Source organism: Paraburkholderia sp. SSBN10T, from assembly GCF_056619545.1.
In genome coordinates, this window is the sequence record NZ_JBWQQI010000023.1 from 1 (window position 1) to 57,671 (window position 57,671).

Sequence of the window (57,671 nt, forward strand, 5' to 3'; positions counted from 1 at the left end):
CCTCGTCCGATTCGCTGGCGCAACCTACCTGCTCTATCTTGCGTGGAAGACCTTTCGCGCGCCCCCGATCCAGACTACACCGGCAGGAAGCGAAGCCCGTTTTCCCGTTGGAACGATTTTCAGGCAGGGGCTGCTAACCAATCTGCTCAATCCGAAGATGGCGTTATTCGTCCTTGCACTGTTCCCGCAATTTGTGCGTCCGCAAGATGGGGCCGTGGCCTTTCAGATCTTGACGCTCGCGACAGTGCTCAACTTCATCGGTCTGATCGTGAACGGCGTCGTCATACTTTCCGCCAGTCAACTTAGCCGGCGGTGGGCTAGCCGACGCCGTCAGTCGCGGGCCCCTCAATATCTGCTTGCGTCAGTTTTCGCCGGATTGGCAGCGAAACTTGCTATCGCGAGCCGCAATTGAACACTGGAAAGTAAAGCGTGCTTCGTTGCGGTACCAAACAAGAATGGTCGACGATCCAGGCGGCTCAATTGAATGTCCCGAGTTGGCCGAACCCGGAAGTTCGGCCAGCGCCCGTCAGTCACCTGCCCTATCTCGACGCGAACTTCCCTTGTCGGCCGAGGCCGTGTAAAAACACAACGCTCGATCAGGCAAGAACGTGTCCGCCGACGCGCGCTCGCGTGGCGCCGATTTTCCCGAGATTGATCTGGTTTGACCGCTTCAAGAAGCGAAGCAGGCAAGTTGGGTCAGGTACTCGCCATCTTCATCGCCTGCATTGCCTTGCCGAACCCCAGAATCCTGATGACTCGCTTGATGTTGTACGCCAGCACGTGCAAGCTCATTTCGGTTGCGACCCGACCGAGCCCGCGAGTCTGGAAGTGAGTGGAGCCCATCCAGTGCTTAAGCGTGCCGAACACGTGCTCGACCGTGCGACGCCGAATCGTCATCGCATCACCGGTCTTCGCGAAGGACAGATCGTCGCACTCCTGCGCGATCTCGGCGTCGACCTCAAATGGGAAGGCCCCTACCCAGACAAGGCATTTGCTAGGCCGGGACGCGCGTAGGTGAAGAAAGACACCGGGACGATTCGACCGATAACTGACACCGACGCGAACACCGGACCGACACCTGTATATGCGTCCACCGTAGCGTCCCAGAGACAACGAGCCTGACGCCTATTGGCGTGACGCGTCAGAAGACCCCGCTCCTCACGACGACGAAACTGCTGTGTCTGCCTTGAGGCTTTCGCGCGAATCATTCCTAGCAGAGAGTTTTTCTGACACGAGGAATGCCAGTTCCAGTGCTTGTGTACCGTTCAAACGGGGATCACAATGTGTGTGGTAGCGTTCGCCAAGCTGATCATCACGGATTTGCTGTCCTCCACCAGTACATTCCGTCACGTCAGCTCCCGTCATCTCGAGGTGCAAACCACCCGCGTGCGTGCCTTCTGCCTGATGCACGTCGAAGAACTGTTCGACCTCGCGCAAGATACTTTCAAAGCGGCGGGTCTTGTACCCAGACGCCGACTTGATCGTGTTAGCGTGCATCGGATCAATCGACCATATGACTTCGCGGCCTTCTTTCCGCGTCATACGCACCAGGCGTGGCAGTAGGTCAGGCAACGTGTCCGCACCCATCCGGGCAATGAGAGTCAGCCGACCGGGCTCGTTATCAGGATTGAGGACATCAATTAGCCTCAGCAGATCATCAGACTGCATCGTCGGCCCGCACTTCAGCCCTATGGGATTAGCGATTCCCTTGATGAATTCGACATGTGCGTCGTCGGCACCGCGTGTCCGTTCGCCGATCCATAGCATGTGCGCAGAACAGTCGTACCAGTCGCCCGTCAACGAATCCTGTCTGGTCAGTGCTTCTTCATAATGCAACAGCAATGCATCGTGGCTCGTGTAAAGATCCGTTTCGCGAAGCGATTGCACTGCATCCGGCGAAACGCCGCAAGCGTTCATAAAGATGAGCGCCTGCTCAATCCGACAGGCTATCTTCCGATACTGGCAACCTTGCGGCGCGGAAGCCACGAAACCTGCATTCCACTTCTGCACATTGCGCAGGTCTGCGAAGCCGCCATGACTCAGCGCACGAAGCAGATTGAGTGTCGTCGCGGCCTGGTAATACGCTTTCAGCACACGCTCCGGATCAGGGCGTCGTGCTGCTTCGGTAAATTCAATGCCGTTAATGATGTCGCCGCGATAGCTTGGCAAGGTGACGCCGTCGATCGTTTCATCGGGCGAACTGCGCGGCTTGGCGAACTGCCCCGCGACACGGCCTACCTTCACGACGGGCACGCCTGTGCTAAAGGCAAGCACAGTCGACATCTGCAGAAATACCCGTAGCAGGTCGCGCACCGCAGTGGGATGAAATTCCGCAAACGACTCCGCGCAATCGCCACCCTGGAGCAGAAAAGCGTTGCCCCGTGCAACCTCCGAGAGTTGCGTCTTGAGGTGGCGAATCTCCGACGCTAGAACAAGCGGCGGCAATTGCCGCAACCGCTCTTCCGACTCCGCCAGCTCGCCGGGATCCGGATAGTTCGGCACCTGATGAATCGTTCGCCCTCGCCAGGAGGAAGGAGACCAGTCACCCTCCATGGCGATCACCTTGTTGCTCGCCCAGATCGGGCCACTGCTGCACCACTTCACCCGGCTTGCCGGGGAACTGTGGTTCACCGCTCTGCGCTCGTTCAGCCGCACGTAAATCGGTGTTGGTGACGTTGGCTCGCACGCCGGTCAATACATCGTAATCGTAGTGATCCACAATGAAGCTCCGAGAAGTATTAACAATGCGCCCGCAGACCACGTCTGCGGGATCCATGTCTCACTCCGACCGCCTCTCTCGACCGCATTGCAATTGGCGAATATATTGGTCTTATTCTGACGTCTTACACCAGAAACCATAGACCGGCACAACAACGACACGGACCGCCCACAGTAACGGCGCAATGGGTTAGCTGATCAAGACCGCGTCGCGATTTCCGGGAAGATCTGGTTGACGACCTGATATGAGAGGCCCGTCCAATACTCGCCGCCACCTTCCGTGAGGATCTCCGCCTCTTCCTGGGCCAGACGCACAACATCCAGGTCGAGAAGGAAATCCTCCAGATCGTTGATCGATGCAAACGCGAGGATCGAGACGCCATCGATCATGTGCCCGACCGGATGAAAAAACGGCTGCCCCGGTCCTGTCGGACCGATGTTATGCAACTGAACGTAGCGCCTCACGTAACGGCTCGTCGCCGGCTTCTGGAGCACCCGTTTTGCGTATTGATTCAGCCAGGCGTCATGAAACTCAGTCCGCGAGAGATTTTTTCTCCGCCTGGCAACCTTGATAAGGAGGAGCGAATCGCGCTGCGTTTCACTCGGGATGATGATGTGTTGCTGGGCCAGCACCGGACACAACTCTCGGAAAATCGCCTGGTCCTCGGGCATGATCTTCGCCGCGATATCAGGCTGGCTGAAGACAGCCTTTATCCCGTCAGCATTTTCGAAGCTTAGATAAGCAATGCCGTCCCACTGCGGACGCTGATATTCCGGAATATGCCCAATGACGGTATCAAACAATTTCCCCTTTGCATCAACAGGAGCCTGGTATGGCAGCGGATAGGCACTTGACGGACCCGCTGCCAGCCGGTGTATCTGGTCGTAACGGAGCAAATGCTGAATACCATTCTCTTCCGGTGGTTGTGCGTAAATGAATCGGGGGCCATGTACCTTTCGCCAGTACTCGGTCCATTTCTCAAATGCGATATTGGGATTATTTTCAAAGGCGTTGGGTGTCGTCGCGGGATCCTTGATCAATTCCCCTTTTTCGTCGAGCAGCAAATTCGGATCCCTGCGGCGTTCGCTCAACGGCGCATTGTCCGCTCGCGACAAAAGCGTACAGACAACCGTGAGCGGCGTGGCATACGAACGGAACGACGTTAGGTAGGGCGGACGAAACTGGTTTTCAGCGGAAATGTTGGACACGACGCACTCCTATTCTACGTGATGGGTTAATTGCGTTGCCGGCATTCAAACGTTCGGTGGAGGATCAACCTCTTCACTGTGGACTACTAACCACGTGGCATAAACGCGGCCTTTTTAGCCTCTCTCAGGTTCTATGGCACCTAAATGCCTCGCCGCCAGCATTTCCGGCCATCGCACCAGGCGGCAATCAAACAACTTTCAACGATGCCGCCCGTAGCATGCTGCCTACCGGCAGCGTAGCTCCACCCATCCAGCATAGTGGGAACCTGGGCACGAACTGGAGCGAGCAAATCGATTCTGAACCATAAGAATCTCATACGAATAGATCTCATGCAACCTAATTTGTGATCTGCCTGATTGGGTGACGTAGAGCAGTGGGCAGCCCAAGCAATGGCTGCGGCCCCACCAGATGCGTCATCGAGAGAGTGCGATAGGCGACCAGAATATCTCGTCGGCGGTTACATCGAGCCCGGGATCGGCCTGACTCGACGGATAAACGACTGCTTTCGCAGATCCAGATAGCGCGGTCGATCCGTCGGGCAGCGACGCTCTTCCACTGAAGCGGATGACATCGCCCTTTAGCCCGAAGTGTGGTTCGACGGCACTTACCTTCCATTCGAGCAGGCAAGTAGCGCCTACTGGAATCTCGGCCTGGAAGTCGATTGCGAGCGACAGGAGAACGTCGATTTCACGCTCAGCCATGAACATCAGGAGCACCCCGGACAACACCGAGGTTAACATCGCCTGCCCAGCAAAACGGTGCGTCAATCCGACGCCCGCTCCGTCGAGCGCTGTGGGGTACGCGTCGGCATCAACCGGCATAGTCTGGCTAGGCGTATCACTCAAGGCGATCCGTCGAGCGCGCGCTTCGCCAATCAAAAAACGGGCGTGATCCATTGCATCTCCCGAAGGGAAAGACTTGAACATTGACACGGCTCGATCGGCTCACACATGGTGAGCCGTGCAATTCTACATCTCATGATCATTAATCGTTCGCGATGTATAATTGCCAAATGCAGCCGTGTCAACGAAAAAATTCATCTTCCAGGAGGTGGTCAAATGGGAAGCTTTTCGGCTAGGCAGATCGGCGTCGTCGGCATGGGCCTGCTAGGCAGTTCCGTCGCCCGGGCGGTCAGGGAGCGTCATCCCGGCGTAGCGCTCACGGCGTTTGATGATTGTTCTGAGGTGCGGCAGCGCGCGGTCGCTTTGGAGCTATGCGACGACGTGCCCGACACTCTCGCCGGACTTTCGAGCGCCGATTTCGTTGTCGTTTGCGTACCCGCCAAAGCCGTCCCTTCGGTCGTTGAGCAGCTTGCGCGAAACAACCCCACAGCAATTGTCTCGGACGTTGCTTCGACGAAGCTATTCGTGGTGAACGCCTTGGCGGATACCCTCGCTTCCGGCTTCGCATTCGTGCCCGCCCACCCGATGGCGGGCGGCGAGAAAGGTGGACTGGATGCCGGCCGCGCCGATCTGTTCGAGCGGAAGAACTGCCTGCTCACGCCGTCTTCGGCGACGCCTGCTCGCGCAGTGGCGATCGTAGAAGCATTCTGGCAGTCGCTCGGCGCGATCCCGCGATGCGTCGATCCGGCCACGCACGACCATCTGGTCGCGCTGACCTCACACCTACCCCATCTGATCGCGTTTGCTCTCGTCGACAGCCTAAGCCACGCCCCGGTCGAATGTGGCTGCGACGACCTGACCTCGTTTCTCGGACGCAGCATCGGTGAACAGATACGTCTCGCGTCATCGGAGCCCACTGTTTGGGCAAATATTTTCCAAACCAATTCGATGGAATTGCTGGTTCAGTTGGAGCGCTTCCAGCGCAGGTTGACGGATTGGCGTACGCTGATCGCAGATGCACCGGAAAGTTTGCTCGAGCGGCTGGGGGAAACGACACGGATGGCACGTGCATTCAACGTGGCGGCGCGCCGTCTCGATGATGCAAAAAGCGCGTCAACCTAGTACATTCCAGTAGCCAACCGATGATAACGTCGTTGAAATGTGTGCTACATTTTAAAAATTGCGTTTCTTTTGCACTCAAGAGCGAGATCGGGCATTGACTTACATGGCCCGCGCCTGCCAACGCGGACGGAAGAATGTACGTGCTTGCAAGCACCCGAGAGCCGTTCCTTATAGATGTCAATTTAATGTCTTCCAGTTTGCTATCCCTCGCTGAGGATACTTTTTGCCTGCGCCTTCAGCGCGCAGCTCGCATGTGGCGCAAAGTCGCGGATGTCGAACTAAGCAAGCTCAATCTCTCTGAAGCGACATCCACTCCACTGTGGCTCATCTATAAGCTCGGCGAAGGTCTTCGGCAGCGCACGCTTGCCGAGCACCTCGGTCTTGAAGGCCATTCGTTGGTCCGATTGCTCGACCAGTTGGAGCAAGCAGGGCTTGTCGTACGTCGCGACGATTTGTCGGACCGCCGGGCCAAAATGCTCTATCTGACCGAAGCAGGTCGTCAAGTTGGCGAACAGATCGACACAATGGTCAAGGGCATCAAAAGCAAGCTTTTGCACGGCGTTCCAGCCGATCAGCTAGCGCTCGTTGATTCTGTGCTGAGCACCATCGTTGCCTCCGCCGAAGACTAGCGATAGTACGGCGGCGCGCGCCGTTATCCTACCTCCCCCTTCCCGCTGCTGCTAGCCAAATCAGCGGCCGTCCGCTTTCGCCCCCAGCGATGTCCGGATTGTGTGTCGCCGGCGACATCACCACTCCCTTTGGCCAATGCTTGTGAATACTGTCCATTGCGAATAGATCGCACATGATTTATTCTCGTCACTGGGCTGCTTCATTAACTTGGCTTCTCCCTTCCCAGAGCTCTGTCTGTCGCTCGCCGCTGCCTTGAGTGAAAGACAGTTGCACATCGAACCACGTCTACGGAGCGATTCGATGAGTGATGTTTCCCGAATTCACGATCGCTCTCTCGAGCAGCAGGACCTTTACACCGCCCCTCTCGGCGGCCCTATTCAGCGCATTGCGGAACTGTTGGACCCAGGCTCGTTCCACGAACTCGATGCCCTGGCAGAGCATGATTGCACGCGCTTCGGCGCGGCGGATCGCAAGCAGCCGGGCGACGGCATTGTCACTGGGCACGGCACAATCGATCAACGTCCCGTCCTGGTCTATGCGCATGACAGCGGTTTTCTCGGCGGAAGTTCCAGCCGTACTCACGCCCTCAAGATCGGCAAGGTGCTTGATCTTGCCTTGCGCATCGGTGTTCCTGTCATCGCGCTCAACCATTCGTCGGGCTTACGCATCCATGAGGGTGTCGATGCCGACTCGCAGTTCAGCCACGTGTTCCACAAGACTGTGCGCGCCTCGGGCGTCGTCCCGCAAATTTCGCTGATCCTGGGCGATTGCGTCGGCGGGGCCGCCTATACGCCTGCCTTGACCGACTTCGTAGTGATGGTCGATCAAGCGTCCGCGCTCTTTCTGACGGGCCCTGCTGTGATCCGCCGCGCGACAGGCGAGGAAGTCACGAAGGAAGATATCGGCGGCGGGTATTTGCACGCGGCCGAGACTGGCCTTGCGCATTTTCTCGTCGAATCGGCGGACGAGGCCTTGGCGCTCACCCGTGACCTGCTCTCCTATTTACCGCAGAACAACGCCTCGCGGGTACCTCCCGCGCGAGGGTCGGCGACCTTGCCGCGCTTGCTATCCGAGCTCGACGATATCATCCCAGCCGACAAAACGGAGCCGTTCGATGTGTGCCGCGTGATCGAAATGCTCGTCGACAAGGACTCGTTTCTCGAAGTGCATCATCTGTATGCGCAGAATATCGTGGTCGGATTCGCGCGCCTCGGCGGCCAGAGTATCGGTATCGTCGCGAACCAGTCGGCGTGGCTCGCTGGCTGTCTCGACATTCGCGCCTCAGAGAAGGCAGCCCGTTTTGTCCGCACCTGCGACGCTTTCGGCATCCCGATACTGACGCTTCTCGATGTGCCGGGCTATCTCCCAGGCAAACAACAGGAACGCCTGAACGTGATCGGCTCGGGCGCCAAGCTCATGCACGCCTACTGCGAAGCGGTGGTACCGAAGATTGCTGTCGTGTTGCGCAAGGCTTATGGCGGAGCCTACCCGACGCTCGCGAACCGGTCCGCGACGGACCTGATCTACGCGCTGCCTACCGCCGAGATTTCAGTGATGGGACCTGAGGCGGCCGTAAACGTGATTTTCCGCAAGGAACTCGCCGCTGCGCAGGACCCAGCAGTGCGGCGCGACGAGTTGATCGACGAATACCGCAACGCGCACGCAAGCGCACGTTACTCAGCAAGCCGCACATATATTGAGGGACTTGTAGAGGCCAGCAGTCTGCGCAATACAGTGATGGCGAGTTTCAGCCTGCTGCGCGACAAGGTTCCGGTGCCACCGGTGCGCCGCCATTCGAACATCCAGCTATAGAGGAAAATCGGCATGAGCATTCCGAGAGACGCGCAGGACGACTACAGTCCCGACCAGATCGAGGCGCGCCTGCGCTGGGTAGAAGCACGGACGGGCAGTACCTATCCCTTTCTCGGTGGCACGCCGGTCCCCCCCGAAGCGGTAAAGGGCACATGCGAAAACTTCACAGGTTTTGTCGGGATTCCAGTAGGAATTGCGGGACCGCTGAAGATTAACGGCACGCATGCGCGCGGTGACTTCGTCGTTCCACTTGCGACCACCGAAGGCGCTCTCGTCGCATCTTTTTCGCGCGGCATGAGCCTCATTTCCGGCAGCGGTGGCTGCACGACGATTCTGCTTGATAACGCGTTACCCAACAGCAGCCAGCCGGCCTATCGCTTCCTGGGTGACGCACTCACCAAGATCTCAGCGATCGTGCTGCGGTCGCCCGAAGTGGCGCTTGCTTTCGACGCGTGGCTGCGTCAGCACATGCCAAAGATCATCGAAGCGGCCAACTCCACCAGCCGCCACGCCCGGCTACTCGAAGTAAGTCCGCTTTTGCAAGGTGATCTTGTGGGTCTGGCCTTCTCGTACGAGACGGGCAACGCAATGGGCCTCAACATGGCGACGAAAGCAAACGAGGCAGCTTGCCGCTTCATCGCGAGCGAATGCCCGCAGTTCGTCGAAGGCTATTTCAATACGCTTGGCGGTGACAAGCGTTATGTCGCCGATCAGGCGAAAGGTCGCTATGTCGCGGCCAGTGTGCGCCTTCCAGCCGAACTGATCCAGAGCCGTTTGCGTACGACACCTGCGCGTATGCGGCGTTTCTTGCATGCGTGCAATGCTTTGCTTGCGCAACGCGGCGCGACGGCGCCCAACATTCACGTCGCAAATGCACTGACGGCACTCTTCATCGCGTGCGGCCAAGATCCGGCATTTGTGACGGTGTCGTTCAAGAACGCCTGCACTAGCTTCGATGTTCTCGAAAACGGAGACCTGCTCGCGTCGGTCACGTTACCGAACCTTATTGTCGGGGTGGTGGGGGGTGGCACACGCCTGCCCGCCCAGCGCGAATGTCTGCAAATGCTCGGCTGCGAAGATGACGTCCTTAAATTTGCGGAAATCGCAGCGGCAGTTGCGCTGGCCGGAGAAATTTCCGTGGCGGGCGCCGTGAGCGCGGGCGAGTTCACCCGTGCCCATACCGAACTCGGACGGGGCATTCAGCGCCCCGCGCAGGTCGGATCGGAGGTTGCGACATGAACATCCGGCGTGTGCTGCTGTGCTGCCGCGGCGAGATTGCCTTACGCTTCATTCGCACGTGCCGGTCAATGGGAATCGAGACGATCGCGCTCTTCACAGAGGAAGACAAACATGCCACCTTCGTACTGGCCGCCGATTCAGCGCTTCGCATCGACAGCTGGCATCCGGCTTCACTGATTGACACTGTCATAAACGCAACACGGGTGCTCGAAGCCGACGCCGTCGCGCCGGGATACGGACCGCTCGCGGAAAACGCTCATTTTGCGGCGGCCTGCTCCGCGCACCACCTGGTTTTCGTCGGGCCGCACGTCGATGCAATCCGCTGCACGGGCGATAAGATCGCCGCGCGGTCTGCCGCGCAACGAGCGGGCGTGCCGGTCGTGTCAGGCGCAACCGTCACTGGTGACGCGGAGGCGGCCGCAGGGTCCGCGGCTGGTCTCGGCTTCCCCATCCTGATCAAGGCAGCCCTCGGGGGCGGCGGACGTGGCATCAGGGTCGTAGCGGGCCCAGAGCAGTTCGAATCTGCATTTGACGAAGTCAAACACGAGGCACAACTCGCGTTCGGCAGCAATGAAGTCTATCTGGAGCGCTTTCTCGGCGAGAGCGTGCGACACATTGAGGTGCAGATACTGGCCGACCGACACGGCCACCATCTTCACCTCGGAACGCGCGAATGCAGCGTGCAAAGACGGCGCCAGAAGATTGTCGAGGAGGCGCCGGCACCATCGCTTTCCGATACCTTGCGCGTCCGGCTACACGAAGCCGCGCTGGCGGTGGCAAGGGAAGTCGGCTACGACAGCGCGGGCACCGTCGAATTTCTCGTGGATCCGGATGAGCAGTTCTATTTCATCGAAATGAACGCGCGGATTCAGGTTGAGCATCCAGTCAGCGAATCGATTACAGGCATTGACATCGTCGAACAGATGCTACGTTCGGCCGCTGGCGACTCGCTCGGATTCTCTCAGCAGGACGTGCATTTTCACGGGTGCGCACTCGAGTTTCGCGTGTGTTCGGAAGACGCCCACGCCGACTTCTTGCCGACAGGCGGTGTCGTCACGCACTACCGCGTACCGGAAGGGCCGGGCGTTCGAATCGATGCCGGCGTACATGCCGGCGCACAGCAGTCCGGCCGTTTCGACAGTCTTTGCCTCAAGCTGATTGTGGATGGTGTGACGAGGGAGGCCGCGCTGCGACGCGCCCAGGAAGCGTTGGGAGAATTGACCATCGCAGGCTTCAGCACGAATTTGCCGTTTCACCGCTGGCTGTTAGCGCATCCTCCGTTCCAGCAAGGTCGCTACGATCTGTCGGTGACGCGCGACTTTCCGTTCGCTCACGGCGTGCCATCCGGCACGGCACGCTTACTGCACGTACTTGCAGCGGTGGCGGCGCATCTCAACGCTGTGCCGACCGCGCCCGCGTGCGAGCCTGCCGCCGACGCATCCTCACTATCGCCCTGGATGATCCAGAATGGCCAGCCGCAATGGCGGCTATCGTGAGATCCCGCGCAAGCTTGGACCGCATCCGGTCCGCGTTGCTGAACCGAAAACGCAAGGAGCGTCCCGAATGAACATCTCGCCACCTCGCACTCTGTACACCGGGACCTTGATCGGTGCGGCGGAAGAGGGACCTTCCGCCAGGATCGAGGTGCAAACCATCGAAGCCGATACCTACCGCGCCACGTTCGACGACGGACATACGGTCCTGCTTCATCTGAAGCGTCACGAATCCTTGGCCGGCGGCGTTGTCCGACTCATCGCCGAGGTAGACGGTACGCGCCACGAAATCCTGCTGACGCGCACAACGCCGTCGAACCTCGTGCTTGACTATGCAGGCGTTCATCGCAACCTCGCCCCGCGAGGCACGGCGCGCGGATCGAAGGGACCAGGAAGAAGGAGTGCGGGCAAATCCGCGCAAGGCGCGATCACGGCGCCTATGCCTGCTCGCGTTGCTGAGATCCTGGTCGGTGCATCGGATCTCGTCGAAGAAGGCGCGCCACTGCTCCGCCTCGAAGCAATGAAGATGGTGATAACTTTGCCGTCGCCAAGCCGCTGCCGCATCGAGGCAGTGCACGTTGTAGAGGCAAAGAATGTAGAGGCCGGCGATCTGCTGATTAGCCTCGCCGACGCCGATCCCGCCTAGTTGCACCGCCGCCGCGGCCCGCAGTTGTACCACTTGGCGACGTCGACCGGGCCCTTACGTCAATCGCATCATCGACCTTAACGGAGTTGCTGTGAGTCTCGAATCCGATATCACGCAGTATTGCGACAGCCTGAAGTTTTCATCCCTCGATCCGGCCGCGATCGAGCTCGCGAAGCACTCGCTGATCGACATCATTGGCGTATCGCTCGCCGGTTCGCGCGATGCGGAGGTCAATCTCCTTGCGGGTGTCATCGAGAATTGGGGCGGACTGCCCGAATCGCGCGTTATTGGTCGTACAAGCCGGTTGCCTGCGCCATCGGCGGCCCTTCTCAATGGTGCAGCGGCCCGATCTCTGGATTTCGACGACGTAGCCGACCCGCTCGGCACGCATCCGAGCGTCGCCATCTTTCCTGCTCTGCTCGCCGTCGCCGAGCTTCGCGCAAACGAAATCGACCATCAGGCGTTCCTGACCGCTTACATCGCCGGGCTCGATCTCTCGATCCGCCTGTCGCGAGCACGCCGTGAAACGCTGCTAGAAAGCGGTCGTTACGATCTGTGCAAGGTCATTGCTGCGACGGCCGCAGCGGGCATTCTTTACGGCCTGAAAGGCGGGCAGTTGCACAATGCGATGGGTATCGCCTACACCTCTGCACTTGGGGAAACACAATGCATGATCGACGGTGCACCGACCGTCTTTTACCAACAGGGGCTCGTTGCCGCCAACGCAGTCAAAGCGGTCATCCTTGCGTCGCACGGCTTCACCGGTGCGAAGGACTTCCTGACGGGCCGCTGGGGCTACTACTCAGCATTCGAGCCTGGCTCGGCAATCGAGACAATCAGTGAAGGACTCGGCGAGGTGTTCGCCAACGTCGACGGAGTGGCTTTCAAACCCTTCCCGACCTGTCGGCCGAATACGTCGGCCGTCGCGCTGGCGCTCGAATTGACGAAGGGCGAACGGTTCAGCGCCGCACAAATTGAACGCGTCGACATCCAGACCAACAAGCAGATCTACGATCTTGTGAGCGCACCGGTCGAGCGTAAGCAGGCGCCCACGAGCGTGGTCGATGCACGCTTCAGCATTGCCTATAACGTGGCTACAGCGCTTGCCACAGGCGACCTCTTCATCGGCGACTTCACGGATACAGCGATCCGCCGCCCCGATATCATTGCATTAAGCCGCAAGATTTTTCCCCGTACCGATTCCGATTGCGAACGGAGTGAGCTCGGGACCCACGGCAAGATCAAGGTTACGATCGAGTTTGTTGGCGGACGGATTGAGACGGGAGAGGTATCGTATGCAAAGGGCAATCCGAAGAATCCAATGACGCTCGGCGAACTGATCGCCAAGTTCGACAAGTGCGTCGCGTACTCGCGCCTCGAGTACGCATCGCAAGGCCGCGCACCAATCGTCGAGTGGATCCTCGACCGGTCAAGTCAGAATCCCGCGTATCAGCAACTGGCAGCCGTGCTGCACGCACCCTCTGCGCGGTAAGACCGACGGTCGTCGGCCTGTTCGTCACGCCGGCGCTCACGATGTATAAGCCGGCGAAACGGATCCGACGCACCCGTCCTCGGCACCTCCACGCGCTTACTCCACCGCTTCCGCGTTCTTGGCATACTCCTCGTGCGCCACAACCCGAATCACCCGCCGCTCCTCGTGTTCGCTCAGCATTCGTTCGATCAGGTCCGTTTGCCGTTTCTGAGCCGCCGCGATTGACCGCTTCTTGATGTGGCCATACCCTCGAATCGAATCGGGCACCTTCGCCCAAGCAACGAAATGAGGGAGCTTCTCGCGCGTCAGGCGCGGCAACAAGCTGAGCAAGGTCGCCTCGTATTCCTGAGCGAGACGGCGCTCCTCGCGCCGTTCGCTCGTCCAGCCAAATGGATCAAACGGCGTGTGGCGCAACACTCGGGCCGCCGCAAGAATGCGGAACAGAGGAAGAATGATCCATCCGCCGAGGGCCAGCTTGCGAGGCGCGGGCTCTCTACCTTTCCTGAAGCCGTCGAGCAATGGAGGCGCAAGATGAAACGTTATTTTCGCGCGCCCAACGAATCGCTCGCGCAGATCCTTCAGGAATGTCCCCGACGTATAAAGACGCGCTACCTCATACTCATCCTTGTACGCCATTAGCTTGAACAGATTGCGTGCAACTGCCTCAGCCAACGTCGTGTCGTCGACCGCCTCCCCGGCTGCGCGCGCGCGCTCAACCACTTGCCGATAGCGCAGTGCGTAACGCCCGTTTTGGTACTGCGCGAGAAATGCGCTTCGAATGTCGACCAGTTGCCCGATGGTCTCCTGCCGATGCTGAGGATCGACGGTATGGCGTAGCGATTCCGTCGATCGCACAGCAGCAGGCGTAGGGTTGAGATAGCCCACGACAAAATCCGGATCGGCTGCCCATAAGCGGCCCCAGGCAATTGCGAGATTCCTGGCAGTCAAGTTTCCGCCCTGCAAATCCAACGCCTTCTGCATTGCTGTCAGAGACACCGGTATGGCGCCGCGTTGCCACGCATAGCCGAGCAACAGCATGTTGGCCTGCATCGGGTCCAGTAACTCGGTAGCCAATTGTTGCGCATCGATTGTGTGATAGCGCTGCTCACCCACGTGCGTCTTGATGAGAGCCTGGATCGCATCCGCTTCGATGCGCAGATCGACATCGCGCAGCATTGCCCCGGTTTGCGTCTGCCCCGTATTGGCAACGACAAGCGTCCGGTCGCGCCTAAGCGTAGCCAGCGCATCGTCTTCGGTTGCTACCACAAGATCGGCAATCAGCAAGACATCGGCGCCGCCGCGATCAATTCGATGCTGGTGCAGCGAGTCCGGGTGACCCGCGATCCGGATATGGCTCAGTACCGCGCCACCTTTTTGCGCGAAGCCCGTAAAGTCGAGAACGCTGACCGCGCGACCATCCAGGTGAGCAGCCATTGCAATCGTCCCGGCCACCGTGACTACACCCGTTCCGCCAACACCGGTGAGCAAAATCTCAAAAGGCGAGTCGAGCGAGCGCTGCACCTGCGGCAGTGCGAGAGCCTCTGCGCGCGCCAGTACCTGATTGTTTTCGGCGTCTGCAGGCTGGCGCTTGCGCGGCGTGCCGGTTATCGTAACAAAGCTGGGACAAAAGCCCTTTACACAGGACAGGTCGGTGTTGCACGAGTGCGTATCGATGCTACGCTTCGCGCCGAAAGGCGTCTCGACCGGCACAACGGACAGACAGTTAGATTTGACCTGACAATCGCCACACCCCTCGCACACAGCCTCGTTGATCGAGATCTGCGTCTTTACCAGAGGCGGCGGCTGCCGCTTCTTCCTGCGCCTCGCTTCGGTCGCGCAAACCTGATCGAAAATCAGAACGCTTACGCCGCGTGTCTCGCGCAATTGCCGCTGGACATGGTCGAACTGGTCGCGGTGATAGAGTTCGACACCCCCAGGTAGGCTATCGCGTGCCTTGTAGCGTTCGAGATCGTCGGCCACAACCACTACGCGTTGTGCGCCTTCACTTCTTACGAGTTCGACCGCCTTCCTGACGCTGAGCCTGCCATCAACCGGCTGGCCGCCCGTCATCGCCACCGCATCGTTGTACAACAGTTTGTAGGTGATTGTCGCACCCGCCGCGATGGCCTGCCGGATCGCCAGGTAGCCCGAGTGAAAGAAAGTCCCGTCGCCGATGTTCTGGAAGATGTGTTGTCTCTCGACGAACGGGGCCTGTCCCAGCCAGTCGACGCCCTCCCCCCCCATTTGCACGCTGCCACTCGTCGCTCGCTCGGGCATACGTGCTGCCATTGCATGGCAGCCGATGCCCAGGCGCGCCTCGCTACCATCTGGTACACGCGTCGACGTATTGTGTGGACAACCGGAGCACAGATACGGCGTGCGCTTCACCCAGTTCACGGCACGCGCCGCAGACACCTCGGTCCAAGGTTGCGGAACGTGCAGTGGCAGATGAAGCGCGGCCAGTTGACGCTCAAGCAATTGCGCGATTCGCGAGGGGCGCAGCTCTTCCTGCTCCGAGATGATCGACAAGCCTTGTTCATCCGTTTTCCCGATGATCGTCGCCCGCCGGTCGTGCCGCAAATTATAGAGGCTCTGCTTGAGTTGATCCTCGACGACCGGTTGCTTCTCCTCAATAACAAGGACCTTGGCTGCCCGCTTTGCCCAAGCTTCCAGAAGGGGCGACAGCGGATAGACCAGATTGATCTTCAGCAGCGCAATGCCCGCCTGTTCAAGCTGATCGAGCGACACTCCGCCTTGCTGGAGCGCCTCGCGCACATCGCGATAGGCCTTGCCGATAGCGCCGATCACGAGCATGGGGCGTGCCGGTGTTGTAACGGCTTCATCGAGCGGATTGGCACGAATGAACGCGCGTGCCGCATCCAGCTTGTAACGATGACGACGCTCTATCTGCATGCCCGGCAGATCGGGCCAGCGCCAGTGCAAACCGTCCGGGCCCTGATCGACCGACGGAAGCTTGAATTCGGGAAGCGCGGACGTTTGCAACGATGTCGAGCCTTCGACGGTATCGGTAATCGCCTTGAAGCCAACCCACAGGCCCGATGCGCGCGACAGCGCCCAACCCCAAAGCCCGCACCGTTCGTAATCCGCGAGCCCGGCGGGATGAATGACAGGCAGCCCCCAGGCAATGAGCGTGCGATCCGACTGATGGGACATCGACGATGACACACACCCGTGATCGTCGCCCGTGACGACGAGCACGCCGCCGTGGGGGGACGAGCCGTATGCGTTGCCGTGCTTGAGCGCGTCGCCCGAGCGGTCCACCCCAGGGCCTTTACCGTACCACATGCCGAATACGCCGTCGTAGAGCTTCGCTGCATCGGTCTCGACCCGCTGCGTGCCGATCAACGCCGTGGCGGCCAGGTCCTCGTTGATTGCGGGTTGAAACCGGATACTCGATTGCGCGAGCAATTCCTTGACGCGCCATAGCTCATGATCAAGGCCGCCAAGCGGCGAACCTCGGTAGCCAGTCACGAACCCTGCGGTATTTAGGCCAGCGGCCCGATCGGCACACGCCTGCGCCAGCATCAATCGCACCAGCGCCTGTTGGCCGCTCAGGAAGATGCGCCCGGGGGGTTCGTCGATTCCGCGACGATAACGGGAGTCATTTCGATATTCGGAATCTATGGACATGGCTACGCGCTCTCATTCACGGGTGATCAGAGCCGCTCGCGATATGCGGCCGCTTCGTTTCAGGCAACATCCATTCATTTCAAATTCGCATGACTTATTAATATTTATCTGCGACTACGGGACTGGAGAATTAAGTCCGCTGCGGGCGATGGCGATCGCTTCTCGCACAATCTCTGGGTTCGCGATGTGATGAATCAGCACGAGGACGAGCTGAGCGTGAAACAAATGTCCCTGCCGTGCATCGAGATCTCGACACGCGTCGGAAAGCATCGAAAAGTAAGCATCCGGGTCAGATAGCGCCGGGACGAAGGGATTTTCGCTCGGGGCTGGGTTGCTCCTACGTTCGTCGCCATTCATGACTGCACCTCCTCGAGCGTGGCCAGATCGGAGAATTCGAGGATTTGCTGCAAGAGCCTTCGCAGTACGTGCGAATCCACACGATCGAATGCAGCGAGCACGTGCTGATCGGGCCGCAGCAGCAACGCATTACCCCGTATCAAACCGTAGCGCGCCGCCACGATCCCTTCGTGATCCCAGAGCACGACTTTGTTCGGGCCGCCGCAATCCAAGGTTGGCCGGTCCGCCGATATCATCACCACGTTGAGCGGATGAGCGAATGCAGCCGGATCGAATTCCGCCCCGGCGGCATGCGAAGGCGCGTCATAGATCAGCAGCGTGTATCCATCGCCGCCGAGGTGGCGAAGCAGCCAGTCGTGCGTCCCGCGGTACGTTACCGGAGCGTCAATCGCAGGCGAGCCCGGTTTTAGCGCGACCGGATGCTCAACCGCCGCAGTGAATTGCCCCACGCCAGTCAAGACAGCCGGACGCGACAGCCGCCCGGAATTAACCAGTGCGCGTCCGAACGGCGTGGTGCGTGCAAGCGTGAGCGCTGCCTCCCGCAATAGCTCGACGGACGGACTTTCGGGCGAAATGAAGCGCGCGCTGCGAGTGGAATTGAGAATGTTTTCATCCGCGGCGAATACGCGTTCGTCGCTGTACGAATTGATCAGCGATGTGGGCGCGCCGTGGCGAAGAATCGCCGCGAGACGCCAGCCGAGATTGTCCACATCCTGCAGACCGCCATTGCCGCCCCGGCCGCCGAACGGGCTCACCTCGTGTGCACTGTCACCCGCGAACACGACGCGCGAATGAACGAATCTCTCCAGACGGCGGCATCGGAACGTGTAGACGCTCAGCCAGTCGATCCTGAACTTCAGATCGTCACCAAACATCGCACGCAGTCGCTTCTCCACGCGCTCAGGTTGCCGCTCGAGCGCGGGATCCGCCTCCGTACCAAGTTGGAAATCGACGCGCCAGAGATTGTCTGGCTGCTTGTGCAGTAGCACCGAGTGATTTGGATGAAATGGCGGGTCGAACCAGAAGCGCCGCTCAGCGGGGAAGGTCGAATCCTTCATCTCGATGTCCACGATCAGGAAGCGATCGGGAAACATTTGCCCGATGAACGGCAGGTCGAGCACCTTTCTTACGATCGAGCGGGCCCCGTCGCAAGCCACCAGCCAGTCGCAATGCAAACGGTACGTTCCATCCGGCGTTTCGACTCCGACAGTTGCGCCTTCGGCGTGCTGCTCCACCTGCGCCACGCTGTTTCGAGCGCGCAGTTCAACGAGACCACTTGCCGCGCACGCCTGCGCTAGCCACTCTTCGATATACGACTGCTGGATATTGATGAACGCGGGCCATTCAAACCCCGGCTCCGGCTGGAAATCGAAGGAGAACACCTCATGGTCTTTCTGGAACACGCGGCCAACTTTCCAGTTCACACCTTTTTCCAGAAGACAGGGACCGAGCCCCATACGTGCAAGGATTTCCAGGCTGCGCTGCGCGAAAACGATAGCGCGCGAGCCCTCGATCGGCGCGTCGCGCGCCTCGAGCACCACGCTCGCAACTCCCCTTTGTGCCAAGTCTAAAGCCAGCGTGAGCCCGATCAGGCCTGCACCGACGATGACGACAGGCACGCGCCGAGGCCCGACAAAATCCAGGTCCACGGGCCGGACGTATGAAAAACGGGGCGGAAGATGCATTCGCTGGCACTCCATAAATGCCACTGTGGCGAACAATCGTGGCGACTCGGTTTGTTCCAATTTCGCTGCGATGCAGCACAATATTAGATCGCATGCGTTCAATTGGCAAATTCATTTGTAGCATCGAAATGTTCATGCCAACGAAATATTTCGCCGATCTATGCGTAATGAATCGTTAATAACTAGACCAATTGGCGATTGATTCCAACATCTAAGAGCTACGACCACATCCAACTCGGCGAGCATCACAAAAATATATCTCATGAGATATAATTATATGCGATCATATTACGTCACTCTCTCGGTGGCGAATGTCGTGCGAGGTGCCCCATGTGGTTTTTCCGAAAGTTGCCGACTGGCCGAACAGGAAATAGGCATCGCGCGACGCCATATCGTTGGCCTTCCTCGCTTCATTGACAAACAAGGAGCGCGCACCTTGACGACACCTGCTGCATTGTCCGTAAGCCACGAGCCACTATCGCGAAGTCTGGTTCTGCTGCTGGCGATCGGAACGGGAATCGGCGTGGCGAATGTTTATTACATCCAGCCCATTCTCGGCCTCGTCCAGCAGAGTTTCAGCGTCCCGGCGAACCTCATAGGCTGGGCGCCGACCATGACGCAAGTCGGCTATGCCATGGGGATGCTGTTGCTCGCCCCATTGGGCGACATGCTGAATCGCCGCTCGCTCATCGTCGGCAAAGGCGTGTTGCTTATCCTGGCGCTCCTCGCGGCGACATTTTCGCCAAATTTCCCGGCGCTGCTCGCCACGAGTACCGCGATCGGCCTACTTGGCAGCGTCGGGCAAGATTTCATCCCTGTCGCCGCACACCTTGCGCCCGAAGCACATCGCGGCCGCATCGTCGGCACGATTACGACAGGACTACTCACCGGCATCCTCCTCTCACGGACTCTCGGCGGGCTCGTTGCCGAGGCCTTCGGATGGCGTGCGATCTACGCAGTGGCTGCGGGACTGGAAGGGCTGGTTGTGCTGGCCGTCTGGCGTTTTCTTCCCAACTTGCCTGCCAGCGCCGACGGACGTTACGCCAATTTGATGGCAAGCCTCCTCAAGCTTTGGCTGAAGCACGCGTCGCTGCGCCGGGCAGTATGTACACAGGCGCTCCTCGCTACCTCGCTCGGCGCCTTCTGGTCAACACTTGCCCTCGTACTTGCTGCGCCTCCCTATCATCAGGGTGCCGGCTTAGCAGGGGCGTATGGCGTGGCAGGTGCGGCTGGAGCGTTGGCCGCCCCATTCTTCGGCCGGTTCGCAGATCGCGCGGGGCCGGTCCCCGCAATCCGTCTGGGTTGCCTTTTGGTAGCCCTAGCGTTCGCCGGCATGTGGGTTTTCGCGGGTTCGACCATCTCGCTCGCGATAGGCGCGATCGTGTTCGATCTCGGGGTGATGGCGGCGCTGGTCTCTCACCAGACAATCGTCAATACGCTCGATCCAGGGGCCCGAAGCCGCCTTAACGGCATTCTGATAACCGGTGCAATGTTCGGTGTGGCAGTAGGGGCGGAAGTGGGCAACCTCGCCTGGGCTCATGCGGGCTGGCCCGGCATCTGTACGGTAGGGTTAATCGCGGGGTGCGGAGCGATGGCGCTCGCACGTCGCACCACATAACTCACCGCACTGCGGCTTGGCTACTGCGTGCTTCGCTTCCATGACCCCTTTGCGTTCGATACCAGTACGTCGAGACGACGTGATCATTCAATTTGCCAAAGTTCCTTTCCAACGGAAATCTCCTCCATGAAACGGAATCGCTTCTTTGCCAGTCGGCTGCTCAACGTTATCGTGCTACTTGTCGTCTCCCATGTTGCTGCGGCACAAAGCCTGCAGGACCAGGTGGATACAGGACAAGCAACAAACCTCTCGAATGCCGCCGACACGATCGCAATACAACGCGTCCTTGCACAATATGTCTCGATCCTGGATGCGGACGTTCCCGGTGAATCTCAGGCGAGTCGCGTCGATCGATTTACCCGCCTGTTCGACGCGGACGGTGCATGGATGGAACATTTGTGGAATGGCGGCAAGCCGGAATACAACAATCCGATTTGTGTCGTTCGTGGGAACTCTCAACTGGCGCGCTTCGCCGTCGATCTATTCGGTGCAACTATCAATAGCCCGGGGAGCACGACACGCCACGACCTCGTGACGCCATTGATCGAGATCGACGGTGATCGGGCCACAGCGGCAGTCAATTTCGTTGAGACGCGTGACGCGTTCCTGACAGACGGGCGCGTTGACCTCCTCGCCACTGGGCGCTACTACCTTTCTTTCCGACGCCTGGCTTCAGGATGGGTGATCGTTCGACTTGATCTTATGGTTGATCATCAACTCAATCCGCCGTGCACACCCACTGGGCCGCTCTGATCGGTTATTTGGCCAGAGAAACGCGACCGCAGCAACAGCGCAGTCCTTGGCAGGGTCGCGATTAGTAGTGCATTCGAGCGGCATGCCCTCGCGGCAAGCGTGATATGAGAGCAGGTACGGAAAGTGTGCTCGCGATGATGAAAACAATGAAGGTATGGCAATTTCCTGCGTTCGGACTCGATCGACTCGAGTTGGCGGAACGGCCTATTCCATTAGCTGGTGCTGGCGAGGTGGTGGTGCGGGTAGCGGCCGTTTCATTGAACTACCGCGACAAGCTGGTGGCCGAAGGCAAGCTGTTGATTGATTTGCCAACGATGCCGTTTGTTCCCGCGTCCGATATGGCCGGCGAAATTGTATCGATCGGACCGGATGTCGAACGCTTCAGGATCGGTGATCGTGTAATGGGAAATTTCTGGACGCAATGGATTGCGGGCGCCCCCCCGAGGGAAATACGTAACCACGGGCTCTCGCTAGGGGGACCGTTACCGGGAATGCTGGCGGAGTATGTGGTCTTACCGCAAGCTGTCGCAGTACGGACGCCCGCATCTCTATCCGACATAGAAGCGTCGACACTGCCCGTTGCGGGATTGACGGCTTGGGTCGCCCTCGTGAAAGCGGGCAGACTTCGCACAGGACAGACTGTGGTGGTTCAAGGAACCGGCGGTGTTGCGTTATTTGGCATGCAGATCGCCATGGCTCTGGGAGCGCGGGTCATCGTTACTTCCCGGGATGATGAAAAGTTGCAAAGGGTCAAGGCATTGGGAGCGTGGGCCGGAATCAATACCACGCGCGTACCCAATTGGGCGTCCAGTGTGCTGGACTTGACGGAAGGTAATGGTGCGGATCACGTGCTAGAACTGGTCGGCGGCGACAACATACGTCGGTCCGTCGAAGCATTGGCGGATGGTGGACAAATCACGCAGGTCGGCTTCCTGACTGACCCCGAACTTCGTCTCAGCGCGCTGCCGCTGATGCTGAGAAGGGCAAGGGTCACAGGCGTATCGGTTGGCAGTCGGGAGGCCCTTGAAGAACTAAGCTGCGCAATCGATAAATATCGGATCAAACCAATCATCGAACAAGCTTACCTGTATGGAGAAGTCAGAGATGCCTTTGCCCACCTCGAGCGAGGTGCCTTCGGAAAGGTCGTCATCGCGGTACGTTCGTGATGAATGTTTTCTTATCCGATGCGCTCAGCAAAGCCGACGGCGCTGGCGCACATCAATCAGCCCGCTTCGGTGGCGCGTCTAACTAGTCGAGAATCTGATTTTTGCGGAAAAGAACAATATTTGCGGAAAAATAATCGGAGGGGGAAACTGGATGCGGAATTGCCAAGAAGCCCTATGGCGGAAGGCAGCCGGAGTCGAACCGACCAGAGAGTATCTGACACCCCCTACTGGGTTTGAAGCCCAGCCGCACCACCGGATGCGAATGCCTTCCTTCTTGAGAATTGAGAAGCGGATGCAGCGAGGATGTGTTCAAAGCCCCTCAAGCAAGCGACTATCAGGGCGCACGAAGCGAAGATCGCGCTGAAAGCGAGTATACCCAACGCGATCGAAGAACTCTAAAATCTGGATCGCGCGCTTGCGGCCCAGACCGCTCGCATCGCGGAACGCCGATGCGCCCAGCATCCCGCCCTGCTCCTGCGCGAGCGCGGTCACCAGACGCGCCAGCTCGCGCACCGTGTCCGGGTGATAGAACAGATCCCGCACCACCTGATAGACAGCGCCTTGGCGCGCCAGCTTGCGCAAGAGCCGCCGCACCTTGTCTTCGGGCGCTTGCGTCGCGCTCGCCAGATCGCGCACCCAGGGCGGATCGAAGCGGCCTTGAGCAATCAAGGGTAACAGCGCAGCGGCCAGCGCCTCCTCGCTCGCGTCGAGCGACACCGTATGCTCCGGCAAATGCAACCACGCACCGCTCCTCACCACCGTACCCTGCGCCACCAGTGAGTCAATCAAGGCGCGCCACACGCCCTCGGCCAGCAACGGCGCCGCCATGCGCCGCAAGCGCGCGGCGTCGGGGCCTTGCTCGTCGGGCATGCGCTCATGAAACTGCTGCAAGACGCGCATCATTTGCGCCGCAAGCCGGTCCCAGTGACGCCGCAGGAGGATGACCGCATCGTCGCCAGCCTTGCTGCGCAGAGGAATGGCTAGCGCCGTACCGGGCAGGCTCAGCAACGCTGCAGGCAGGCCCGTCAGATGCATCAGCGTCGAGCGCAGCATGCCGCGCGGCGCCTGTTCGAGCAGCGGCTCGATGGTGCCCTGGTCGAGCCACGCCCGCAGCGCATCGAGCCACGCGCGCCGCTCCGGCGTGCGGCGCTTGCGTGCCGGACCGAACGGATCGAGGACACGGCCACCGCCGACGGTACGGCTCGCCTGCGCATTGCGCACGATGAAGCGATCGCCGGGTAACGCGCAGACCGGCTCATCGAACACGAGCTGCACGCGCGCGGCCGCCCCTGCAGGCAAGGTGTCGCCCTCCAGCAGCGCCACGTGCGCGACCCGATGCGTCGTGCCGAGATGCACATGCAACGGCGTCCAATGCTGCAGCGTGAGCCCAGCATCGGCTAACAGCGTGAGTTCGACATCGAGCCGTTCCGACGGCTCGGCAAGCCGCTCATCGACAATCCAGTCGCCACGCGCGATCGCGTCCTTGTCGATGCCCGCGAGGTTCAGTGCACAGCGCTCGCCGGCGTGGCCCGTCTCGGCTGCGCGATTCTGCGCGTGAATGCTGCGCACGCGTACCGGCGTCGCGGCCGGCGCTAGCCGCAATGTATCGCCGACGCTCACGCGCCCGGCGAACACGGTGCCGGTTACGATCGTGCCTTGCCCGGCCAGCGTGAACACACGATCGATCGCGAGACGAAACAAGCCGTCGTCGCGGCGCGCATGCCAGCTCATCGCGGCTTCGTGCAAGCAGGCCTTGAGCTGCGCCACACCCGTATCGCCCGGCTGCGTGGCGTTGGTTTCGAACAGCGGCGCCTCCGCTAGCGGCGTTGCCGCCAGCCACGCCTCAATCTCGGCGCGCACCTGTGCGAGGCGCGGCGCGTCGACGCGGTCGGCTTTGGTCAACGCCACCGCGCCATGTGTCACGCCGAGCAGTTGCAGGATCGCCAGATGCTCGCGCGTTTGCGGCATCACGCCGTCGTCCGCGGCGATCACGAGCAGCGCGAAGTCGATTCCGCACGCACCTGCGGCCATCGTATGCACCAGCTTCTCGTGACCCGGCACGTCGATCATGCCGAGTACGTCGCCGTTCTCTAACTGCGTATACGCATAGCCGAGTTCGATCGAAATGCCCCGGGCCTTTTCTTCCTTGAGCCGGTCCGTATCGACACCCGTCAGCGCCCGCACGAGAGTCGTCTTGCCGTGATCGATATGCCCAGCCGTACCAACGATCATGCGTGCAACACCTCACATTGCGCGAGGAAGGCAGCCTCATCGTTGGCTTCGAGGCAGCGCAGGTCGAGCCGCAAGGCATCGTCCGCGATGCGGCCGATCACCGGACGCGGCAATTCACGCAACGCTCTCTCGAGCTTCATCAACGCCCGGCCGCTCCGCTTGCCGGTTGCATGACGCACCACCAGCCCGTAGCTCGGCAGTTGTTCGACCGGCAACGCCCCACTGCCGATCTGGCTGAACATCGGTTCGGCGCTGACGGTGAAACTGTCCCCGAGCGCACGCTCCAGAACAGGCAGCGCGCGCTCGGCAAAACCACGCATTTCGGCTGCGGGCCGGGTGAGCAGACGCAACGTCGTCAGGCGTTCGCGCAGAAACTCGGGCGCCTGGTAAAGACGCAGGACCGGTTCGAGCGCCGCAAGCGTAAGCTTGCCGACGCGCAGTGCGCGTTTGAGCGGATGCTTCTTGATTTTGCGGATCAAATCAGCTCGTCCGACGATCAGCCCCGCTTGCGGACCGCCAAGAAGTTTGTCACAACTGAAGGTGACGAGATCGGCGCCCGCGGCGACGTTCTCGCCTACGGTCGGCTCGCCCGTCAAACCCCACTGCGTAAGATCGACCAGTGTGCCGCTGCCGAGATCGACTGCAACCGGCAAGCCATGACGTCGCGCCAACGGCACGAGTTCATCGAGCTCGACCGCCTTCGTGAAGCCGCTGATTGCATAGTTGCTGCAGTGGACTTTCATCAACATCGCGGTTCGCGGCCCGATCGCTTCTTCGTAGTCCTTTAGGTGCGTACGGTTGGTGGTGCCGATTTCGTGCAGACGGGCGCCCGCCCGCGACATGATGTCTGGAATGCGAAACGATCCGCCGATCTCGACCAGTTCACCGCGCGACACGATCACTTCCTTCTTCGACGCGAGCGCCGACAGCGTCAGCAGCACAGCCGCAGCGTTGTTATTCACTACAGTAGCCGCTTCCGCGCCGGTCAGTTCGCAGACGATCCCTTCGATCAGATCGTCGCGGTCGCCGCGGCTGCCGGTCGCGAGATCGAACTCAAGATTCATCGGGTTCGTCAGCGCGTCGACGACTGCGCGCACGGCTTCGTCGGGCAACAGTGCACGGCCGAGGTTGGTGTGCAGTACAGTGCCCGTGAGATTGAATACGCTGCGCAGATGACTTTGTTCGCGTTGCGCCAGCAGCACGGCGGCGCGCCCGGCAACCTGGCTTTCGTCGCACGCGGACGCTAACGGCAAGCCGGCGCGCGAAGCCGCAGGCGCGTGGTCCACGGCCTCACGCGCCTCGTGAGGCACGCTCGCGGCCGTGGCATGCCCTTGCGCGCCGGACTCGTCAGGGCGTGCTCCTCTTTGCAGATCGCGGCGCAGCGAGTCGAGCGTCGCGCGCACGGCGGCCAGAACCTGGGTGCGGCCATATTGCGCGAGCAACGGCTGCACGGCCGCGCACGACATGACGCGCTCGACGGCGGGCACACGTGCCAGCAGCGTGTTTAGCGGATTCCCCTGCACTTCACTCACCCCGTATTTCTCCTGCTTATGCGTCCGACGGTACTTCGGGCCACAGCAGCGGATTGGGACCGCTGCGCTGATAGCCTGCTTCGTTCATTAACAGATCGAGCGTGAGGCTCGCGAGGTCATCGGCGAGCGGTTCGAACTCGAAATCTTTCTCCTGATAGCCGATCTTGCGATACGTATAACATTCATCGCAGGACTCGGCCTTGAGCGCTTCGTTGCCGCCATCGATGCCATGATAGGCAATGCCTTTGGTCGAATCGCAGTTCGAGCACTTGGCGCGAACCACATGCCATTCGTTGGCGCACAGACCGCATTGCAGATAACGATAACCCTGATACTGCCCACCCACGCGCACGATGCTGGCCACCGGCAGCGCGCCGCAGACGGGGCAAACACCGGGCGTGTCGAGATACGGAACCTCACGCGCATCGAGCCGGCTCGCAAGATCGGTCCAGACGACCTGGAGCGCCGCCATGATAAACGGTGCGGCGGCCGGATCGATTTCGCTGTAGCGGTGGGCGAGGACGGCGTCCGCCTGGGCATCGAGTTCGTCCGATGACTTCAGACGGAGGGTATCGAGGACTTTGCCGAGAACAGGGGTAACGGCGCCGGCGGCTTCGACCTTATCGAGCAGGCGGTGGAGAATCTCACGCCACGCCGGATCTCGCTCAGGGGAGAGTGCCGGGATCAGCGGCATGGAGTGTTGCTGAGCGTTAGCAAGCGCTTCTTGCGACGGCATTTTTGCTACGAAGGTTTCCAGCAGTTGATGCTGCGCCGCAGCTACGGTCGACATGAGTCTGACGTAGCCGCCTATGGGGCTCGTGGCCGCCAGTTGTTTCAGGCGCGCTGCGCGCGTGGCGAAGATCGCCGCCCGTTCGGGCAGGCGGATACGTGGGATCGCCGAGTGGTCCAGGGCTTCAATCTGCGATGGGTCCAGGATTTTTTGAGTCACCATGGGCCTCCTTCTATGCTGCGCACGCTCGGGTTAGTCGAGCTAATTTAGCTTTTTTGCCTTGCCGGCGGCTTGGTTGTTTGCCTGCGGCGGCCTCTTTGGGGGTTTGCCTATGGCGTTGGCCTTTCCTTGTTGTCCTAGCGGTTTTCTTGCCTGCGGTGCTTGTTGTTCCTGCGGTGTTGGCCTTTCCTTGCATTCTTAGTGGTCTATTTGCGTTGCCCCTGTGCGGGGCGGCACCTACTTTTCTTTGCCGCCGCAAAGAAAAGTAGGCAAAAGAAAGCGGGCTGACAACCGCTAGCCTGTAGGTGTCCACCACTCAGGTCAACACGGAATGGTCCGCACGAAGACCGGCCCTTGCACCACTCAACTGAGTGACAAAGCACTCATCCGTTCCAGCGTCGCGCTTCGCGCCCCACCGAATGGCATAACTCCTTCTCCATACGCTCGTTTCGTAACATTCATACTTAGATATCCAAACACTTAGCGCCCTGCCACCACCAGCCAGACCCGGCATCCCACCACTACCAGACCCATCCGCCGCGCACGCAGTGCGCTGGCGGGATGAATGAGCCCTGTGTCACTAACAGGAGCAGCGCGAGGGCAGGTCCTCGTGCGGACCACTCCGCGGTGGCCTGAGTGGCGGACACCTACAGGCTGGCGGTTGTCAGCCCGCTTTCTTTGCTTACTTTCTTTGCGGCGGCAAAGAAAGTAAGTGCCGCCCCGCACAGGGGCAACGCAAATAGACCACTAAGAATACAAGGAAAGGCCAACACCGCAAGAACAACAACAACAACAACAACAAGCGCCGCAGGCAAAAAACCCAATTATTTAACACTCTCCCGAAACCACTTGGGATGATGCTTCCTGGCCCACCCAAGACTAACGGTACCCCTCACCATCGCCCCAACCGACCCCTTGATCCAGATCGCAGCATAGACATGCACAACAATCCCAACAATAAGAACAAACGCAGCCACGGCATGAACGACAGCCGCGAAGCGAATCACCTCAACAGGAAAGTAAAAAGAAAAATACCGCCGCCAGATCACTACCCCGCTGCAGAGCAGTAACAAGAGACAAGCGACCATCGTAAAGAATAGCAGCTTCTGCCCGGCGTTATACCGCCCGATCTCCGGCAAATTCTCCTCGCGATTGGCGAGCACATCGTCAATCTGCCGCAACCACTGCACGTCGTCGCGATCCAGATAGTTGTGATGCCAGAACCGCACCGCAAGAATGAAAAACGACACGAACATCACTACGCCCACAAATGGGTGCAAGATCCGTGTCCACTGTCCGCCGCCGAACAGCGCCGTCAGCCAGAACATCGACGGATGAAACAGCGCCAGGCCGGACAACGCCAGCAACACAAACGCAATCGCCGTGATCCAGTGATTCGTCCGCTCATTCGGCGTGTAACGCACAATCAGATTCGGGTCATGTGACTTCATCTCGCTACTCCTCGCGTTCGCCACGAATGCGTTTTGCATCGTCCTGCGCAGCCCGTTCCTCGTCTTCCGTCACCTCGTTCGGTCCCACCCGCGTGTAGTGGAAGAACCCGGACAGCGCCGCCAGCACAATGCCCGCCACCGCCAGCGGTTTCGCCACGCCCTTCCACAGGCGCACCATCGGGCTGATCCGCGGATTGTCCGGCAAGCCGTGATACAGCGACGGTTGATCCGCGTGGTGCAGCACATACATCACATGCGTGCCGCCCACACCCGGCGGGTCGTACAGCCCGGCGTGCTCGAAGCCGCGTTCTTTCAGATCCTCGATGCGCTCCGCCGCATGCTGCTTCATATCTTCCTTGGTGCCGAACACGATCGCGCCGGTCGGGCAGGTCTTCACGCATGCGGGTTCCTGACCCACCGCCACCCGGTCGGAACACAGCGTGCATTTGTATGCCCGGTTGTCCTTCTTCGAAATGCGCGGCACGTTGAACGGGCAGCCGGTCACGCAGTAACCGCAACCAATGCAGTTCTCTTCATGAAAGTCGACGATGCCGTTCGTGTACTGCACGATCGCGCCCGGCGACGGACAGGCTTTCAGGCAGCCCGGGTCCTCGCAGTGCATGCAGCCGTCCTTGCGGATCAGCCATTCGAGGTTGCCGTCGGGGTTCTCGTACTCGGCGAAACGCATCACCGTCCACGAATGCTCGCTCAGATCCATCGGGTTGTCGTACACGCCGTGGTTGATCCCCACCTCGTCACGCAGGTCGTTCCACTCCATGCACGCCGTCTGACACGCCTTGCAGCCGATGCACTTGCTGACGTCGATCAGCTTCGCCACCGTACCGGTCACCGGCTCGCGCACAGCCGGCGGCTGCACGGTGGTGGCCGACTGGCGCTTGATATCCAATGATTGAAGTGCCATTTTCTATCTCGCGCCCCCTATGCTTTCTCGACCTTCACCAGGAACGACTTGAATTCCGGTGTCTGCGAATTCCCGTCGCCCACCACCGGCGTCAGCGTATTGGTGATGTAACCCGGCTTCGTCTGCCCCTTGAAGCCCCAGTGCAGCGGAATCCCCACCGTCTGCACCTTCTTGCCGTCGATCATCAGCGGCTTGATCCGCTTGGTCACCACCGCCACCGCGATCAGGTAGCCGCGATTGGACGACACCTTCACGCGGTCGCCGGCCACCACCCCCACCTCCTTCGCGAGGTCTTCGCCAATCTCGACAAACTGCTGTGGCTGAATAATCGAATTCAGGCGCGCATGCTTGGTCCAGAAGTGGAAGTGTTCGGTCAGACGATAGGTGGTGGCCGTATGCGGGAAGTCCGCCGCCTTGCCGAAAGCCGCGCGGTCGTCCGGGAACACGCGCGCCGCGGGGTTGCTGGTTGCCTGCGCGTTCTGCGGGTGCAGCGTGTTGTAGCCGAGCGGATTTTCAAACGGCTCGTAATGCTCGGGGAATGGCCCTTCGTTCATCATGTCGCGGGCGAAGAAGCGCGCCACGCCTTCCGGGTTCATGATGAACGGCCCCATGCCGTTTTCCGGCGGCTCATCCACCTTGAAGTCCGGCACGTCCACTCCGCTCCAGGCGGCGCCGTTCCAACCGATCAGCTTGCGGGTGGGATCGAACGGCTTGCCGTTCAGATCGCAGGACGCCCGGTTATACAGAATCCGCCGGTTGACGGGCCACGCCCATGCCCAGTTGAGCGTCTGGCCGATTCCGGTCGGGTCGGAGTTGTCGCGCCGCCCCATCTGGTTGCCCGCCTGGGTCCACGCGCCGCAGAAGATCCAGCAGCCGCTCGAGGTCGAGCCGTCGTCCTTCAGTTGTGCAAAACTGGCCAGTTGCTCGCCCTTCTTCACCAGCACCTTGGCCGGATCCTTCGGGTCGGTCAGGTCGGTGACCGCCTTGCCGTTGTACTCCATCGCCAGTTCTTCCGGCGTCGGACTTTGCGGGTTCGCGTACGGCCAGGCCAGCTTGACGATCGGATCCGGGTATTTGCCGCCCTGCTCCTGATATGCCTTGCGCATACGCAGGAAAATCCCCGACATGATTTCCAGGTCGCTCTTCGCTTCGCCGGGGCCGTCCGCGCCCTGCCAGTGCCATTGCAGCACCCGGCTCGAACTCACCAGCGAGCCGCGCTCTTCCGCGAAACACGTGGTGGGTAGCCGGAACACTTCGGTCTGGATCTTCGAGGCGTCCACGTCGTTGTAGTCGCCGTGGTTCTTCCAGAAGTCCGCCGTCTCGATGGCGAGCGGGTCCATCACCACCAGCCATTTCAGCTTGCTCAGTGCGGCGACGGTTTTCGCCTTGTTCGGCGAGGACGCCAGCACATTGAAGCCCTGCGCGATATAGCCGTTCATCTTGCCCTGATGCATCAGCTCGATGGCCTGCAGCAAGTCGTATGACTTATCGAGCTTGGGCAGATAGTCGTAGCCCCAGTTGTTGTCGGGGGTGGCCGCGTCGCCCCACCACGCCTTCATGAAGCTCACGAAAAACGCGCCGTAGTTCTTCCAGTAGCTCAACTGGTTGGGCCGCAACTGCTGCGTGGCGCGTTTCTTGATGTAGTCGCCGTAGTCCTGCTCGGCCTCCATCGGCAGCGTCATGTAGCCCGGCAGCAGGTTCGACATCAAGCCGAGGTCGGTCAGCCCCTGGATGTTCGAGTGACCACGCAGCGCATTCATGCCGCCGCCGGCGATGCCGATATTGCCGAGCAGCAATTGCACCATCGCCCCGGTGCGGATCATCTGCGCGCCGACCGAGTGGTGCGTCCAGCCAAGCGCGTACAGGATCGTTCCCGCGCGCCCTGGCACCGCCGTGGTGGCCAGCATCTCGCAGACCTTCAGAAACTTGTCTTTAGGCGTGCCACAGGTCTTTTCGACCATCTCGGGCGTATAGCGCGAGTAATGCTGCCTGAGCAGGTTATAGACGCAGCGCGGGTCCTGCAGCGTCATGTCGACCTTCACGAAGCCGTCGTCGCCGCGCTCGTAGTCCCAGCTCTCCTTGTCCGGATAGCTGTGCTTGTCCGCGTCGTAGCCGGAATAGATGCCGTCCTTGAAGACAAAGTCCTCGCGCACGATGAACGGGAAGTCCGTGTAGTTCTTCACGTACTCGTGCTGGATCTTGTCGTTCGTCAGCAGGTAGTTGATCACCCCGCCGAGGAACAGGATGTCCGTGCCGGTGCGAATCGGCGCGTAATAGTCGGCCACCGATGCGGTGCGCGTAAAGCGCGGGTCGACCACGATCAGGCGCGCCTTGCGGTGCGCCTTCGCTTCGGTCACCCACTTGAAGCCGCACGGATGCGCTTCGGCGGCGTTGCCGCCCATCACCAGAATCACGTCCGCGTTCTTGATGTCGACCCAATGGTTCGTCATCGCTCCACGGCCAAACGTCGGGGCAAGACCTGCCACCGTCGGGCCGTGTCAGACACGCGCCTGGTTATCGAACGCGAGCATCCCCATGCTGCGCACAGTCTTGTGCGTCAGGTACCCCACCTCGTTGCTGCCGGCGGAGGCGGCCAGCATCCCGGTGGTCAGCCAGCGGTTGACCTTCTTGCCGTCCTCGGTGGTTTCGACGAAGTTGGCGTCGCGGTCGGCCTTCATCAGCTTCGCGATCCGGTCGAGCGCGTCGTCCCACGAAATGCGCTGCCACTGGTTGGCGCCGGCCGCGCGATACTCGGGGTACTGCAGGCGGCTCGGGCTGTGAATGAAGTCGATCAGGCTGGCCCCCTTCGGACACAGCGTGCCGCGGTTGACCGGGTGATCCGGATCGCCTTCTATATGAATGATGCTGGCCGTGGCGTTCTTCGCGCCGTCGCCCAGGCCGTACATGAGGATCCCGCAACCGACCGAACAATACGGGCAGGTGTTGCGGGTTTCAGTGGTACGCGCCAGTTTGTACTGCCGGACTTCGGCGAGCGCGGGGTCCGGGGAGAAGCCCAGCAGGGCTAAGCTCGATCCGGCCAGCGTGGACGCCGTCACCTTCAGGAACTGGCGCCGGGACATTTGCAACATGGTCGCCCTCGGCTTTGGTGTTGTGGGGGAGTGCTTAAAGTATATGGCGCTACCTGAATAGAGTACTTCCGCCTGGACCTAGCCGGTACCGGACATACCCTGATTCGAGACGGTCCTTGGTATAGTGACAGGCACACTGTTTGCGCGCCGCGATGGCATGCGCGTCGTACCGCCGAGGCCCGCGCGCGCAACCTCCGGCGGCACGCCCCTCCGTCAAGAGGCCCTATGGACATCGACACGCTATCCGCCGACAAACTGCAACACGCGGCCCGCCGGCATGCCTCATGGGCGATCGGCGCGTTCAGGCAGTTCGCTGAAGACCGTTGCGCCGCGATGGCCGCGAGCATCGCGTTCTACGCGGCGTTCTCGCTCGCGCCCACCCTGGTCATGGTGATCGCCGTGGCAGGCTGGTTCTTTGGCGCGCAGGCGGCCCGCGGCGAGTTGTTCGCGCATATCCACGGCTTGCTCGGCGACGAAGCCGCCGCGGGTGTCCAGACCATCGTCCAGAACGCCCGGCACGCGGGCAGCGCGGGCGGCATCGCAGCCATCATTTCGTTCGCGCTGCTTGCCATCGGTGCGTCGGCCACCTTCTCGTCCCTGAATAGCGCGCTGAATATGGTGTGGCCGCTCACCGGCCCGCGCTCGTCGAGCGTGATCGCGCTGGTGCGGGTGCGGCTGATTTCGTTTGGGCTCGTGCTCGGCGTGGCGTTCCTGCTGATCGTCTCGCTCGTACTCGACACCGCCATCACCTTTATCGGCCAGTGGCTGTGGGGCAACTCGCCGTATGTCGTGATCGGCAATCTGCTGCAGTTGCTGGTAGGACTGCTGGTGCTGGCCTTCGCCTTTGCCGCCCTGCTGAAATTCCTGCCCGACGCCGTGGTCCGCTGGCGCGATGCGCTGGTGGGCGGCGTGGTCGCGGCGGTGCTGTTCTCGGCGGGCAAAAAACTCTTTGCACTCTATATAGCGCATGCAGGCATGGCGAATTCGTTCGGCGCGGCCGGCTCGCTGGCGGTGCTCCTGATGTGGCTGTACTTCTCGGCGGTCGTGCTGTTGCTCGGTGCGGAGTTCGCCGCGGCGCGCGGCAGGCTGCATGACCCGCGCGGAGCTTGGGGACAACTGGAGGAAGCGCCGGCCGGGAGCCGGGCCAAGCTGGCGTCGGTGCTGGCGGCCTCGACGATTCCCTCGCTGGCGGCGCGCAATCTCGCGGCCAGGACCAGACCGGCCGAGACGATGGCGGAAACAGGCAGTGCTGTCGGCGACGGTACCGGAACGACTGTCGGAAATTCAGGCAATTCGGCTAATTCAGCCAGCGAGGCGAGCACGCGGACTGAGCAGCCCGAAGCCGCCCGGCGAGGCGCGACGGTGACCGCGGTCGACGTCCGCACAGTGGCCAGTATCGGCCGCAAAGTGATTCGCGCCGAAGATCAGGCAACGCGCGTGGCCGCTTCGACGCTGCTGGAAGCGGGCCGCAAAGCCGCGGCGGCGGACCGCTACGTCAAACGCAATCCATGGAGATCGCTGTTGGTGGCTGCCGGCGCGGCCTTGCTGGTGACCACGGTGGCTGGTCGCCGCCGCAACGACGGCGCATCCGCCGTTGCAGCCAGCAATGACGAGCATTGAAGCTTTTTCGCGTCGTGTAACCAGGGAGAACGCCCACATTCGAACCGAACTGTCCAGCGCAGAGATCAATTTCTTGACGCATGACACCTGTATGAACTCGGTCCGTCGCGCGGCTTTCCGTAGACAATAAAATTACATATAGCTTTCAAATACACGCTTGAATGACGAATACTGGACGATCCACTATCAACGAAACAACAATAATCCAGTTTTCGGCATGAAGTGTTGCTACATCAGCAATAATACTTAGTGTGCTTGCTACATAAGCGTTTTCGGGGGGTGTCACGTTTACGAGACACTCATTTTTTTTCAGTATTACCCTTAAGAGACCCTGAGCTATTCTCCTTTCCGCAACAACGAAACCAATCATCGCGTGGAGAAATGGATGAAAAAATTCGCACTGACTAGCCTCTCGCTGGCACTGCTGGGTGCAGCAGGTGCAGCTCACGCTCAAAGCAGCGTCACCCTGTACGGCGTTCTCGACGATTCGATCCAGTACATCAACAACAATAACGTTTCGGGCAGCAACAAGAGCTCCGTCGCTCTCGCATCCGGTAACCTGCAGGGCAACCGCTGGGGCTTGAAGGGTACGGAAGATCTGGGCGGTGGCCTGAAGGCTATCTTCCAGTTGGAAAACGGTTTCGATCCGAACAGCGGCAAGCTGGGCCAAGGCAGCCGCGAATTCGGCCGTCAGGCATATGTTGGCCTGCAGAGCGACCAGTTCGGTACGGTCACGATCGGCCGCCAGTATGACCCGGTCGTCGACCTGGTCCAGGCAGTCACGGCTGACAACTACTGGGGCTCCACGTTCACCACGCCGAGCGACGTTGACAACAACGACAACAGCTCGCGTACGAACAACGCCATCAAGTACACGTCGAACACGTACGCTGGCTTCCAGTTCGAAGCAATGTACGCATTCGGCGGCGTCGCTGGTTCGACCGGTTCGGGTCAAACCTGGTCGGGCGCAGCAACGTACGCAAACGGTCCGTTCAGCATCGCAGCCGGCTACATCCGCATGGATAACGCCGACTCGAAGGCAGGTCGCAATGGCGGCTGGGCAGGCACGTCGGACGGCACGTTCAACTCGATCAACACGCCGTACGAAACGGCCAAGTCGATCGGCATCGCTTCGATCGGCGCTCAGTACGTGATCGGACCGATCACCGCTGGTCTGCGTTACAGCAACGCACAGTACAAGCCGGACGCATTCTCGTCGTTCACCTCGACGGAACGTTACAACGTCGGCGCAGGCTTCGTGAACTACCAACTGACGCCGGCAGCATTGCTGGGTCTGGGCTACACGTACACGCACGGTTCGGGCAACGGCGAATCGGCATCGTATAACCAGATCTCGCTGGGCGGCGACTACAACCTGTCGAAGCGCACGGACTTGTACCTGGTCGGCGCCTATCAAAAGGCATCGGGCACGGGCGCAGTGGCATCGGTTGCTGACTACGACTCGTTCTCGGCTTCGAACTCGCAAGCAATCGTCAGCCTCGGTATCCGTCACAAGTTCTAATCGACTTGACGGACAGCTAAAGCAGGACGCTGTCGAAAGCCAGCCACAGGCTCCAAGCCGGTGGCTGGCTTTTTTCATTGGAGCGGGGATTTGTGTGGGGTCGGCGACCCTGTGCGGGTGAAGGCCCACGGGAGCTAAACCATCGCGGCATGCCGCGCACCCGGACAGGCTGGCTCGCATTGCTGCGCATTAGGTCCGCAAGACGCTTGGCGGCATGCAGCATGCGTTCGCCGCCATGCCCCAAGCCTCCCTCGCAGCGGCCCAGCCAGCCCCCTACCGCTGCGCCTTCTTCTCAGCCTGCGCCAGCGTCTGGGCCGGCTTCGTTTCGACGACGTCATCGCTGCTCACCGGCGCCCGGTGCAACACTAGCGCGCGCTCGCGGCGCTGCACCGGCACGTTGGCCGATTCCTGCCAGTCGGGGTCCGGAATCTCCCCGAACACCTGACGCAGCCGCTCGCCCCACGTGCGGTGGATCATTTCGAAGTAGGCATTGTCGTGATCGACGGAAACGAAACGCGTGACCCGCAGCGCGTCCTTTTCATAGACCAGCAGATCGAGCGGCAGCCCCACCGACAGATTCGAGCGCAGCGTGGAGTCCATCGAGATCAGCGCGCACTTGGCGGCTTCGTCGAGCGGCGTGCTGGGAGTGAGCACACGGTCGATAATCGGCTTGCCGTATTTCGACTCGCCGATCTGGAAATACGGGTTCACCGCCGAAGATTCGATGAAATTGCCCGCCGCGTAGATCATGAACAGATGCGGCCGGCCCCCGTGCGGCTTGCCGTTCGCGGCAATCTGCCCGCCCAGGATAAAGCTGCAATTGAAGTCGACGCCGAATTCCTGCAACGCCTGGGCTTCGCGCTGATGCACGTCGCGCACCGCCTTGCCCACCACGCGGGCCGCGTCCGCCATGGTCGGCGCGTTCCACAGCGTGGGTTGATCGGCGTCGTCCGGCTCGCTGAGATCATGCAGCACGGCCTGGGTCAGCGAGAGATTGCCCGCGCCGAGCAGCACCAGCACGCGCTCGCCGGGCTGCTCGAACACCGTCATCTTGCGCGCGGTGCTGATGTGATCGACGCCGGCATTGGTGCGGGTATCGGACAGGAAGACGAGCCCGTCGTCCACGCACATCGCCACACAGTAAGTCATAAAAAATATCCAGAAGACCAGCAGACGTCGCTATTGTAATGCGACGCTGCCGCGCCTCTTGTGCGTTCAACCCTACTGTGGCAATTGCGCACTGACCGTCACGGAAACCTTCAGCTTCTCCTCCAGACCGCCGATGCGCCGCCCGCGCACCGGCGCCGCCGCCTCGTAATCGCGCGCCGCCGCGAGCCGGCAGTAGAGTTCGCTGGCGAACGCGGCATGCGTCACGTCGACCGAAGTCCAGCCCGCGCCGTCGAGCCAGACGTCGACCCATGCGTGACTCGCGCCATGCGGCACGTCGCCGGGCTCGATATAGCCGCTCACGTAGCGCGCCGGAATGCCGCGCGCGCGACAGCACGCCAGCAGCAGATGCGCATGGTCCTGGCAGACCCCGCTGCCGAGCGCGAGCGCTTCAGCCGCCGTGCTGGTCACTTCGGTGATCCCCGGGCGGTATTTCACACGCTGCACGATCTCCTCGGAAAGCTTGATGAGCCCTTGCGGCGTAGTGAGCGCCGGCACCGACTCGGCCAGTTCACGTACCGCCTCATCGGCTTCGGTCAGGCGCGTGGCGCAGGTGAAATGCTCGAGCGGCACCGGGCCGACCGTGTCGCGCAGCAGGCCGTCGACGAGCGGAAACGTATCGACCTCCCCGGCTACATGCAGGTGGATCTCACTGTGCGGCTTGTTCAGCACCAGCGTATGCAGCACGTTGCCGTAGGCATCGAAGGTGGAGTCGAGCTTGCCGGGAGCGTCGATGCTCCAGCGCCGCACCGTCTGCGACGCGCCGCTAGTCGGCGTGAGACGCAGTTGCTGGATCGAATAATGAACCGTCGCTTCGTAGCGATAGGCGGTGTCGTGGCGGATCGTCAGGTACATAAAAAAACTCCGTCAGGCGACTGGCAGCATCAGATAGGTACGCGCAACCAGATTGCCGAGTTCGAACACGCGGGCCAGGAATTGCGTCAGATAGGCGTGCAGGCCGGCTTCGAAAATCTGCCGGATGTCGGAGTACACCAGTTCGGCGCGCAGCTTGCCGGCAAAGCGCTCGCACTGGTTGGAACCCGACGTGCGCAGCATCGCCAGGTTGTTGCAGACACCATCCACGGAGGCCAGCAGCGAGCGCGGCATCTGCTGGTTCAGGATCATCAGTTCGACGACCCGGGCCGGCGTGACGACGTCGCGATACACCTTGCGATAGATCTCCAGCGCCGACACCGAGCTGAGAATCGAAGTCCAGTAGTAGAAGTCTTCGAGCTGGCGCGCGGCATCGCGCGAATTCGGCTCCACGTCCGCAAAGCGCACATCGAGAATCCGCGCGGTGTTGTCGGCGCGCTCCAGATAGGTACCGAGCTGCGTGAAGAAGAACGCGTCGTCCTGCAACGCGGTGCCGATCGTCACGCCGCGCGACAGGTGCGAGCGGAACTTGACCCATTCGAACAACGCATCCGGGCTCGTGGTGAGCTGGCCTGCCGCGGTCCGCTCGTTGAACTGGAGCCAGGTGTCGTTGATGGTTTCCCACCATTCGGTGGTCAAGGTGCCGCGCACGGCGCGAGCGTTTTCACGCGCGGCCTGCAGGCAGGAGTGAATGCTCGACGGGTTGGTGGCGTCCGCCACCATGAAATCGAGCACGTGTTCGCGCGTCGGTTCGTCGTAGCGTTGCGCGAAGGCCGTCTCCAGCTCGGAGATGCGCAGCACCGAACGCTGCGCGCGGGCCTCCTGTTCAGGCGTCTGCGGCAGCAGCAGCGCCTTCAGGTTGATATCCAGCATGCGCGCGGTATTCTCGGCGCGCTCCATGTAACGGGCCATCCAGAAGAGGTGGTCGGCAGTGCGGCTTAGCATGACGGCTTTCCATGATTGATGACGCTGGGCGTTCTGTGCCCGCGCTGGTTACCCGCTTGCGCCGGCGCGCTGGTACGTCGTTGGTACGTGCTGTTACGTCGCTGCTACGTTCCTTGCGCCGGCTTTCCTTGTTGTGCGGGTGCGGCCGCCGCGGACTTCACGGCGGCGGGACCCGCAACCCCTTCAGTCGACCATCCAGGTATCCTTGGTGCCGCCTCCCTGCGATGAATTGACCACCAGCGACCCTTCCTGCAAGGCGACCCGGGTCAGGCCGCCGGCGCACATCGTCACGGTCTTGCCGGACAGCACGAACGGGCGCAGGTCGATATGGCGCGGCGCGATGCCGGCCTCCACGAAAGTCGGGCACGCCGACAAGGCCAGCGTGGGCTGCGCGATATAGCCCGCCGGCCGTGCAATCAGACGGGCGCGGAACGCTTCGATTTCCGCGGCGGTAGAGGCCGGTCCCACCAGCATCCCATAGCCGCCCGCGCCGTGCACTTCCTTCACCACCAGCTCCGGCAAGTGCGCAAGCGTGTAGGCGAGATCGTCGGGCTTGCGGCACTGGAACGTCGGCACGTTGTTGAGGATCGGCTTCTCGCCGAGGTAGAACTCGATCATCTCCGGCACGTACGGATAGATCGATTTGTCGTCGGCAATGCCGGTGCCCATTGCGTTGGCGAGCGCCACCCGTCCTGCCCGGTACGCGGTCAGGAGACCCGGTACGCCGAGCGCCGAATCGGGACGGAAAGCGAGCGGATCGAGAAAGTCGTCGTCCACCCGGCGATAGATCACGTCGACGCGCTTCGGGCCTTGGGTGGTCCGCATGAACACGTAGTTGTCGTCGACGAACAGGTCTTTGCCCTCCACCAGTTCCACACCCATCTGCTGGGCGAGGAAGGTGTGCTCGAAGTACGCCGAGTTGTACATGCCGGGCGTGAGTACCACCACCACCGGATCGTCGACACCCTCGGGCGCCACCGAGCGCAAGGTATCGAGCAGCAGGTCCGGATAGTGCGCCACCGGCGCGATGCGATTCTGGACGAACAGCTCCGGGAACAACCGCATCATCATCTTGCGGTTTTCCAGCATATAGGAGACGCCCGACGGCACCCGCAAGTTGTCTTCGAGCACGTAGAACGCACCGTCTTCACCGGCCCGCACCACGTCGACGCCAGCAATGTGCGCGTAAACACCGAGCGGGACATTGACGCCCTGCATCTCGGGCCGGTACTGCGCATTGGTATACACCTGCTCGGCGGGGACGATGCCGGCACGCACGATGTTGCGATCGTGATAGACGTCGTGGATAAACAGGTTGAGCGCCTGCACGCGCTGCCGCAGGCCCGCTTCGAGAGTCTGCCATTCGCCGCGCGGAATGATCCGCGGGATCAGATCGAACGGGATCAGCCGTTCCGTGCCGGACAGGTCGCCGTTGACCGCGAAGGTAATGCCCACGCGGCGAAACAGCAGGTCCGCCTCCGCGCGCTTGCGCGCGATTGCCTCGTTGCCCTGCTTGACCAGCCAGCGTTCGAAGCGTGCGTAATGAGGCCGCACGACTTCATCGTGATGACGCATCTCGTCATAGCATCGCATGTCACGCCCCGCTCTTGTTGTCGGATAGAAGGCGAATGCGCTGCGCATTCGGTGTTCGACAAGCTTCAAAGCAAGCGCTATGCCATTGGCTTTCCGCACGCAAAACCGAATGGATGCACACGAACAGCGCATAAGGCCGGCACGGCTTCGGCATCATCGTACTGCGGCGGCTCGCAATGCGCTACTCCGGTGCAGCGATTCCCTTGCAGCGGGCGTAGAGCGGCAATCCGCCGCCGTTCGGCACCAGCGGACACCACCGGACGGCAATAAAAAATCCCCGCGGATTTGCACCCGCGGGGATTTTGCACTTTCTGAACTTCGCGCAGTTCAGAGCGGCATGGCACCGTTTGCCGTTCGAAAACGACGCGGCGCCATGCACGTTCTTTACGCTGCTGCGGCGTCCTTCAGCTTCTTCAGCGGACGTGCCTTGATGCGCACGCTAGCCGGCTTGGCCGGGAACCAACGCTCTTCGCCCGTGAACGGGTCTTTGCCGAAGCGCTTCTTCTTCGCCGGCACTGCTTGCACGACGATCTTCAGAAGACCCGACAGCGTGAATTCGCCAGCACCCTTCTTGTGGACTGCGCCGAGGATCGTGTCTTCGAGCGCGGCCAGCACAGCCTTGGCCGCCTTCGGTTCAACAGCAGCACGTTCTGCGACGTGTGCAGCCAGCGAGGCCTTCGTGAAGGTGTCCTTGATCGGCGACGGTGCGCCGGACGCCTTCACGGCGACCTTCTTAGCTGCGACGACTTTCTTCGCAGGAACTTTCTTCGCAGCAACCTTCTTGGTCGGTACCGTAGCAGCCTTCTTGGCCACCTTTTTTGCGGAAGTCGGCATGTTTCTCCTACCTGTTGTTGGTCAGTGAATGCAAGAAGCGTCCGCGGTATGCGCACGCTTCAAGGCCGGATTCTACAAGCGCTGCAGCGTTTTGCGCGACTCTTTTGTGTAGAACCGTTACTGTTTGTTGCGTCGCGCTGACTCCGCAACACTTTTTAACCCGTATTTCAGGGGGTAAACGCGCTCCGGCGAGTTTCGGTGCGTGCCGCTGAGCAGATGCTTCGCTTCGCGCCGCGCAGGCGAACGCCTCGGCAAACGCTGCCGCCAAAACCGAAAAGACCTGTACGTATGCGTGGAAACAGCCGTAAACGGAACAGGGCGCGCCGGCCTGGCGCGCCCTGTTCCGTTCATCCAGCGGGGTCCGCGAAGGGTTCCCGCCTTGCCTTTACTCCGTGGCGGCGGAGAGTTGCCCCTCGCGCAGCGCGCCATCGCGCGCATCGCTGACGCAGCGATGATGCTCACGCGACAGGCGGTTCATCAGCGGCAGCAGCAGCACGGCGACCAGGGCGCCGAGCGCCGCCAGCCAGCCGAGGCCCATGAACAGCTTCGTATAGAGCGGCAGCGACTGCAGCGGATCGAGGTCGCCGGACGGCATCTGCGCGAAGTTCGCCACCACGCTGCCCAGGTAGCCCGACACGCCGCTTGCGACGAAATACGCGCCCATCAGAAAGCCGCTCATGCGGGCCGGTACATAGCGCGCAATCATCGCGAGACCCAGGCCGCTCACCAGCAACTCGCCCAGCGAATACAGGCCATAGCCGCCCACCATGAACCATGATGAGACCCGGCCGTCGACCGCATAGCGGCCGCTCACCGCGTACACAAAAAAGCCCGCCGCCACGACCACGAAGCCAATTGCGTACTTCACCGCCACCGACACGTCGTTGCCGCTCTTCGACAATTGCGTATACAGCACTGCGAGAATCGGGCTCAGCATCATGATCCAGATCGGGTTGAGCGCCTGGAACTGGGCCGCGCTCCACGTGAAGAGCGGCACGCCGAACAGCGAGAAATGCGGATCGACGTTGCGCACGGCAAAGAGCGTGAGCGAGGTCGACATCTGCTGATAGAACACGAAGAACAGGATGGCTTGCAGCGTCAGAACCAGTGCGGCGATCAGGCCCGCGCGTTCCGACTGCTCGCATTTGATAAGCATGTAGCCGAAGATCGCGAGGATCGCGGCACCTGCCGTATAGACGCAGGCCACCGCGATGGCCTTATGCTGCAGCACGAAGATGGTCGCCGCGCCGAGCGCGACGCCGCCGAGCACCACGGCGCCTACCCTTGCCCAGCGGACCGGTTCGGCGTCCGGTGCGGAACCCACATGCGCCAGCGTGCGAAACATGATGAAGTAGTTCAGCACGGCGAGCAGCATGCCGCCGCAGCACACGGCAAACGCCGAGTGCCAGCCCCAGTGATCTTTGATCCACGGTGTCGCGAGCATCGACACCGTCGAACCGATGTTGACCGCCATGTAGTAGATCGTGAACGCGCTGTCGATCCGCGCATCGTCGCCTTCATAGATACGTCGCACCAGGTTGGCGGCATTCGCCTTGAACAGGCCGTTGCCCACCACGATCACGCCGAGCGAGGCGTACATGTAGTTGAGCTGCTCGTTCGGCACCGCGAGCATCAGATAGCCGCAGGCCAGCACGAGTGCGCCGAACACCATCGTGCGGCGGGCGCCGAGGATCTTGTCGCCGATCCAGCCGCCGACCGACGGCGCGGCATAGACCAGCGCCGTGAAAGCGCCCCAGGTGAGCGTGGCGTGACTGTCGGTGAAGCCGAGCTTGTCGATCATGAACAGGACCAACAGCGCGGCCATCCCGTAGTAGCCGAAACGCTCCCACATCTCGATCAGGAAGACCGTCGAAAACGATCGAGTCTGGGATACGGTTGAATTCATCATTTACCTCGTGTTCTTGCGATTGCAGCGGCGCGCCGGTCAAGCAGCGCGTCGCGGGAAACTGGGTCTGGAAACCGGGTCGGGAAACGTCTGGAAACGCCGGACGGATGTCGTGCCGCTGCGCGACGGCATGAGTACACTCATCCGCGCAGCGAAGCGAAGCAAACCGGGTGGGGAGGCAGGCGCCTTGTCCGCCATGACACGCGCCATAGGTCGGGCAACAGGTCGGGCAACAAGTCGGGTAACGATGCGCGCAATAAATCGCGCCACAACGAAGCCGGACGCGCTGAAGCGGAACGGCGCCCATGACAAGGCATCACGTGCGCGGCACAGCGCAGCGGCGGCAGGCAGCGGCCCGTGCGAGCGGGCGTTGAAGCAGGTGTGGCGATACGGATCAACGGTGATATTCATCTCAAGTTGGCGGCGCCGGCAGGGTAAGCCGCGCCGCTCACGGTTCCACACACAGGATCGCTGCGTATGGGATGGCAAACAGCCAGCGGGCCGAAAGTCGAAGTCGTCCCGCAAGCGCCCGCGATTCTCCTGAGCATGGAGCCCGCCGTCACTCAGGGAATTCACTGATGCCGGCCACGCCACTGAAGGGCAATCGCACATTTTGCCGTGGCGTGCCACGCGATATCATCCATGAATTCGAAATGCATCAATTTATTTAAGCAAGCGGTCCGTTGATCGGATGAATTTAAAAGGCTAAAAAAGCACGACCCAATATCGTCTTACCCGCGTCCGCTTGATTTTCGGCGCTAACCCGCAAGCCAGCGACCTGCCTGCCCCATTGGACTTCTGGCAACATAGCGGGTCGCTTCGAAAAGAAATGCCTCCCGGGCATACTCACGCTAATGCGATGGTTTGCAAGACTATCAAACTTTGTTTACTAACATCAAACACATTTTTTTGACGGGCTGATTCATCTCGCTATGGTCACGAAAGCTGAAAACAAAAATCCGGCCCTCGAGCTGGGGAGCAAGATCCGCGCGCTGAGGCAACGGCTGAAACGCACGCTCGATGACACAGCCACAGCGGCGCGCATTTCCAAACCTTTCCTCTCGCAGGTGGAACGCGGCCTCGCCACCCCGTCGCTCACGTCGCTGACCGGGATTGCCAGCGCCCTCGGCGTGACCGTGCAGTATTTCGTCGACACCCCGAGCGAAGAGCGCTCGGTCAGCCGTGGCGACCAGTTGAAATTTTTCGGCTTCGCCGATTCCGCGAACCTGTTCGCGCGCCTGACCAACCTGACCGGCGGCCGGCAGCTCGAGGCAATCCTCGTCAAGATGCCGCCCGGCCAGAAGCGCTCCGAGGTCACCACGCATGCGGGCGAAGAGTTTCTCTATGTCATCAGCGGCAAGGTGTCGTTGACGCTGGAAGGCAAGACGTTTGCGCTGAAAGCGGGCGACAGCGCGCACTACGAGTCGACGGTGCCGCATAGCTGGGCCAATACGGCACGCACCGAAACCCTCGTCGTCTGGGTCGGAACTCCGCGACTGTTCTAACCGGCAGGCGCTCTGGCGGATCCTGCATTCGTCTGGAGCCAGCTTGCTTTTGCCATCTTCAGGACTGCTGCTCACTTATGGTCACTGCGGGCCACCGCGGACAACCGCGAGCGCGGCTCAGGCGATCCGCTCTGTCGTCATGACGCGTGAAAGGCCATGCATCGGCCGGCGCAAGGCGACATCGAACGGATTAGTCTGCGGTCCGAGCGCCTGGGCCTGGCGCCGCAGCAATTCGACCACCATCGGCAAGCGATCGTCGCCAAGCCTTGCAGCCAGCGTACCGACGCTCAGCGCGGCCACGGCGACGCCGGTGCGGTCCAGAATCGGCACCGCCACGCCGGCCATGCCGTCCAGCAAGCCGCTATTGCGCCCCGCGTAACCCAGTTGCCGGACCCGCTCGATCTCGGTACGCAAGTACACTTCGTCGAGCACGCCGTAGCCGCGAATCCGCGGCACGTTAAAGCGGATGATTTCCTCGCGCTCGGCTTCCGGCAGAAACGCCAGAATCGCGAGACTCCCCTGGCCGATGCCGAGCGCCACGCGCCCGCCGATATCGCCGGTAAACGAGCGAATCGGAAACGGCCCTTCGCAGATATCGAGGCAGACTGCGTCGAAGCTGCTTTTCACCAGCAGGAAAATCGTGTCGCCCAGACTTGCGCACAAGCGCAGCAACGCAGGACGGCACAGCGTGCGCATGCCGCTGGGGTTGCCCGCCTGCGCCGCCAGCGCGAAGAATTCGACGCTCAGGCGATACAGCTTCGAGTTTTCGTCCTGCTCGACCATGCCCTCGGCAATCAACGCATGCAGGATGCGATGCACGGTGCCCTGGGTCAGCCCGACCGCTTTCGCCAGCCGCGTGACACGCCCGCCATCGGGCTGCGCGTCGGCCAGCGCGCGGATCACCGCAAACGAGCGCTGCAGCATGCCGGTGCCAGGCGCCTCCGGCGTATCGGCTGAGCCGGACTCTGCAACTTTCCGTTTTTCGGCTGCTTTCATGGTTTTCCCTCAAGCTTATTCCACTGTGTGGAACACTATAGAGCGTTTTATTCTTCAATGAAATAGTGCCATGGTGCCTTCCTCACGGATACAGCTCGCACTTTATTAGGGAATCCTCCTACATCGCGGAATGGAACAAAGCTCAGGCACTTCCATCAACCCATTTCACTGACCGGAATTTTTCCGATTCTTCTACCACCAAATGGAATTTGCATTTGACGACGCATAATTTGGCTGGCTAGAGTCGGCTCCACACGAAGCTTTGTCGATTCAGCCGGTGTTCACGCACCGAAAGGCCAGACCATGTCGTTCCTCACGCTCACAGACGTAGCGAAATCGTTCGGCGACCTACAAGCCGTCGCCGACCTCAATCTGTCGGTGGAAAAAGGCGAGTTCGTTTCGCTGCTCGGTCCGTCCGGCTGCGGCAAGACCACCACGCTGCAAATGATTGCGGGCTTCGTCGAGACCACGCGCGGCAGCATCACGCTCGACGGCCGCGACATCACGCACACCAAACCGAACCAGCGCGGCCTAGGCATCGTGTTCCAGAGCTACGCGCTGTTTCCGCACATGAGCGTCGCGCAGAATGTCGCCTTCGGTCTGGAAATGCGCAGCATCGGCAAGGCGGAGCGCCATGAACGGGTTCGCGAAGCGCTGGCGCTGGTGCGGCTCGATACGCTCGCCCACCGCTTTCCGCGCGAACTCTCCGGCGGCCAGCGGCAACGCGTGGCGATCGCGCGCGCCATCGTGATCGCGCCGCCCGTGCTGCTGCTCGACGAGCCGATGTCGAATCTCGACGCCAAGCTGCGCGAGGACATGCAGTTCGAACTGCGCGCGATCCAGCGCAAGATCGGCACGACCACCATCATGGTCACGCACGACCAGTCCGAGGCGCTCTCGATCAGCGACCGCGTGGTGGTGATGGAAGCGGGCCGCATCACGCAGATCGACACGCCGTATCGCGCCTACGAACGCCCCGAAAACCAGTTTGTCTCGCAGTTCATCGGCAAGGCCAACATGCTGCCGGGCACGATCGTCGCGCGCGACGGCGACGCCATCCGCATCGACCTCGGCCACGATCTCGCCGAAACCGGCCATACCGCGCAACTGCCGATGCGCGAGCGCGTCGTGAAGATCGGCGACGCCGTCACGCTGTGCATCCGCCCCGAGAAGCTGCGGCTCTGCGCGCCGGATGCGGGACGCCTCGCCGCCACCGTCACGAGCCGCTTTTTCCTCGGCAGCCAGTGGCTTTACCGCGTCGATTCGAAGCTCGGCGAGGTGCTGGTGTGCTGCCAGAACGAAGGCACGGAACCGCTCGCGGAGGGCGCAGCGGTCGGCGTCGACTGGAATAGCGAGGCGATCCGCTTCGTGCAGCGGGAGGCGCGCCATGGCTAGCGCACCGCCTCTCTCCGCTGACAACGCCAGCAGCACCGGGAACACCGACCACGACGTGCACAAAAACCACGACGACAACGGCGACAGTAACCAAAGCACCCGCGGCACGCGGCGCGCGCCCTGGCATGCGTTCGTGCCGCTCTGGCTGATGTGCGCGCCCGCCTTCCTGCTGTTCGTGGCGCTGGTGCTGATCCCGCTCGCGATGACGCTCGTCTTGACCTTCTATCGCTTCGATCCCTCGAGCGGACCGATCGCCGCCTTCCAGTTCAGCAATTACGCGGAAGTGCTGAAATCCAGCTACTTCCACACGATCTTCCTGCGCACGTTCGGGATTGCTTTCCTGACCACCTTGCTATGCGTCGCAATCGGCACGCCCGAAGCCTATGTGCTCTCGCGCATGCGCGATCCGTGGCGCTCGCTGTTCCTGCTGGTGATTCTGGCGCCGCTGCTGGTGTCGGTGGTGGTGCGGGCATTCGGCTGGAGCATGCTGCTCAACCCCAACGGTCTCGTGAATCAGGCGTTCGGCCTCGTCGGCATGGGACCGTACAAGCTCGAATACACGACCTTCGCGATCGTCATCGCCCTCGTACACGTGATGCTGCCGTTCATGGTGATTCCGGTCTGGACGGCCTTGCAAAAGCTCGACCCGCAAACCGAAAACGCAGCCCTCTCGCTGATGGCCTCGCCGGCCACGACGCTGCGGCGCATCGTCTTGCCGCAACTGACGCCGGGCATCCTGTCCGGCAGTCTGATGGTGTTCGGCCTGTCGGCGAGCGCGTTTGCGATTCCCGGCCTGCTCGGTGGGCGGCGCCTGAAGGTCGCGGCCACCGCCGTCTACGACGAATTCCTCAGCTCGCTGAACTGGCCGCTCGGCGCGACCGTCGCCCTGCTGTTGCTGGCCGCCAACCTGATCGTGATGCTCACCTACTACCGGCTGCTCGAACGCAAGTACGCCCGCAGCATCGGCTAACCCCACGAGACGACGAGAATACGATGAGAAAAAACGGCCCTCTCGCGCTGCTCTTCCATGCGCTCGTGATCCTGTTCGTGCTGGCGCCGCTCGCGATCGTGGTGCTGGTCGCCTTCACGCCGGACGACACCCTGACGCTGCCGACGCACGGTTTGTCGCTGCGCTGGTTTCGCGCCATCCTCGACTATCCCGACTTCATCTCGGCGTTCTTCAACAGCCTGAAGCTCGCCTTCGCGTCGGCCACGCTGTCGCTGATCGTTGCGCTGCCGGCCGCATTGGCGATCGGCCGGGCGCGCTTTCCAGGGCGCGGTTTTCTGAACGGCCTGCTGCTTTCCCCGCTGGTGATTCCCGGTCTGGTACTCGGCATTGCGTTGCTGCGCTTTTTCGCGCTCATCGGTGCGACCGGCTCGTTTGCCTGGCTGGTGCTCGCGCACATGATCATCATCACGCCATTCGTAATGCGGCTCGTGCTCGCCGCGGTCAGCGGCCTCGACCGCAGCGTCGAGCATGCCGCCGCGTCGCTCGGCGCCGATGCCTGGACCACTTTCCGCCGCATCACCTTCCCGATGATCCTGCCCGGCATCACCGGCGGGTGGCTGCTCGCCTTCATCAACAGCTTCGATGAACTGACGATGTCGATCTTCGTCACCTCGCCGCAAACCGTCACGCTGCCGGTGCGCATGTACATGTATGCAACCGAATCGATCGATCCGATGATGGCCTCGGTGTCCGCGCTGGTGATCTTCATCACGGCCGGCGCGATGCTGCTGCTCGACCGCGTGTATGGACTCAACCGCATTCTGATCGGCCAGCACTGATGACCTCCTCTGCCCTGCCCCGTATGCCCGCAACCCCGTCGTCCCCTCTTGAGTCTTGCACCGAGCGCGGCCCGCAGTTCGTGCGCGTCGCCGAACTGCGACGCGCACCTGTGCCGTTCATTCTCGACGGTCAAGCGGTCAGCGCCTTGAGCGGCGACACCGTCCTGACCGCGATCCTGACGCAGCAACGCCAGCTCCGCCAGAGCGAATTCAGCGGCGAACCGCGCGCCGGCTTCTGCCTGATCGGCGCCTGCCAGGACTGCTGGGTGCGCAGCGAAGACGGCACGCGCCTGCGCGCCTGTTCGACCTTGCTTGCCGAAGGCATGCGGATCGTCACGCGCAGCGCTGCGCCGCAGGCCGGAGCAGCCTTGGCCACCACCAGCACGGCAAGCGCCGACGGAGCCGCACCATGAACCGGCAACCACAAGTGGTGATCGTCGGCGCCGGGCCGGCCGGCGTGCGCGCCGCCGAAACGCTGGTCGCGGCGGGCGTGCGTCCGGTCGTGCTCGACGAAAACACCCGCTGGGGCGGGCAGATCTATCGCCAGCCGCCCGCCAATGCAAACTTCGAACGCTCGAAGCAAACGCTGTACGGCTTCGAAGCGCGCAAGGCCGACGCATTGCACAGGACGATGGCTGCTCTGCTGCCACAGCTCGACTACCGGCCCGATACGCTCGCCTGGGCCTGCGGCCGCGGCCGTCTCGATACGCTGCACAACGGGCGCGAAACCGGCGTGCCGTTTTCGCACCTGATCATCGCCAGCGGCGCGACCGACCGCGTGCTGCCGGTGCCCGGCTGGACCCTGCCGGGCGTCTACACGCTGGGCGGCGCGCAGGTCGCGCTGAAGTCGCAAGGCTGCGCGATCGGCCGGCGCGTCGTGCTCGCCGGCACGGGACCGTTGCTGTACCTCGTCGCGTATCAATACGTGAAGGCCGGCGCGCAGGTCGCGGCCGTGCTCGACACCAGCGCCTTGTCGCAGCAGATCGCGGCTGTGCCAAAACTCGCGCAGCAACCCACCACGCTGGCGAAAGGCCTTTACTACGTGGGCTGGCTGCAGGCTCGCGGCGTGCGTATCGAGCGCAATGTGACGCTCGTCGAGATCGGCGGAGAGCGCCATGTCGACACCATTAGCTGGCGCGCTACCCGCAACGGCGCGGCACACGAAACGCTGGCCTGCGACGCCGTCGGACTCGGCTTCGGCCTGCGCCCGGAGACCCAGCTCGCCGATCTGGCCGGTTGCCGCTTCCGCTTCGATGCGCATAACCGCTGCTGGCTGCCCGAACTCGACGCAGGCGGACGCAGCTCGGTGCCGGGCATTTACCTGGCCGGCGACGGCGCCGGTATCGCCGGCGCCGATGCCGCCGAACTGGCCGGACGCCGCACCGCCCTCGCGCTGCTCGAAGATCTGGGCATCGCTCATCCGCGCGGTTCCAATCTGCCGGATGCGGCTTCGCTCGAGCGGCGCCTGCAACGTATCGCGATCTTCCGCCAGGGACTCGAAAGCGCCTTCGCGCCGCCCGCCGGTTACGCGTCGCAATGGCCAGACGCGATGACCGTGTGCCGCTGCGAAGAAGTCGATGCGGGAACGCTGCGCCATTGCATCCGCGGCGGCGCAGCGAGCGAGATCAACCGCCTGAAAGCATTGACGCGCGTCGGCATGGGCCGCTGCCAGGGCCGCATGTGCGGCGAAGCGGCGCTTGCGCTCTTGAGCGCGGAAACCGGCAAGCCGCTCGAAGCAGTCGGCCGGTTGCGCAGCCAGCCGCCGGTCAAACCGATTCCGCTCTCGCCCTCCCTCTATGCCGACGACGTCGCTGCGATTCCCGAGGAGGCGCGCGATGAATAAGCCTCTGCACTACGACGTCGCGATTGCCGGCGGCGGCCTGGTGGGCGCCTCGGCGGCGCTCGCGCTCGCGCGCGCCGGCTTGCGCGTCGGCCTGTTCGAGCGGCGCTTCTGCGGCGCCCAGGCGAGCGGCGTCAATTACGGCGGGGTGCGCTGCCAGGGACGCCCCGTCGAACAGATGCCGCTCGCCATGCGCGCGCGGCGCGTCTGGGACCGCTTGCCGGAACTGCTCGGCATCGACGGCGAGTTCGTCGTCTCCGGCCATTTGCGACTCGCTCGCAGCGAGAGCGATCTTGCCGCCCTCGAAAGCTGGGCGCAGATGGCGCGCGAACATGGACTCGAGCCGCAGTTGCTCGGCGGCGAGAGCTTCCGGCGCCGTTACCCGTGGCTGGGCGCCGCGGCGATCGGCGGGTCGCTGTGCGCCAGCGACGGTCACGCGAACCCGCGCCTCGTTTCGCCGGCCTTCGCTCGCGCGGCGCGCGCGGCCGGCGCCGAGATCCGCGAGCAGACCGAACTCAGCGAAATCGGCCATGACGGCACGCGTTTCCAGCTCCGCGCCGGCGCTCAGCATTTCACTTCGGACTGGTTGATCAACTCGGCCGGTGCGTGGGCCAACAAGATCGCCGCTGCATTTGGCGAAACCGTGCCGATGAAGCCGATCTACCCGAACATGTGGGTCACCGAGCCGCTGCCGCTCTTCATCACGCACAACCTCGGCGTGTACGGCGGCGGCATCTATGCGCGGCAAGTCGCACGCGGCAACTGCGTGGTCGGCGGCGGCCGCGGCCAAGGCGACGGCGAATACGGGCAGCCCTCTACCGAAACCACCCGCGCCGTGATGCGCGACGCCTGTGCGCTGTTGCCCGCACTGCGCGACGCGCTGCTGATCCGCACCTGGAGCGGCGTCGAAGGCGCAACACCCGACAGCAATCCGTTGATCGGCGCAAGCCGCACCGTGCCGCGCCTCTTGCATGCATTCGGCTTTTCGGGCGGCGGCTTTCTGCTCGCGCCCGGCGTGGGCGAAGTGCTCGCCGACCTCGTCGCGTGCGGTTCGACTGCCACGCCACTCGAGGCGTTTGCGATCGATCGTTTCACCACCGTCCCTAGCCTGCACGCTCTCTAGACAAACCCAGGAGATCCACCATGAAACTGTTCCGAACCGTCGCGGCGCTCGCCGCATTGTGTGCATTCGGCGCCGCGGCGCCGGCGTTGGCGCAGACCAAAACGATCTATATCGGCATGAACGGCGGTCCGATGGAGAAGGCGTATACGAGCCAGGTGCTGCCTGACTTCGAGAAGGCCAACAACGTGAAGGTGGTCGTGGTGCCCGGCACCTCGTCGGACATTCTCGCCAAACTGCTCGCCAACAAGGCCAATCCGCAGATTCACGTGGTGTTCCTCGACGACGGCGTGATGGCGCGCGCGGTCAGCATGGGCGTGTGCCAGAAACTCGACGACGCGCCCGTGCTCAAGGAGTTGTACCCGTTCGCGCGGATGAAAGACGACATGGGCGCAGGCGTGCAGCTCGGCATGACCGGCATTGCGTACAACAAGAAGCTGTTTGCCGAAAAAGGCTGGGCGCCGCCGACCTCATGGATGGATTTCGCCGATCCGAAATACAAGGGCAAGGTGGTGTTCCAGTCCGAGTCGAGCAGCACGTTCGGGCTGCATGGCTTCCTCGCGATCAATCGTCTGATGGGCGGTAGCGAACAGAACGTCGAACCCGCGTTCACGAAATGGTCCAGCACGGTCGGGCCGAACGTGGCCGAGTACATTCCGAACTCCGCCAAGATTTCGGAAATGGTGCAGACCGGCGAAGCCGGGCTGTTCCCGCTCACGCCGACCGCTGTCAGCGACCTGCAGGACAAGGGCCTTCCGGTGGCTTACGTGAATCCGAAGGAAGGTCCGGTGCTGCTGCTGGTTGACCTGTGCGTGGTCAACAACAACCCCGACCCGGCGCTCGCCCAGAAGCTCGCGCAGTTCCTGCTGTCGGCTCCGGCGCAGAGCAAGGCGGCCGATGCCGGCAAGCAGATCCCCACCAACCGCCTCACGAAGATGCCGCCCGCGATGCAGCAGAGCCTGGGCAATATCGACGATCTGCTGCGCAAGGTGACGGTGGTGGATTGGGACGCGATCAACGCGCACCGCGCGCAGTGGGATACGCGCTGGAACCGGCAGATCGAGCAGTAAGCTTAGGGCCTGTTCACGCTAATAACGGGCTTGCGCTGGCCGCCAGAAGGGCCGACCGCAAGGATTGCGACGCAGCGAATACCCGACGTATTCGCAAGGAGCATGACGCAGCGATCGGCCCTTCTGGCGGCCAGCCCCGCGAATGAATTTTCAAAATCAGGGGAACGTGGGTTGCCGGCCGCATTGCGGCGTCGCTCGTCTCTTGTTTGGCGCGGCCAAACGGCGCTCCTCGCTCCTTGCACTGCAGCCGGCAACCCACGTTCGCAAGCCCGTTATTAGCGTGAACCGGCCCTAGCTCAGACGACGATGGAGAGCGTGACCGCGAGCCAGATCGCGCTCACGCCACTGAGGAATAGACGCCGGGCCACTCGAATCCCGGCGTCGCTGCTTTCCGGCTCGACCGAACGGGTTGCCATCCACGGCACGAGGCCAAGGCAGGCGAAACCGCCGAGCGCGAACAGCACCACCAGCGCATCGCTGAACTTCCACGGCGCCGGCTCGTGGATTCCCCAGTAGCCGAGATACACGATGCCGATCGAAAACGTCGTCGCCGACGCCGAACTCAGCGCCACCACCGACCCGGTTGGACTCGGCATCCTGCCCTCCTGTTGAACGTCGGCCGCGGCATGCGCGGCGTGATCGATTCTACTGCAAGGCAGGCGCCAATCCGAGGCGCGCGCCGGTCCGTCGCCGGCCGGCCGACCGCTTACGCGGTGCGCGCCTGGCGAGCCTCGTAGGCCTTCAGATGGCTATAGGCAATGCGCAGCAGCGACAGCCCGGCATCGCGCTGCTGAGCCGCACCGCCGCGCTGGATCAGGTCGCCGAGAATATGATCGGCCTCGGTCCGCGCGTGGTTTTCGACGTCGCGCAACATCGAAGCCGTCAGCGGCGACGGCGTGAAAAGCGTCTGGTTGGCGCGTGCGTCGAAATGCGGCCCCATCGTAAAGCCGTTGTGCTGCGCCACCGCGCGGCATTCGCCGAGCAGTCCTTCGATCACGCGCCGGCCATCGGGAGCGCTCAAAATATCGCCCACCGAGCCGCGGAACAGGCAGGTGCTGGCCGCCAGCGTCGCCAGAAACACCCACTTTTCCCACATGCCCAGCAGGATGTGCTCGCTCGTCGTCACATCGAAACCGGCGCCCGCCATGACTTCGCCGATCGCGCGCACGCGCTCCGATACGCCGCCTGCCAGCTCGCCGAAGGCAATCGCATGCGCATCGTTCAGATGGACGATCTCGCGCTCGCGGTTGAGCGTCGCAGCGATCAGGCATTGGCCACCCAGCACGCGCTCGGCGCCGAACTTCTCGGTAAGAATATCGATGTGGCGCATGCCGTTGAGCAGCGGCAAGATCAGCGTGGACGGGCCGGCAAACGGCTCGAACGAGGCAATCGCATCGTCGAGGTTGTAGGCCTTGCAACTCAACACGATCAGGTCGAACGGTTGCGCCGGATCGCCTGCCTGCACGGTCTTGACGTCGCGCAGCGTGAGGTCGCCGCGCGGGCTCCTGATGACGAGACCGGCGCGGCTCAGTTCCTCGGCGCGGCCCGCACGCACGAGGAAAGTCACGTCACGCCCGGCCCGAGCCAGACGGCCGCCGAAGTAGCCGCCTACCGCACCTGCACCTACTACTAGAATTCGCATCGCATTGTCTCTTGGAGGATTGGTTGTTCACAGTTCGCGGGGTTCGCACGGGACGCTGGAATGGACCGCCCGGCGGCCGTAGCACGCAGGACGCGAAGCTGGCATCTGCGTGAATGTAGCAAAGATTCCCGCTTCGCATCGGCGCGGCGGGCCGTGCGCTGCACCGCCGCCGCGTCCGTGCCTCACGTCAGAGGACTTCAAGCGCCAACGCGATGCCCTGGCCGCCGCCGATACACAACGTGACGAGGCCGCGCTTGAGCCCGTCGCGGCGCATCGAGTGAAGCAGCCGGGTCGTCAGCACTGCGCCGGTCGCACCGATCGGATGGCCGTGCGCGATCGCTCCGCCCTCGACGTTGACAAGCTCTTCATCGAGTCCGAGCTTGTGCAGCACCGCAATCGGCACAGCAGCAAAAGCCTCGTTGATCTCAACGCGCTCGACATCCTTCAGTTGCCAGCCGGCGCGCGCCAGCGCCATCTGCACAGCCGGCACCGGCCCGAGCCCGAACATGCCGGGTTCGACCGCCGCGATGCCGTAAGCGACGAGCCGCGCGAACGGTTCGATGCCGTGCGCCTCCGCAAAACCGCGCTCCGCAACCAGCATCGCCGCGGCGCCGCTATTCAGACCGGGCGCGTTGCCGGCGGTAATCGTGCCGTCGGGCCGGAACGCCGGACGCAGTTTGGCCAGCGTCTCGACGGTGGTATCGGCACGCGGCTGTTCGTCGCGAGCGAACGGTTGCGGTCCCTTGCGGCTCTGCACGGGGACGCTCACCAGCTCGGCGTCGAACAGGCCGCGCTCCTGCGCCGAGACGAAACGCTGCTGCGAGCGTGCGGCCCAGCGGTCCTGCGCGTCGCGCGTGATCGCCATCTGCGTCACCAGGTCTTCCGTGTGCCAACCGGAATGTTCGCCGGAGAACGCATCCACCAGGCCGTCACGCAACATGCTGTCGTGCACCTGGGCATTGCCCATCCGGTAGCCCCAACGGCCGCCGTCGAGCAGATACGGCGCGCGGTCCATGTTCTCCATGCCGCCCGCCACCGCGGCGTCGCCGAGACCCAGCCAGATTTCGTTCGCCGCCGAGGCGATGGCCTGCGCCCCCGAGCCGCAGACCCGGTTGACCGTCAGCGCCGGCACGGCGACCGGCACGCCACCGCCAAACGCCGCCTGGCGCGCCGGGTTCATCCGGTTGCCGGCCTGAATCACATTGCCCATCACGACCGAGCCCAGCTCCGCGCCCGCCAGACCGCTGCGGCGCAGCGTCTCGCGCACGGCGGCAGCGCCGAGGTCCGTCGCCGGCACCTCCTTCAGCGTGCCGTTGTAGGCGCCAATCGGCGTTCTCACCGGGTTGCAGATCACTACATCGCGCTTGCTCATCATTACCTCTCACAGTTAGAAGTACCGCACTGCACCACCTCAGTTCGCGGCCAGCGCCGCCGGTGCATCCCATCCACCGCCCAGCGACCGGTACAACGCCACGGCCGCCAGCGCGTGTTCGCGCTTCGCCTGGTTCAACGCCTCGGAGTCGCGCAGATACGCCTCCTGCGCCGTCAGCACGTCGAGGAAACTGGATGCGCCGTCCTTGTACAGCTCAGTGGAGAGCCGCAGCGCGTGACCGGATGCATCCAGGGCGCCGCCGAGGCGCTCCACTTGCACGGCGTCGTTGACCAGATCGCCGCGGGTGTCCTCGACTTCCTTGAGCGCCTGCAGCATCGTCTGCTGCAAGCCGAGCTGCGATTCGCGCAGCTTGCTTTCGCTCTCGTCGATACCGGCGTTGATCCGCCCCGCGTTGAAGATCGGGCTGGTCGCGCTCAACGCCGCGCTGAAGAGGTTATCGGTCAGCGTGGGCAAGCCGAGATACGACGACGCCAGCAGACCGTCCGCCAGATTCAACCTGAACTGTGGATAGCGCTGCGCCTTCGACGCTCCCACTTCCGCCGCGCGCTGTTCGACGCCGGCATAGGCGGTGCGCACATCGGGGCGGCGCAACAGCGCTTCGGACGGCAGCACCTGCGGGACGTTTTGCACCGGCACCGGAATCGCGCGCGCGTCGCTCAACAACAAGCCGCCCACGCTTTCCGGCGTTCGTCCGCAATAAACCGCGATCAGGCTGAACTGATGCTGGATGCGCGACTGCACCTGCGGAATCTGCGCCTGCAGATCCTGCAACTGGTTCTGCGCACGCGCGACGTCGAGCTGGGTGGACAGGCCGTAGTGCAGGCGCTCTTGCGTGAGCTTGAGAGCGCGGTCCCTGATCTGTTCGTTGTCGCTCAGGATCTGCAGTTCGGACTGCGCCCAGCGCAGATCGATATAAGCGGCGGCCGTGTTGGCCGCGAGCGCCAGCCGCAGTTCATCGAGCGCTGCGGCGCGGCCCGCTGTCTGGGCCTGCGCGGCCAGCACCGCCAGCCGCTCGCCGCCGAACACATCGGGCGTCCAGCTAGCCGCTACACCGACGCCGGCCTGCCGCACATAGCCGAGCGGCGGCGGCGCATTCTGCCGCTGGTCCGCTGCGTTGGCGGTCGCATCCAGTTCGGGGAACAGCGCCGAGCGCTGCTGGGTCGTGATGGCCTGCGCCTGCTTGACGCGTTCAACCGCGGCCTGCACATCCAGATTGCCGTTCAGCACGTCCTCGACCAGTTGATGCATGACCGGGTCGCCGAAGCGCGCCCACCAGGCGTCCGCATCGGCGCTGTCTTGCGGCGCCGCGACACTCCACGCCGAAGGCGCCACCGCTTGCACGGCATGCGGCAGATCGGCATGCTGGGCGGGCGGCACGGCGCACGCAGCGAGGCTCAGAAGCAGCAGGCTCGCCATGCCTCTTGCGGTGATCGATTTCATGTCGTTATCCTGATGATTGTCTAGTGAGCGTCGGGCGGCGGCGGTGCTGAGAGGCCGAACGGGCGCGAAAACGCCACACTCAGCAAAGCCACCACAAAGCACAGCGCGACGGCGAGAAACGTGTCGGAAAAAGTCAGCACCAACGCTTCCCGCAGCAGCGCGGCATGCAACAGATCGAGGCCCGCATGCGCCGCGTTGAGCGTGTCGCCGCCCACCGCCGCAAGCCGCGCGGCCTGCTGCTGCAGCACGCCTTCGACGACCGGCCGCCCGGCGTTCAGGTGTTCGTCGAGCCGCTCGTAATGGAGATTCAGACGGTCGTTGAGCATCGTGCTGCTGACCGCAATGCCGATCGCGCCGCCCAGATTGCGCATCAGGTTGAACAGGCCGCTTGCCGAGCGCAGCCGCGAGGGCGG

General features: G+C 62.1%; 49 protein-coding genes and 1 tRNA gene (1 of these 50 running past the window's edge). 21 read left to right on the plus strand and 29 right to left on the minus strand.

Features of this window, described 5'->3' with window-relative positions; all coding sequences use genetic code 11:
- A partial coding sequence (locus AC1ECK_RS28585; RefSeq protein WP_480325212.1) for a LysE family translocator occupies positions 1-412 on the plus strand: 412 nt, incomplete at its 5' end.
- A 284-nt stretch (positions 413-696) separates the two neighbouring features.
- Here AC1ECK_RS28585 and AC1ECK_RS28590 read toward each other — a convergent pair.
- The 5 genes from AC1ECK_RS28590 to AC1ECK_RS28610 all read right to left on the minus strand — a co-directional run bounded on the left by AC1ECK_RS28590 (position 697) and on the right by AC1ECK_RS28610 (position 4,854).
- On the minus strand, positions 697-1,113 hold the full coding sequence (locus AC1ECK_RS28590) for a transposase (RefSeq protein ID WP_480325214.1): 417 nt from the start codon (positions 1,111-1,113) through the stop codon (positions 697-699).
- A gap of 45 nt (positions 1,114-1,158) precedes the next feature.
- Positions 1,159-2,553 carry a class II 3-deoxy-7-phosphoheptulonate synthase gene (locus AC1ECK_RS28595; RefSeq protein WP_480325216.1) on the minus strand — a complete coding sequence of 465 codons (1,395 nt, stop codon included), beginning with the start codon at positions 2,551-2,553 and terminating at the stop codon, positions 1,159-1,161.
- Positions 2,543-2,776, minus strand: coding sequence for a hypothetical protein (locus AC1ECK_RS28600; protein ID WP_480325217.1), 234 nt, complete (start codon positions 2,774-2,776; stop codon positions 2,543-2,545). The genes AC1ECK_RS28595 and AC1ECK_RS28600 overlap by 11 nt, the downstream gene beginning before the upstream one ends.
- A 140-nt stretch (positions 2,777-2,916) precedes the next feature.
- Positions 2,917-3,927 carry an EthD domain-containing protein gene (locus AC1ECK_RS28605; protein WP_480325219.1) on the minus strand — a complete coding sequence of 337 codons (1,011 nt, stop codon included), beginning with the start codon at positions 3,925-3,927 and terminating at the stop codon, positions 2,917-2,919.
- 414 nt (positions 3,928-4,341) lie between these two features.
- Complete coding sequence (locus AC1ECK_RS28610) at positions 4,342-4,854, minus strand: hypothetical protein (protein WP_480325221.1); 513 nt, start codon at positions 4,852-4,854, stop codon at positions 4,342-4,344.
- Positions 4,855-4,986: 132 nt separating this feature from the next.
- On the opposite strand from AC1ECK_RS28610, the gene AC1ECK_RS28615 reads away from it, so the two are divergent.
- The 7 genes from AC1ECK_RS28615 to AC1ECK_RS28645 all read left to right on the plus strand — a co-directional run bounded on the left by AC1ECK_RS28615 (position 4,987) and on the right by AC1ECK_RS28645 (position 13,204).
- On the plus strand, positions 4,987-5,892 hold the full coding sequence (locus AC1ECK_RS28615) for a prephenate dehydrogenase (RefSeq protein ID WP_480325223.1): 906 nt from the start codon (positions 4,987-4,989) through the stop codon (positions 5,890-5,892).
- Between the two features lie 251 nt (positions 5,893-6,143).
- On the plus strand, positions 6,144-6,521 hold the full coding sequence (locus AC1ECK_RS28620) for a MarR family winged helix-turn-helix transcriptional regulator (protein ID WP_480325225.1): 378 nt from the start codon (positions 6,144-6,146) through the stop codon (positions 6,519-6,521).
- Positions 6,522-6,789: 268 nt separating this feature from the next.
- On the plus strand, positions 6,790-8,334 hold the full coding sequence (locus AC1ECK_RS28625; protein WP_480325227.1) for an acyl-CoA carboxylase subunit beta: 1,545 nt from the start codon (positions 6,790-6,792) through the stop codon (positions 8,332-8,334).
- Positions 8,335-8,346: 12 nt separating this feature from the next.
- Positions 8,347-9,573: a hydroxymethylglutaryl-CoA reductase gene (locus AC1ECK_RS28630; protein ID WP_480325229.1), complete on the plus strand. Its 1,227-nt coding sequence runs from the start codon at positions 8,347-8,349 to the stop codon at positions 9,571-9,573.
- The gene (locus AC1ECK_RS28635; RefSeq protein ID WP_480325231.1) at positions 9,570-11,069 is read left to right on the plus strand and encodes an acetyl-CoA carboxylase biotin carboxylase subunit; all 1,500 of its coding nucleotides are present in this window, start codon (positions 9,570-9,572) and stop codon (positions 11,067-11,069) included. The genes AC1ECK_RS28630 and AC1ECK_RS28635 overlap by 4 nt, the downstream gene beginning before the upstream one ends.
- A gap of 67 nt (positions 11,070-11,136) precedes the next feature.
- Positions 11,137-11,712 (plus strand): acyl-CoA carboxylase biotin carboxyl carrier protein subunit, encoded by a 576-nt coding sequence (locus AC1ECK_RS28640; protein ID WP_480325233.1) that lies wholly within the window; start codon positions 11,137-11,139, stop codon positions 11,710-11,712.
- Positions 11,713-11,803: 91 nt separating this feature from the next.
- Complete coding sequence (locus AC1ECK_RS28645; protein ID WP_480325235.1) at positions 11,804-13,204, plus strand: MmgE/PrpD family protein; 1,401 nt, start codon at positions 11,804-11,806, stop codon at positions 13,202-13,204.
- Between the two features lie 96 nt (positions 13,205-13,300).
- On the opposite strand, the gene AC1ECK_RS28650 is transcribed toward AC1ECK_RS28645, so the two are convergent.
- The 3 genes from AC1ECK_RS28650 to AC1ECK_RS28660 form a co-directional block, all read right to left on the minus strand.
- Positions 13,301-16,855 (minus strand): indolepyruvate ferredoxin oxidoreductase family protein, encoded by a 3,555-nt coding sequence (locus AC1ECK_RS28650; protein WP_480325237.1) that lies wholly within the window; start codon positions 16,853-16,855, stop codon positions 13,301-13,303.
- 114 nt (positions 16,856-16,969) lie between these two features.
- A complete protein-coding gene (locus AC1ECK_RS28655) occupies positions 16,970-17,212 on the minus strand; it encodes a DUF2783 domain-containing protein (RefSeq protein WP_480325239.1) in 243 nt (80 codons plus the stop codon).
- A complete protein-coding gene (locus AC1ECK_RS28660) occupies positions 17,209-18,957 on the minus strand; it encodes an FAD-dependent monooxygenase (RefSeq protein WP_480325241.1) in 1,749 nt (582 codons plus the stop codon). The genes AC1ECK_RS28655 and AC1ECK_RS28660 overlap by 4 nt, the downstream gene beginning before the upstream one ends.
- Positions 18,958-19,333: 376 nt before the next feature.
- Here AC1ECK_RS28660 and AC1ECK_RS28665 point away from each other — a divergent pair, with 376 nt between their 5' ends.
- From AC1ECK_RS28665 to AC1ECK_RS28675, 3 genes are all read left to right on the plus strand, one after another.
- Entirely contained in the window at positions 19,334-20,515 is a 1,182-nt protein-coding gene (locus AC1ECK_RS28665) for an MFS transporter (RefSeq protein WP_480325243.1), read from the plus strand.
- Between the two features lie 126 nt (positions 20,516-20,641).
- On the plus strand, positions 20,642-21,268 hold the full coding sequence (locus AC1ECK_RS28670; RefSeq protein WP_480325245.1) for a nuclear transport factor 2 family protein: 627 nt from the start codon (positions 20,642-20,644) through the stop codon (positions 21,266-21,268).
- A gap of 134 nt (positions 21,269-21,402) precedes the next feature.
- On the plus strand, positions 21,403-22,434 hold the full coding sequence (locus AC1ECK_RS28675) for a zinc-dependent alcohol dehydrogenase family protein (protein WP_480325407.1): 1,032 nt from the start codon (positions 21,403-21,405) through the stop codon (positions 22,432-22,434).
- Positions 22,435-22,609: 175 nt separating this feature from the next.
- Here AC1ECK_RS28675 and AC1ECK_RS28680 read toward each other — a convergent pair.
- From AC1ECK_RS28680 to fdnG, 8 genes are all read right to left on the minus strand, one after another.
- Positions 22,610-22,705: transfer RNA gene (locus tag AC1ECK_RS28680), tRNA-Sec, on the minus strand.
- A gap of 38 nt (positions 22,706-22,743) precedes the next feature.
- A complete protein-coding gene (gene selB / locus AC1ECK_RS28685) occupies positions 22,744-24,666 on the minus strand; it encodes a selenocysteine-specific translation elongation factor (protein ID WP_480325247.1) in 1,923 nt (640 codons plus the stop codon).
- Complete coding sequence (gene selA, locus AC1ECK_RS28690; RefSeq protein ID WP_480325249.1) at positions 24,663-26,198, minus strand: L-seryl-tRNA(Sec) selenium transferase; 1,536 nt, start codon at positions 26,196-26,198, stop codon at positions 24,663-24,665. The genes selB and selA overlap by 4 nt, the downstream gene beginning before the upstream one ends.
- Before the next feature lie 16 nt (positions 26,199-26,214).
- Complete coding sequence (gene fdhE, locus AC1ECK_RS28695; protein ID WP_480325409.1) at positions 26,215-27,147, minus strand: formate dehydrogenase accessory protein FdhE; 933 nt, start codon at positions 27,145-27,147, stop codon at positions 26,215-26,217.
- Between the two features lie 647 nt (positions 27,148-27,794).
- Entirely contained in the window at positions 27,795-27,971 is a 177-nt protein-coding gene (locus AC1ECK_RS28700; RefSeq protein ID WP_480325251.1) for a hypothetical protein, read from the minus strand.
- Positions 27,972-28,598: a formate dehydrogenase subunit gamma gene (locus AC1ECK_RS28705; protein ID WP_480325253.1), complete on the minus strand. Its 627-nt coding sequence runs from the start codon at positions 28,596-28,598 to the stop codon at positions 27,972-27,974. It lies immediately after the preceding gene.
- 4 nt (positions 28,599-28,602) lie between these two features.
- Entirely contained in the window at positions 28,603-29,520 is a 918-nt protein-coding gene (gene fdxH, locus AC1ECK_RS28710; RefSeq protein ID WP_480325254.1) for a formate dehydrogenase subunit beta, read from the minus strand.
- A gap of 17 nt (positions 29,521-29,537) precedes the next feature.
- Positions 29,538-32,609, minus strand: coding sequence for a formate dehydrogenase-N subunit alpha (fdnG, locus tag AC1ECK_RS28715; RefSeq protein WP_480325256.1), 3,072 nt, complete (start codon positions 32,607-32,609; stop codon positions 29,538-29,540).
- 225 nt (positions 32,610-32,834) lie between these two features.
- Between fdnG and AC1ECK_RS28720 the strand changes: the two genes are divergently transcribed.
- Positions 32,835-34,229 (plus strand): YhjD/YihY/BrkB family envelope integrity protein, encoded by a 1,395-nt coding sequence (locus tag AC1ECK_RS28720; protein WP_480325258.1) that lies wholly within the window; start codon positions 32,835-32,837, stop codon positions 34,227-34,229.
- Positions 34,230-34,614: 385 nt separating this feature from the next.
- Positions 34,615-35,751, plus strand: coding sequence for a porin (locus tag AC1ECK_RS28725; protein ID WP_480325260.1), 1,137 nt, complete (start codon positions 34,615-34,617; stop codon positions 35,749-35,751).
- Between the two features lie 273 nt (positions 35,752-36,024).
- Here AC1ECK_RS28725 and AC1ECK_RS28730 read toward each other — a convergent pair whose 3' ends face one another.
- The 7 genes from AC1ECK_RS28730 to AC1ECK_RS28760 all read right to left on the minus strand — a co-directional run bounded on the left by AC1ECK_RS28730 (position 36,025) and on the right by AC1ECK_RS28760 (position 43,480).
- Complete coding sequence (locus AC1ECK_RS28730) at positions 36,025-36,900, minus strand: proteasome-type protease (RefSeq protein ID WP_480325262.1); 876 nt, start codon at positions 36,898-36,900, stop codon at positions 36,025-36,027.
- Positions 36,901-36,972: 72 nt separating this feature from the next.
- The gene (locus AC1ECK_RS28735; protein ID WP_480325264.1) at positions 36,973-37,773 is read right to left on the minus strand and encodes a transglutaminase family protein; all 801 of its coding nucleotides are present in this window, start codon (positions 37,771-37,773) and stop codon (positions 36,973-36,975) included.
- Positions 37,774-37,785: 12 nt separating this feature from the next.
- Positions 37,786-38,736: an alpha-E domain-containing protein gene (locus tag AC1ECK_RS28740; protein WP_480325266.1), complete on the minus strand. Its 951-nt coding sequence runs from the start codon at positions 38,734-38,736 to the stop codon at positions 37,786-37,788.
- 183 nt (positions 38,737-38,919) lie between these two features.
- Complete coding sequence (locus tag AC1ECK_RS28745) at positions 38,920-40,329, minus strand: circularly permuted type 2 ATP-grasp protein (protein WP_480325268.1); 1,410 nt, start codon at positions 40,327-40,329, stop codon at positions 38,920-38,922.
- A gap of 384 nt (positions 40,330-40,713) precedes the next feature.
- The gene (locus AC1ECK_RS28750) at positions 40,714-41,163 is read right to left on the minus strand and encodes an HU family DNA-binding protein (RefSeq protein WP_074296156.1); all 450 of its coding nucleotides are present in this window, start codon (positions 41,161-41,163) and stop codon (positions 40,714-40,716) included.
- A gap of 385 nt (positions 41,164-41,548) precedes the next feature.
- Positions 41,549-43,072, minus strand: a complete 1,524-nt coding sequence (locus AC1ECK_RS28755; RefSeq protein WP_480325270.1) for a peptide MFS transporter — start codon at positions 43,070-43,072, stop codon at positions 41,549-41,551.
- 36 nt (positions 43,073-43,108) lie between these two features.
- Positions 43,109-43,480 (minus strand): hypothetical protein, encoded by a 372-nt coding sequence (locus AC1ECK_RS28760; RefSeq protein ID WP_480325272.1) that lies wholly within the window; start codon positions 43,478-43,480, stop codon positions 43,109-43,111.
- Between the two features lie 521 nt (positions 43,481-44,001).
- Between AC1ECK_RS28760 and AC1ECK_RS28765 the strand changes: the two genes are divergently transcribed.
- A complete protein-coding gene (locus AC1ECK_RS28765) occupies positions 44,002-44,574 on the plus strand; it encodes a helix-turn-helix domain-containing protein (protein WP_480325274.1) in 573 nt (190 codons plus the stop codon).
- 117 nt (positions 44,575-44,691) lie between these two features.
- Here the strand turns inward: AC1ECK_RS28765 and AC1ECK_RS28770 are convergent, their stop codons facing one another.
- On the minus strand, positions 44,692-45,570 hold the full coding sequence (locus tag AC1ECK_RS28770) for an IclR family transcriptional regulator (protein ID WP_480325276.1): 879 nt from the start codon (positions 45,568-45,570) through the stop codon (positions 44,692-44,694).
- A 303-nt stretch (positions 45,571-45,873) separates the two neighbouring features.
- Here AC1ECK_RS28770 and AC1ECK_RS28775 point away from each other — a divergent pair, with 303 nt between their 5' ends.
- Genes AC1ECK_RS28775 through AC1ECK_RS28805 form a run of 7 tightly spaced genes read left to right on the plus strand, consistent with a single transcriptional unit; the run spans position 45,874 to position 52,783 of the window.
- Complete coding sequence (locus AC1ECK_RS28775) at positions 45,874-46,965, plus strand: ABC transporter ATP-binding protein (protein ID WP_480325278.1); 1,092 nt, start codon at positions 45,874-45,876, stop codon at positions 46,963-46,965.
- A complete protein-coding gene (locus tag AC1ECK_RS28780) occupies positions 46,958-47,935 on the plus strand; it encodes an ABC transporter permease (RefSeq protein WP_480325280.1) in 978 nt (325 codons plus the stop codon). The genes AC1ECK_RS28775 and AC1ECK_RS28780 overlap by 8 nt, the downstream gene beginning before the upstream one ends.
- 23 nt (positions 47,936-47,958) lie before the next feature.
- A complete protein-coding gene (locus AC1ECK_RS28785) occupies positions 47,959-48,753 on the plus strand; it encodes an ABC transporter permease (RefSeq protein ID WP_480325282.1) in 795 nt (264 codons plus the stop codon).
- Positions 48,753-49,166, plus strand: coding sequence for a (2Fe-2S)-binding protein (locus tag AC1ECK_RS28790; protein WP_480325284.1), 414 nt, complete (start codon positions 48,753-48,755; stop codon positions 49,164-49,166). Before AC1ECK_RS28785 ends, AC1ECK_RS28790 begins: the two co-directional genes overlap by 1 nt.
- Positions 49,163-50,596 (plus strand): FAD/NAD(P)-dependent oxidoreductase, encoded by a 1,434-nt coding sequence (locus tag AC1ECK_RS28795; RefSeq protein ID WP_480325285.1) that lies wholly within the window; start codon positions 49,163-49,165, stop codon positions 50,594-50,596. The genes AC1ECK_RS28790 and AC1ECK_RS28795 overlap by 4 nt, the downstream gene beginning before the upstream one ends.
- Positions 50,589-51,716 carry an NAD(P)/FAD-dependent oxidoreductase gene (locus AC1ECK_RS28800; protein WP_480325287.1) on the plus strand — a complete coding sequence of 376 codons (1,128 nt, stop codon included), beginning with the start codon at positions 50,589-50,591 and terminating at the stop codon, positions 51,714-51,716. The genes AC1ECK_RS28795 and AC1ECK_RS28800 overlap by 8 nt, the downstream gene beginning before the upstream one ends.
- A 20-nt stretch (positions 51,717-51,736) precedes the next feature.
- Complete coding sequence (locus AC1ECK_RS28805) at positions 51,737-52,783, plus strand: ABC transporter substrate-binding protein (RefSeq protein WP_480325289.1); 1,047 nt, start codon at positions 51,737-51,739, stop codon at positions 52,781-52,783.
- Positions 52,784-53,079: 296 nt separating this feature from the next.
- Here the strand turns inward: AC1ECK_RS28805 and AC1ECK_RS28810 are convergent, their stop codons facing one another.
- From AC1ECK_RS28810 to AC1ECK_RS28830, 5 genes are all read right to left on the minus strand, one after another.
- Positions 53,080-53,379 (minus strand): hypothetical protein, encoded by a 300-nt coding sequence (locus tag AC1ECK_RS28810; protein WP_480325291.1) that lies wholly within the window; start codon positions 53,377-53,379, stop codon positions 53,080-53,082.
- A 110-nt stretch (positions 53,380-53,489) separates the two neighbouring features.
- The gene (gene panE, locus AC1ECK_RS28815) at positions 53,490-54,425 is read right to left on the minus strand and encodes a 2-dehydropantoate 2-reductase (RefSeq protein WP_480325293.1); all 936 of its coding nucleotides are present in this window, start codon (positions 54,423-54,425) and stop codon (positions 53,490-53,492) included.
- A 187-nt stretch (positions 54,426-54,612) separates the two neighbouring features.
- Complete coding sequence (locus AC1ECK_RS28820; RefSeq protein WP_480325411.1) at positions 54,613-55,797, minus strand: thiolase family protein; 1,185 nt, start codon at positions 55,795-55,797, stop codon at positions 54,613-54,615.
- A gap of 39 nt (positions 55,798-55,836) precedes the next feature.
- Positions 55,837-57,258, minus strand: coding sequence for an efflux transporter outer membrane subunit (locus AC1ECK_RS28825; protein ID WP_480325295.1), 1,422 nt, complete (start codon positions 57,256-57,258; stop codon positions 55,837-55,839).
- A 20-nt stretch (positions 57,259-57,278) separates the two neighbouring features.
- A protein-coding gene (locus AC1ECK_RS28830) for a DHA2 family efflux MFS transporter permease subunit (protein ID WP_480325297.1) crosses the window boundary here: on the minus strand, positions 57,279-57,671 show its 3' end. The gene runs 1,182 nt beyond the window's last position; only the last 393 of its 1,575 coding nucleotides appear in the window; its start codon lies beyond the right edge, outside the window; the stop codon is at positions 57,279-57,281.

Coding starts and splice junctions, on each gene's coding strand:
- AC1ECK_RS28650 (WP_480325237.1), bottom strand. CDS start 16,855: ATGTCCATAGATTCCGAATATCGAAATGACTCCCGTTATCGTCGCGGA.
- AC1ECK_RS28740 (WP_480325266.1), bottom strand. CDS start 38,736: ATGCTAAGCCGCACTGCCGACCACCTCTTCTGGATGGCCCGTTACATG.
- AC1ECK_RS28760 (WP_480325272.1), bottom strand. CDS start 43,480: ATGAATATCACCGTTGATCCGTATCGCCACACCTGCTTCAACGCCCGC.
- AC1ECK_RS28600 (WP_480325217.1), bottom strand. CDS start 2,776: ATGGATCCCGCAGACGTGGTCTGCGGGCGCATTGTTAATACTTCTCGG.
- AC1ECK_RS28725 (WP_480325260.1), top strand. CDS start 34,615: ATGAAAAAATTCGCACTGACTAGCCTCTCGCTGGCACTGCTGGGTGCA.
- AC1ECK_RS28630 (WP_480325229.1), top strand. CDS start 8,347: ATGAGCATTCCGAGAGACGCGCAGGACGACTACAGTCCCGACCAGATC.
- AC1ECK_RS28595 (WP_480325216.1), bottom strand. CDS start 2,553: ATGGAGGGTGACTGGTCTCCTTCCTCCTGGCGAGGGCGAACGATTCAT.
- AC1ECK_RS28775 (WP_480325278.1), top strand. CDS start 45,874: ATGTCGTTCCTCACGCTCACAGACGTAGCGAAATCGTTCGGCGACCTA.
- panE (WP_480325293.1), bottom strand. CDS start 54,425: ATGCGAATTCTAGTAGTAGGTGCAGGTGCGGTAGGCGGCTACTTCGGC.
- AC1ECK_RS28825 (WP_480325295.1), bottom strand. CDS start 57,258: ATGAAATCGATCACCGCAAGAGGCATGGCGAGCCTGCTGCTTCTGAGC.
- fdxH (WP_480325254.1), bottom strand. CDS start 29,520: ATGGCACTTCAATCATTGGATATCAAGCGCCAGTCGGCCACCACCGTG.
- AC1ECK_RS28745 (WP_480325268.1), bottom strand. CDS start 40,329: ATGCGATGCTATGACGAGATGCGTCATCACGATGAAGTCGTGCGGCCT.
- AC1ECK_RS28730 (WP_480325262.1), bottom strand. CDS start 36,900: ATGACTTACTGTGTGGCGATGTGCGTGGACGACGGGCTCGTCTTCCTG.
- AC1ECK_RS28785 (WP_480325282.1), top strand. CDS start 47,959: ATGAGAAAAAACGGCCCTCTCGCGCTGCTCTTCCATGCGCTCGTGATC.
- AC1ECK_RS28635 (WP_480325231.1), top strand. CDS start 9,570: ATGAACATCCGGCGTGTGCTGCTGTGCTGCCGCGGCGAGATTGCCTTA.
- AC1ECK_RS28620 (WP_480325225.1), top strand. CDS start 6,144: ATGTGGCGCAAAGTCGCGGATGTCGAACTAAGCAAGCTCAATCTCTCT.
- AC1ECK_RS28615 (WP_480325223.1), top strand. CDS start 4,987: ATGGGAAGCTTTTCGGCTAGGCAGATCGGCGTCGTCGGCATGGGCCTG.
- AC1ECK_RS28640 (WP_480325233.1), top strand. CDS start 11,137: ATGAACATCTCGCCACCTCGCACTCTGTACACCGGGACCTTGATCGGT.
- AC1ECK_RS28810 (WP_480325291.1), bottom strand. CDS start 53,379: ATGCCGAGTCCAACCGGGTCGGTGGTGGCGCTGAGTTCGGCGTCGGCG.
- AC1ECK_RS28820 (WP_480325411.1), bottom strand. CDS start 55,797: ATGAGCAAGCGCGATGTAGTGATCTGCAACCCGGTGAGAACGCCGATT.
- AC1ECK_RS28800 (WP_480325287.1), top strand. CDS start 50,589: ATGAATAAGCCTCTGCACTACGACGTCGCGATTGCCGGCGGCGGCCTG.
- AC1ECK_RS28750 (WP_074296156.1), bottom strand. CDS start 41,163: ATGCCGACTTCCGCAAAAAAGGTGGCCAAGAAGGCTGCTACGGTACCG.
- AC1ECK_RS28610 (WP_480325221.1), bottom strand. CDS start 4,854: ATGTTCAAGTCTTTCCCTTCGGGAGATGCAATGGATCACGCCCGTTTT.
- AC1ECK_RS28705 (WP_480325253.1), bottom strand. CDS start 28,598: ATGAAGTCACATGACCCGAATCTGATTGTGCGTTACACGCCGAATGAG.
- AC1ECK_RS28755 (WP_480325270.1), bottom strand. CDS start 43,072: ATGATGAATTCAACCGTATCCCAGACTCGATCGTTTTCGACGGTCTTC.
- AC1ECK_RS28670 (WP_480325245.1), top strand. CDS start 20,642: ATGAAACGGAATCGCTTCTTTGCCAGTCGGCTGCTCAACGTTATCGTG.
- AC1ECK_RS28720 (WP_480325258.1), top strand. CDS start 32,835: ATGGACATCGACACGCTATCCGCCGACAAACTGCAACACGCGGCCCGC.
- AC1ECK_RS28675 (WP_480325407.1), top strand. CDS start 21,403: ATGATGAAAACAATGAAGGTATGGCAATTTCCTGCGTTCGGACTCGAT.
- AC1ECK_RS28780 (WP_480325280.1), top strand. CDS start 46,958: ATGGCTAGCGCACCGCCTCTCTCCGCTGACAACGCCAGCAGCACCGGG.
- AC1ECK_RS28655 (WP_480325239.1), bottom strand. CDS start 17,212: ATGAATGGCGACGAACGTAGGAGCAACCCAGCCCCGAGCGAAAATCCC.
- AC1ECK_RS28765 (WP_480325274.1), top strand. CDS start 44,002: ATGGTCACGAAAGCTGAAAACAAAAATCCGGCCCTCGAGCTGGGGAGC.
- AC1ECK_RS28735 (WP_480325264.1), bottom strand. CDS start 37,773: ATGTACCTGACGATCCGCCACGACACCGCCTATCGCTACGAAGCGACG.
- AC1ECK_RS28770 (WP_480325276.1), bottom strand. CDS start 45,570: ATGAAAGCAGCCGAAAAACGGAAAGTTGCAGAGTCCGGCTCAGCCGAT.
- selB (WP_480325247.1), bottom strand. CDS start 24,666: ATGATCGTTGGTACGGCTGGGCATATCGATCACGGCAAGACGACTCTC.
- AC1ECK_RS28795 (WP_480325285.1), top strand. CDS start 49,163: ATGAACCGGCAACCACAAGTGGTGATCGTCGGCGCCGGGCCGGCCGGC.
- AC1ECK_RS28790 (WP_480325284.1), top strand. CDS start 48,753: ATGACCTCCTCTGCCCTGCCCCGTATGCCCGCAACCCCGTCGTCCCCT.
- AC1ECK_RS28805 (WP_480325289.1), top strand. CDS start 51,737: ATGAAACTGTTCCGAACCGTCGCGGCGCTCGCCGCATTGTGTGCATTC.